The 52,588-nt window shown below is 43.8% G+C and carries 33 protein-coding genes, 1 other RNA gene and 1 riboswitch; of the genes, 16 read left to right on the top strand and 18 right to left on the bottom strand.

The genetic code is table 11. The features are described from left to right. The 4 genes from DEM91_RS04980 to DEM91_RS04965 form a co-directional block, all read right to left on the bottom strand. On the bottom strand, window positions 1–3,358 hold a 3,358-nt coding region (locus DEM91_RS04980), incomplete at its 3' end, for a glycoside hydrolase family 2 TIM barrel-domain containing protein (RefSeq protein WP_249858170.1). Between the two features lie 391 nt (window positions 3,359–3,749). After that, window positions 3,750–4,748 (bottom strand): glycoside hydrolase family 130 protein, encoded by a 999-nt coding sequence (locus DEM91_RS04975; RefSeq protein ID WP_249858169.1) that lies wholly within the window; start codon window positions 4,746–4,748, stop codon window positions 3,750–3,752. Window positions 4,749–4,910: 162 nt separating this feature from the next. Continuing rightward, window positions 4,911–6,209 (bottom strand): MFS transporter, encoded by a 1,299-nt coding sequence (locus DEM91_RS04970; protein ID WP_249858168.1) that lies wholly within the window; start codon window positions 6,207–6,209, stop codon window positions 4,911–4,913. A gap of 322 nt (window positions 6,210–6,531) precedes the next feature. After that, window positions 6,532–7,221, bottom strand: a complete 690-nt coding sequence (locus DEM91_RS04965; protein ID WP_249858167.1) for an HdeD family acid-resistance protein — start codon at window positions 7,219–7,221, stop codon at window positions 6,532–6,534. Window positions 7,222–7,308: 87 nt separating this feature from the next. On the opposite strand from DEM91_RS04965, the gene DEM91_RS04960 reads away from it, so the two are divergent. Continuing rightward, entirely contained in the window at window positions 7,309–7,815 is a 507-nt protein-coding gene (locus tag DEM91_RS04960; RefSeq protein ID WP_249858166.1) for a histidine phosphatase family protein, read from the top strand. A 142-nt stretch (window positions 7,816–7,957) separates the two neighbouring features. Here DEM91_RS04960 and DEM91_RS04955 read toward each other — a convergent pair whose 3' ends face one another. After that, entirely contained in the window at window positions 7,958–8,965 is a 1,008-nt protein-coding gene (locus tag DEM91_RS04955; protein WP_410525624.1) for a hypothetical protein, read from the bottom strand. A 1,486-nt stretch (window positions 8,966–10,451) separates the two neighbouring features. Here DEM91_RS04955 and DEM91_RS04950 point away from each other — a divergent pair. Both DEM91_RS04950 and DEM91_RS04945 read left to right on the top strand, forming a co-directional pair. Beyond that, on the top strand, window positions 10,452–12,020 hold the full coding sequence (locus tag DEM91_RS04950) for a capsule assembly Wzi family protein (protein WP_249858164.1): 1,569 nt from the start codon (window positions 10,452–10,454) through the stop codon (window positions 12,018–12,020). After that, on the top strand, window positions 12,001–12,480 hold the full coding sequence (locus DEM91_RS04945) for a lipocalin-like domain-containing protein (protein WP_051275171.1): 480 nt from the start codon (window positions 12,001–12,003) through the stop codon (window positions 12,478–12,480). Before DEM91_RS04950 ends, DEM91_RS04945 begins: the two co-directional genes overlap by 20 nt. A gap of 435 nt (window positions 12,481–12,915) precedes the next feature. Here the strand turns inward: DEM91_RS04945 and DEM91_RS04940 are convergent, their stop codons facing one another. Continuing rightward, window positions 12,916–13,509 (bottom strand): sugar transferase, encoded by a 594-nt coding sequence (locus DEM91_RS04940; RefSeq protein WP_249858172.1) that lies wholly within the window; start codon window positions 13,507–13,509, stop codon window positions 12,916–12,918. A gap of 482 nt (window positions 13,510–13,991) precedes the next feature. Between DEM91_RS04940 and DEM91_RS04935 the strand changes: the two genes are divergently transcribed. The 6 genes from DEM91_RS04935 (at window position 13,992) to DEM91_RS04910 (ending at window position 27,231) form a co-directional block, all read left to right on the top strand. Beyond that, entirely contained in the window at window positions 13,992–15,452 is a 1,461-nt protein-coding gene (locus DEM91_RS04935; RefSeq protein ID WP_249858163.1) for a hypothetical protein, read from the top strand. A 30-nt stretch (window positions 15,453–15,482) separates the two neighbouring features. Further along, entirely contained in the window at window positions 15,483–18,581 is a 3,099-nt protein-coding gene (locus DEM91_RS04930; RefSeq protein ID WP_249858162.1) for a SusC/RagA family TonB-linked outer membrane protein, read from the top strand. A gap of 22 nt (window positions 18,582–18,603) precedes the next feature. After that, the gene (locus tag DEM91_RS04925; RefSeq protein ID WP_249858161.1) at window positions 18,604–20,658 is read left to right on the top strand and encodes a RagB/SusD family nutrient uptake outer membrane protein; all 2,055 of its coding nucleotides are present in this window, start codon (window positions 18,604–18,606) and stop codon (window positions 20,656–20,658) included. A 28-nt stretch (window positions 20,659–20,686) separates the two neighbouring features. Then, a complete protein-coding gene (locus tag DEM91_RS04920) occupies window positions 20,687–21,721 on the top strand; it encodes a BT_3044 domain-containing protein (RefSeq protein WP_249858160.1) in 1,035 nt (344 codons plus the stop codon). Between the two features lie 22 nt (window positions 21,722–21,743). After that, entirely contained in the window at window positions 21,744–23,582 is a 1,839-nt protein-coding gene (locus DEM91_RS04915) for a BACON domain-containing protein (protein ID WP_249858159.1), read from the top strand. 109 nt (window positions 23,583–23,691) lie between these two features. Next, entirely contained in the window at window positions 23,692–27,231 is a 3,540-nt protein-coding gene (locus DEM91_RS04910; RefSeq protein WP_195252201.1) for a M60 family metallopeptidase, read from the top strand. 311 nt (window positions 27,232–27,542) lie between these two features. Here DEM91_RS04910 and DEM91_RS04905 read toward each other — a convergent pair whose 3' ends face one another. The 10 genes from DEM91_RS04905 to DEM91_RS04860 form a co-directional block, all read right to left on the bottom strand. Then, window positions 27,543–28,337 (bottom strand): glycosyltransferase family 2 protein, encoded by a 795-nt coding sequence (locus tag DEM91_RS04905; RefSeq protein ID WP_229039091.1) that lies wholly within the window; start codon window positions 28,335–28,337, stop codon window positions 27,543–27,545. Between the two features lie 13 nt (window positions 28,338–28,350). Next, window positions 28,351–29,292 (bottom strand): ATP-grasp fold amidoligase family protein, encoded by a 942-nt coding sequence (locus DEM91_RS04900; protein WP_195252202.1) that lies wholly within the window; start codon window positions 29,290–29,292, stop codon window positions 28,351–28,353. Between the two features lie 37 nt (window positions 29,293–29,329). Then, window positions 29,330–30,154: a glycosyltransferase gene (locus DEM91_RS04895; protein WP_195252203.1), complete on the bottom strand. Its 825-nt coding sequence runs from the start codon at window positions 30,152–30,154 to the stop codon at window positions 29,330–29,332. A gap of 156 nt (window positions 30,155–30,310) precedes the next feature. Beyond that, window positions 30,311–31,456 (bottom strand): glycoside hydrolase family 99-like domain-containing protein, encoded by a 1,146-nt coding sequence (locus DEM91_RS04890; protein WP_195252204.1) that lies wholly within the window; start codon window positions 31,454–31,456, stop codon window positions 30,311–30,313. A 22-nt stretch (window positions 31,457–31,478) separates the two neighbouring features. Further along, a complete protein-coding gene (locus DEM91_RS04885; RefSeq protein WP_195252205.1) occupies window positions 31,479–32,288 on the bottom strand; it encodes a hypothetical protein in 810 nt (269 codons plus the stop codon). A gap of 1 nt (window position 32,289) precedes the next feature. Then, entirely contained in the window at window positions 32,290–32,904 is a 615-nt protein-coding gene (locus tag DEM91_RS04880; protein WP_195252206.1) for an acyltransferase, read from the bottom strand. A 16-nt stretch (window positions 32,905–32,920) separates the two neighbouring features. After that, window positions 32,921–33,982: an EpsG family protein gene (locus DEM91_RS04875; protein ID WP_195252207.1), complete on the bottom strand. Its 1,062-nt coding sequence runs from the start codon at window positions 33,980–33,982 to the stop codon at window positions 32,921–32,923. Window positions 33,983–33,984: 2 nt separating this feature from the next. Next, a complete protein-coding gene (locus DEM91_RS04870) occupies window positions 33,985–35,535 on the bottom strand; it encodes a lipopolysaccharide biosynthesis protein (protein WP_195252208.1) in 1,551 nt (516 codons plus the stop codon). A gap of 2 nt (window positions 35,536–35,537) precedes the next feature. Further along, complete coding sequence (locus DEM91_RS04865; protein ID WP_229039093.1) at window positions 35,538–36,587, bottom strand: chain-length determining protein; 1,050 nt, start codon at window positions 36,585–36,587, stop codon at window positions 35,538–35,540. 28 nt (window positions 36,588–36,615) lie between these two features. After that, entirely contained in the window at window positions 36,616–39,228 is a 2,613-nt protein-coding gene (locus DEM91_RS04860) for an SLBB domain-containing protein (protein WP_249858171.1), read from the bottom strand. Window positions 39,229–39,726: 498 nt separating this feature from the next. Here DEM91_RS04860 and DEM91_RS04855 point away from each other — a divergent pair, with 498 nt between their 5' ends. Beyond that, window positions 39,727–40,155 carry an HU family DNA-binding protein gene (locus DEM91_RS04855; protein ID WP_249858158.1) on the top strand — a complete coding sequence of 143 codons (429 nt, stop codon included), beginning with the start codon at window positions 39,727–39,729 and terminating at the stop codon, window positions 40,153–40,155. A gap of 60 nt (window positions 40,156–40,215) precedes the next feature. On the opposite strand, the gene DEM91_RS04850 is transcribed toward DEM91_RS04855, so the two are convergent. Continuing rightward, the gene (locus DEM91_RS04850; RefSeq protein WP_249858157.1) at window positions 40,216–41,064 is read right to left on the bottom strand and encodes an alpha/beta hydrolase; all 849 of its coding nucleotides are present in this window, start codon (window positions 41,062–41,064) and stop codon (window positions 40,216–40,218) included. Between the two features lie 621 nt (window positions 41,065–41,685). Here DEM91_RS04850 and ssrA point away from each other — a divergent pair. From ssrA to DEM91_RS04820, 6 genes are all read left to right on the top strand, one after another. Continuing rightward, window positions 41,686–42,085, top strand: a transfer-messenger RNA (tmRNA) gene (gene ssrA / locus DEM91_RS04845). 149 nt (window positions 42,086–42,234) lie between these two features. Next, window positions 42,235–42,334: riboswitch (TPP riboswitch) on the top strand. A gap of 79 nt (window positions 42,335–42,413) precedes the next feature. Further along, window positions 42,414–44,720 (top strand): TonB-dependent receptor, encoded by a 2,307-nt coding sequence (locus tag DEM91_RS04840; RefSeq protein ID WP_249858156.1) that lies wholly within the window; start codon window positions 42,414–42,416, stop codon window positions 44,718–44,720. 67 nt (window positions 44,721–44,787) lie between these two features. Beyond that, window positions 44,788–45,372, top strand: coding sequence for a nicotinamide riboside transporter PnuC (pnuC, locus tag DEM91_RS04835; protein ID WP_249858155.1), 585 nt, complete (start codon window positions 44,788–44,790; stop codon window positions 45,370–45,372). Next, window positions 45,369–46,019, top strand: coding sequence for a thiamine diphosphokinase (locus DEM91_RS04830; protein WP_249858154.1), 651 nt, complete (start codon window positions 45,369–45,371; stop codon window positions 46,017–46,019). The genes pnuC and DEM91_RS04830 overlap by 4 nt, the downstream gene beginning before the upstream one ends. 68 nt (window positions 46,020–46,087) lie before the next feature. Beyond that, entirely contained in the window at window positions 46,088–48,154 is a 2,067-nt protein-coding gene (locus DEM91_RS04825; protein WP_195252215.1) for a TonB-dependent receptor, read from the top strand. Window positions 48,155–48,397: 243 nt separating this feature from the next. After that, the gene (locus DEM91_RS04820) at window positions 48,398–49,408 is read left to right on the top strand and encodes an alpha/beta hydrolase (protein WP_195252216.1); all 1,011 of its coding nucleotides are present in this window, start codon (window positions 48,398–48,400) and stop codon (window positions 49,406–49,408) included. A 105-nt stretch (window positions 49,409–49,513) separates the two neighbouring features. Here DEM91_RS04820 and DEM91_RS04815 read toward each other — a convergent pair whose 3' ends face one another. Beyond that, window positions 49,514–52,105, bottom strand: a complete 2,592-nt coding sequence (locus DEM91_RS04815; RefSeq protein ID WP_249858153.1) for an endonuclease MutS2 — start codon at window positions 52,103–52,105, stop codon at window positions 49,514–49,516. Between the last annotated feature and the right edge of the window lie 483 nt (window positions 52,106–52,588).

Below are 52,588 nucleotides of genomic sequence, written 5' to 3'. Positions count from 1 at the left end.
TTGTCCATATGGAAAAAATTAAAGGATTTCTCTTTGCCGTACGACACAGAGAAATCCTAATGACCGATTTGGGATAATGAATCACAACATTGGGTTGTGGTGAGGAGATGGATACCCATCCGTCTTTGTTGCGTTCTATATGTACAGGTTGGCAAAGGGGATTGTCTATTTGTGCCAGTTGAGCTAACTCTTCTTCGGTATGTTGATGTGCTAAAGGTAGGATGATGAAGTCGAAGGAAGTCTTGTGAGCTGTAAGCTCGTATTTGGGCATGACATCTGTACCGCAGCTGGCATTTCCTAATCCCCTTTGTGCCGCATCAAGGCATACAATGGTCTCGGATGTTGTCATTAGTTGGTATGGGTGTGCCGATCGGTCGTTTCTGTTTGTATAGTTGTCCTCGGCTTTCCAGTTGGCTACCGTGGTTGCCATCTGTGCAGGTGCTACGAACATCAGTCCACTTCCTTGGTTGTCTGTCAATGCCAACCATCTAACGTTCTCCTTGTTGCCACATTCCTGGGGCTTCACATAAGGGGTAAACTGTTGCTCGACGGTGCTGCTATACACTCCTTCGAAAGCCGATTCCCTGCGGTCTTTGTAGCTATCCCAAGGACCACGACCGAACCATTGCATCTTGTTGAAGCTTTGTGGCATGCCAAGGCGGAAGCCTAACTTGGGTAATACAACGCCTTTTTGTGCAGGGTCGATGATATTGTTGACAATAATGGTGCCGTCGTTCAATATGGTATATTGCTGGTTTACGTTGAAGGCAGTGCCATTAGTGCCAATATAGGTGCATTCTGTCTTGACGCTGGCACGCTTGCAGTCAATGTCAAGAGCCGCATCTGTGTTGCCCAACGAATAATTGAGCATACGCAGTCCCATGTTGTCCCAGTTGCCTGTCTGTGTCTTATCGTTGTCTGTTGGCAGTCTGAAGGCGTTCAATAAGATGTCGCTGCTGATGAGCTGCTTCCCTTGGTGATAGTAGGAAGAGAGGATGCCATTGGTAAAAACAGCAGAGAAGTCGGAACCTTTGATGATCACGGTGCCTTCGTTTTGGGTGAGTTGCAGTTGGTTGCTGTTGGATGAGATGTGCGGTTTCTTGTGAATGGCGTTTCTTATCCTGAATTGTTCGCTCGCAACTTCATATCCTGCATCCGCCCACAGGGTGGCTTGGCGCAGCTTGGCGGTGAAGCGAATAAAGTATTCTGCTGCCTTGTCGTCAAGTGTTGGAAGCCCATTGAGCTTGATTTCCATGCTGTCGTTGGGTGCGATGTCAATGTTGTTAACGGTGCCTTGCGCAATGGCAATGCCGTCTTTAAGTAGCTGGTAGGTGAGGTCTACATCGTTTAGTCGGCGTTGGTTGAGCTTGCTTTTGACGACAAATGTATATTGCAGGCTGTCTTTCATCCTGAAGTCCACGGGCTGGTAGATTTTCTTGACGTTGAAGGTCTTGGCTGTTGCGGTGTTGTCTGGCAAGACGATACCATTACAACAGAAGTTGTTGTCGTTTGGCATGTCGCCAAAGTCTCCGCCGTACGCCCAGTAATACTGGTTGGGCTTGCCCGGAACCGGCATCTTAATGCCTTGATCTTTCCAGTCCCAAATAAATTCACCTATTAAGGCTGGATAGCGTTCGTACAGATTGAACATTTCTCGTTGGTTGCCCATGGAGTTTCCCATGGCATGGGTGTTCTCGCATTGAACGTGGGGCTTGGGTCGCCATCCAGCCTTGTATTCTGCCAATCGCTGCTCACCAATGTTCTTGATACGGTCGTAGCTTGCATACATCGTGCTGGTCATGTCGCTCCATTGGCTGTTGCCTTCATAGTGGGTGAGCCGTGTGTCGTCAAGTTGTTTAATGGCTTCCATGACCGACCTGAAGTTATCACCTCCACCACTCTCGTTGCCACCCGACCAAATGACAATGGATGGGTGATTTCGAAGCGACAGTACATGGCGGGTGTTGCGCTCTACCATGGCGGCTCTGAAAAGTTCGTTGCCTGACAGGCTGGTGTTGCCATGGCACTCAACGTTGGCTTCTGCCAATACATAAAGACCGTATTTGTCACACAGTTCGTAGAAGTAGGGACTGTTGGGATAGTGTGAAGTTCGTACTGCATTGATGTTGAGCTGTTTCATTTGCTTGACATCCTGTTCCATCTCTTGTTTGGATACAGTTCTTCCATTCTCTTCACTGAACTCGTGACGGTTCACACCATGGAATATCACTGGCTTTCCATTTACCAAGAATGCGCCATCCTGACCTATGCTTATGGTTCTAAATCCTATTTTGCAAGCTCTGGTATCTATGGTTTTACCATTCTCTTTCAATGTGAGTACAAGGTTGTATAATGTGGGACGCTCTGCACTCCATGCCTCAATGCCGCTCACTGTAGGAAGGTTCAGCGTTGTCTTGCCCGTCGTGACCTGCTTGTTGGCTGTCGCAAGGACTTTCTTTCCGTCCAATAACTTCGCTTCTACTAATGTGTTTTGTGTCGTTTTCCCCGCAATGGTGAGGCTTACTTGGCTTTTAGCAGATGTTCCATCAGGTGACAAATTCGTTGTCTTAAAGAAGAAATCTTTGACGTATGTCTTTGGTGTTGACCACAAAAAAATGTCACGTGTAATACCCGTCAGGCGCCAGTAGTCTTGATCTTCGAGGAAAGAGCCGCTTGTAAACCGGTACACTTGTATGGCAATTTCATTCGTGCCAGCTTTGAGCAGTGAGGTGATGTTAAAGTCAGAGGGCAAGTAAGAGTCTTCGGCATAGCCAGCAAACTTACCATTGATCCAAACATAATAGCCGTGACCAGCACCGTTGAGTCGCAAATGCACATCACGACCATTCCATGTAGAGGGTAGGGAGAACGTGCGTCGATAGCTTCCCACTGGGTTTTTCATGTTGTTGTTATACGTCCAGTCAGAGGGACGGTCACCCATCACGCTGAATGTCCACCAATTACAAGTAAACGGATAGGTGACATTGGTGTACAGTGGCTTGTCCCATTGTTTCCCGTGTCGCACTCCGTAGACTTGCCATGTTGAGGGAACATCGATATCGTCCCACCCACTATCGTCATAGTCAGCAGCGAAGAAACGGGCAGGTCGCTTTGAAGGATCTGGCACCCACATGAACTTCCATGTACCATTCAGACTTTGGTAGTAGGGAGATTGTTCCATAGGAACACAATCGTCTTGTATAGAATTCTCCTGTGGAATGGTTAGTGTGCCAGCCTCTTCACGCTGCAAATGGGTGATGGATGGATTGTCCCATTCATTCATCGACTGTGCTTGTATATTTTGTTCAGAGAAGGTGGCTGTCACGAATGCCATGAACAGGCAAAGAATGTGTTTCATGTGGAATGTCTGTTTTAACTGCTTGATGATAAGTGATGTGTAAGGACGGTTCTAAAAATTGTTTTGCCAGACTTTGAACCTCTTGTATCAAAAGAAGCCAAGGGCGAAAAATAGTATGCCTTTAGGTTCTAAGTAACACATACACGGCGGTAATTCTTAGAACCGTCCATCATTAACGTTGTCAACGCTACAACTTAAGGCTGGTTCTATAAATTAGCTTTGTTAGATTTTGAGCTTATTTTTGAGGTCAAAATGCAAGAGAGTGAAGGAGTGTAGCGAGCTACACGACTGAACGAACTTACATTTTGAACCAAAAAGAAGCCAAAAGATAACAAAACGTATTTCATAAACATTTAATGACTATGTGCGGTGGAAATTTATAGAACCAGCCTTAAATGATACTTGTTCGTTTCGTAAATTCAATAATCTCGGGTATATAACCGAATGCCAAACCTGTGACGGTGTCGGCACAACCGTAATAAACGGCTACGCGACCTGTATTGGGATCATGCACCTCGGCACAGGGGAAACAAACATTAGGTACGTCGCCAGTCAGTTCATACTGTGTTTGTGGCGAGATGAGATAAGGACCTGAGCGATAGATAGGCTTCCATGGCTGTTCCAAGTCGAGTAGGGCAGAGCCAAAGCTGTACACGTAGCCATTGCACGAGCGTAGTACACCATGGTAAAACATCAGCCAACCCTCGGATGTCTCAATGGGGATAGGACCAGCACCTATCTTCATGCACTGCCATGCACTTACTTCAAAGGCGGCAGGTGACATGACATGGCGATGCTTGCCCCAGTACACCAAGTCGGGCGATTCGCTGTAGAAGATGTCTCCAAAAGGAGTATGTCCCGTATCACTTGGACGACTGAGCATGGCGAAGTTGCCATTAATCTTCTTTGGGAACATCACACCGTTGCGGTTGTAGGGCAGAAAAGCATTTTCCAATTGGTGGAAGGTCTTGAAATCAAACGTGTATGCCACACCAATGGTAGGTCCATGATAGCCGTTACACCATGTAACGTAGTAGCGGTCATCGATAAAACACACACGTGGGTCGTAACTGTACACCCATTCACCAATCTCTTTATTGTCACACTCAAAACGGAGCGGTTCTTCGTTGATGTTCCATTTCACGCCGTCATCACTGAAACCAACGTGTAATACCATTCTACGGTTGGTGTCATCACAGCGGAACACACCGGCGTAACCATCTTTGAAAGGTACTACGGCACTATTGAAAATACTGTTGGAGGTGGGTAGCAAATTCCTTGGAATAATGGGATTCGCCGAACAACGCCACATGACTTCTTTACAATCTGCCGCACGGTCTTCCCACGGCATGTTGGGCAAAGGTTGCCCTTGAATGATTAATTTGGACATAGGAATATTTTTTAGTTTACGAGTTGACAAGTTTGCAAGTTGACGAGTTGATAGTTTTTGAGTTTTGAGTTTTTAGTTGACGAGTTCAAAGTTGACGAGTTCACCAGTTGATAGTATTGATAACCAAAAGTTCAAACCTCAAGGTTCAATGCTTTCAGCTAATTATTCCCCTCCTTGGGAGGGGTTAGGGGAGGCCTTAAATGGTACAAACCAAGTGATGAGTAAGGCGGGAATGGTACATAGTAACACGAACATGAAGAAGTGTCGATAGCCCAAAGCGTCGCTCACCGCACCACTAAGCATGCCCGGCAACATCACACCAAGGTTCATGATGCCACTGGCAAAGGCATAGTGTGACATCTTGTGCTTGCCTGGTGCAATTTGTTGCATCATGAAGAGTGTCAGTCCCACGAATCCAAAGCCATAGCCGAAGTACTCCAGTCCAATGGCACTCCCTATAAAGACAAGGTCTTGTGGTTGATAAATCGCCAATAGGTTATACGCCACAAATGGCACATTGAATACCAATGCCAAAGAGAAAAGTGTCTTTTTCAGTCCACGATGTGCGATATAGTAGCCACCCAAGATAGAACCGATGACGAAGGCAGCAGCTCCAACAGTGCCATAGCATAGTCCTATCTCTTGCTCTGTCATGCCCAATCCTTGCTCCGAAACAGGTGCTTTAAGGAAGAGTGGCACTATCTTCATCACAAACCCTTCGGCAAAGCGATAGAGAATGATGAAGCATATATAATAAGTAATGTGTTTCTTCTTGAAGAACTCTGCAAACACCATCCATAGTTCTGTCCATATCTCACGGGCACTCTTTCTTTGCTTATCAGATTTTTCGTCTGTTGGAAGTATGAAAAAGTGATAGCATCCCAAGATGAGCATGGTTGTACCAGTAATCAACATGATGAACATCCATGCCTTGGTCACACCGTAACTCTTGATGAATATTCCTGCCAAGTACACTAATCCTCCTGTTGCAAATATCTTCGCCACGTTGTAAAACGCACCTTGCCAACCTATCCAGCGTGCTTGTTCTTCGGTTGATAGTACCGACATATATGTTCCGTCGGCTGCAATGTCGTGTGTGGCACCGCTGATGGCAATCACTGCTAAAATGCCAATGGTGATGGCAAAGAAGTTGGAAAGGTTCAAAGCGAAAGCCAATAAGGCAAACATCACGCCACAAAGCAATTGGGTAAGCACCACAAAAAACTTCTTGGTCTTGTAGATTTCAAGAAAAGGACTCCATATGGGCTTCAGTGTCCAAGGCAACATAATCAGTCCTGTCCAAAAGGTGATTTGCGTATCTGAGATTCCTAACCCTTTGTACATGAGTGAAGTCACCATGTTGAGCACCACAAAAGGCATCCCCATGGCAAAGTATAGCGTGGGTACCCACGCAATGGGATTCAGCTTCTTATTGGGAGAAGTTGTAGAATTTAGGTTCATTTTTGGTATGTTCTTTTACAGATGATGTTTATACATTCAATGAACGGGTAAGTTTACAATATATTTTAAGGCTGGTTCTATAAATTACCACCGCATATAGTCATTAAACTTTTATGAAATACGTTTTGTTATCTTTTGGCTTCTTTTTGGTTCAAAATGCAAGATTGTTCAGTCGTGTAGCTCGCTACACTCCTTCACGCTCTTGCATTTTGACCTCAAAAATAAGCTCAAAATCTAACAAAGCTAATTTATAGAACCAGCCTTAAGAACATAAGACGTTGTCTTTGTAACTCTTACCGTTCATTCAATTGACGTTTAGGGCTTATTCTTTAGGCGTGGGATTTGTCTCTTCATTGGTCATATCCACCACTTCTGTAGGTTCTGTTATCGAAGGTTCTATCTCCGTAGTTTCAATAGCAGTTTCTTCTATGGTAGGGTTTTGCTTGTATTTTCTATTCACCGACATCACTTTGAAGGCGTCGATACACTCGATGACACCGTACAGTACGAGGGTCCAACCTAACACGAAGAGCGGTGCAGAAGCAATCCACCTTGGTGCCACGATAGCGATAACTCCGATAGCTAATACAAAACAGGGCAAAAGCCAAAAGATAATGCCTACTCGTAGAATACGATTGATTGTTGCCAAAATAACAAATTGGTTGATAGCTCCTAATATTAAGATAGCAGCAAGGATATATACCAAGCCCGTCATAAACACGGTTGGCATCAGTGCCAATATGGCTCCCAACACCATGCTACCCAACCCAACGATAGGAAACGTGGGACGGAAGCCAGAAATCTGTCGCCCATTGGCATCAAGTACTACGGTTTCGTCTTGATGTTTCTTATCAATAAAATAGGTGATACATGAAATCAAACCCGATAGAAAGAATAAGACACCAATCAGAATGGTGAGCCATGTCACGGTTTCCTCACGATATCGAATTAAGAGAACACCAATGATGATAGCACACAATGAGCGGATGAATGAATTTTGTACTGTTTTCATAAAAATCTTTATATACGTGACAAATGTACAAACTATCTCCCATAATTCCAATTCTTTTTTATTATTTTTGTGCAAAATCATAAAGATATGACAACTTTATATTTGGTGAGACACGGTGAAACGGTAGAGAATGTGCAAAAAGTGATGCAGGGACAAACGCCCGGAAAGCTCAGTGAGTTGGGTGAGCAACAGGCAGCACACCTTTGTGAACAATTTCGTTCTGAAGCAATAGATATGTTTTTCTGCAGTGACTTGCAGCGTGCTGTGCAGACTTGTGCATGTATTGCCGCTCCGCATCAGGCTGTGATACACCAAACGCCGCTCCTTCGTGAGCGTGATTGGGGCGACTTTACGGGTTGTTATATTCCTGATTTGAAAGACAAGCCTTTTCCTGACAATGTCGAAAGCATCGAAGCACTCAAGCAACGAGCAGCAGCTTTCCTCGAAGAGGTGAGGCGGCGTTGCCCTTCAGGTACTGTTCTTGCGGTGGGGCATGGCATCATTAACAAAGCTATTCAAAGTGTGTTTTATCGTTTGCCCATGTCAGAAATCGCAAGGATGAATAATGCAGAGGTGCGAAAGCTACAACTGTAACATTCGCACCTTCTGAAGTTTCAGTTGTGTGCTAATGACTGGCGTCAGTCATTGCCACTGTCTGTTTCCTGAAACATCTTTAATGCCTATAAAAGAATCTATCATTTTGGATTTCACTTATTTTATTTTTTACCGATAGTATCTACCTTCTTCCCCCAAAGTGAACCGTAGAACCATTGTTATTGTTGCCATTTCCTCTCGGTACAGACCTGCCTATCGAACTCCGCCCCCCTCTTGATGCAGCACCAAAGTTGCGTGATGGAGACGTTGAGGGGTTGCGCATCACATTGGAACGTTGTGGAGCGTATTGTCTACTTGGACGGGATGATTCGTTCGGGGTAAATGTTCGATTTGGGACAGAGGGTCTGTTATTAGGAATTTGATACGATCTGCTACCACCGAAACTCCCACTCCTGCTTCCGTTGTCGTTGGGTGCAGGCTGTGTAACAGTGGTACGTGTACTACTGCGCCTGCGTCCAAACACCGTATTGGAATTTTGGTCAGGTACGTTTTGATAATCACGAATGCTACCCGAGCGATTGTACATGTCGCCATTACCGCTACCTCTTCCATAGGTAGAGATTCTTCTTTGCGGTCCATTGCCAAAGGAGCGACTGCCATTGTTGTAATATCCGCTGTGGAATCTGTCGCGCATACCAATGCCATTGTTACGATAGTCGTTTCCGTAGCTTCGTCCATAGTACCATGAGCGGTTGCCGTTGCGGTGCCAACTATGACCGCCACGGTAGACGGTGTAAAATCGTGGCGTTCCAAAGTAGAAGTAGTCTCGCCGTGGATAGCGTGCATAAACGGAAAAATGCCAATAGCCTGCATTCCAATATAAGGGACGATAGAAGTAAGTAGCATCGCAGTACAACCGATATTGCCAATCGAAGAGGATGTAACTCAAGTCCATGTTGCGCCTGTTCCAATAAACGCCATATAGGTCATCGTAATCGTCTATCCTCATCAGATAGTCGAGGTTAATCTCGTAAGCCGCCTCATATTGGTCGTCGGTAAGGTTGAGTTCATAAGCCATCTTGTCCGTTAGGAAGAGTGCCTGTTGACGAGCTTGTCTGTAACTCATGGCACTTGCCGAGACGGAAATAAAGAAGAGTGCTGCGAGGGTAAATATAAGCTTTTTCATCATCATAGGGTTTTGTTGATTCGTAAATATGGTTGTGACGTCACTATGCGATCTTTAACGACCATTGGTGAAGGAGTCTGCTGGTTTGACAGCACCTATTTCATTTCATCACATTGCAAATATAATGATTCATTTTTAGTGCCCAAAGGGCTTTTCCCTACATCATTGAGGAAATTCCCTATCATTTACGAATGTTAGCAGTTGGTGAATGTACCCACAGCGCTTTTATTGAAGAATCATATTTTTATAACGAGCAATACCAACGAAGCTGCATTTGTAAAATTCGGGGTATGCTACACGGAAGGCTTATTAATGCTGAATTTTCTTTACAAAGCACCTCTCAAAACTCGCGTGAAAACAACCAACAGCAAAGTTGGTCGCAAATACGCGAGTTATGAGCAAGTTTCATAATTCGTTGTTATTGAATATGTTATGCTTGTAATGCTTCTTTTTCTGCCTATTTTTACCATTCCTTTTCGATTAAAGCATTGAGTTAAGCCTCCTATTTGCATGCTTTAAGGCTGCTGAAGCATGTGAATAACAGCACTAATGTATGTTTCCAAGACCGTAAAGTCATTGTTTCAGCTGTAAAAAGCGTTTTTTTTGTTAAAATCAGCCCATTTTTGCAGTTCGTTTGCCTATTAATTTTTTCTATTTTGAAGATTTTAGATGGTCGATTTTTGGTAAAATAACAGGACAAAAACCATTTCTTTCTTTACCAAGTAGCAGCACCCGATCTATCTAAAAAAGACGAAAAGCGGCGTTACAGTCTTTTACTTTTGATGAAAGGCAGGAGAGAGGTTACCCCTCATTTTCTTTCGCTTTTTTCATCAGAACGCCTGCGTTCTTTTGACTTCTTTTTATCACACGTACATTTTGTGTGTTCTGTTGATTTCGTTGTTCCTTTCATTTATGCTGTTTTCAACAACAAGATATATCATTTCTAAGTAGTCGAGCGGTGGCATCACGATGAAGAATTTGCCCTCACAATTAAGTATGAAGGTTGGCACGCCGCAGAGACGGGCTGAAAGCCCAATTGGAATATAACCCAGGGTAGCACCCTGGGTAAGTATATTCCAACATACTGGCGCGCTGTAAGCGCAAAAGGAAATTGGGAGAAAGATACTTCACTGGCTCCTTTTGCGCTTACAGCGCGCCAATGAGCTAACGAACGCCCTCCCAGGGTGTTACCCTGGGCTATATTCCAATTGGGGCTTCGCCCCGCCTTTGCTCTTAACGTCAATTGCTGTATAATATCTCGGATTATCATCCTATATGGGCTTCACAACTCCTTAGCTTGTAACATCAACTTGTTGTGTGTTTTTCCAAATTCGTTTTCGACGAACACCTGCGTTCTTTGTCTTGTTTTGTGCTTTCGTTGTTCAACTATATTGCCTGCAAAGAAAAAACCGTGGCATGCGCGAAAATGAAATTGTATTCTATATAATAATGTGGAAAAAACTTCGTTATCTTTGCATAAAGAAAACCAATGAAACGCCAAATAATATTTTATTGTCTGCTTTTCTTGGCGCAAAGTGTGTGCGCGCAATTGAATCAACAAGAGGAACAAACAGAAAAATTGAATCTCGGAAGCAACATGAACTATCATGTTGAGTTCCAAAGTTCTTTTGCCCATGGGCATACACCTTTATGGATGCATTCCAATCGACACGGCTTAGGTTCGTTGGAATCGGTTAATGGCTACCTTCGTTCCAGCATCATCAGACCATTACGCACAGACTCTCTTCGTCGTTGGGGGGTTGGATATGGCGTTGATGTGGCGATACCTTATCATTTTACGAGTAAAGCCATTGTGCAGCAAGCCTTTGCTGAAGTGCGTTGGTTGCATGGCTCGCTCTCCATTGGAAGCAAGGAATATCCTATGGAACTCAAGAACAATGCCTTGAGTAGTGGTTCCCAAACCTTTGGAATCAATGCCCGACCCGTGCCACAAGTACGATTGGCATTGCCTGATTATTGGATGTTGCCATTCGGAAATAGGTGGCTACATATCAAAGGGCATATTGCTTATGGGCGGATGACCGATGACAACTGGCAACATGACTTTACGCAACGACAGTCGAAATACGTCGATCAGGTGTTGTGTCACAGCAAAGCAGGATTTCTGAAGATTGGCAATGAAGACCGATTTTGCCCTTGGTCTTTGGAATTAGGCTTGGAGATGGCAACACTCTTTGGAGGAACAAGCTATCAACCCCGCAGCAATGGCGAAACCAAGGTTGTCAAAGGCAACACCAATATGAGGGCTTTTTGGAATGCGTTTATGCCCGGAGGACACGATGCGCCCGAAGAGGGAATTGTATATCAGAATGTAGAAGGCAACCAATTGGGAAGTTGGCTCTTCCGTATGAATTACGAAGGCGACAGTTGGTGTCTAAGATTATACGGAGAAAAATATTTTGAGGACCATTCTTCCATGCTCCAACTCGACTACGATGGCTATGGAACGGGAGAGGAGTGGAACGTCAAGACGAAAAGAAAGTTTTTTCTCTACGACTTCAAGGATATGATGTTGGGATTGGAACTGAACCTAAAATACAACCATTGGTTACAGAGCCTCGTATTTGAATATTTGTACACGAAATACCAAAGTGGACCAGTGTACCATGACCATACGCAGAACATGAGTCATCATATTTCAGGGCGAGACAATTTCTACAACCACTATATTTATCCGGGGTGGCAGCATTGGGGCGAGGTACTCGGCAATCCGCTGTACCGCTCACCGCTTTACAACGAAGATGGAACTATTGAAATTCAAAACAATCGATTCAAGGCATTTCACTTGGGACTGTCGGGCGAACCCGCAGAGCGGCTCAATTACCGATTCTTGGCAACTTATCAAGAAGGTTTCGGAACCTATAACACCCCCTTTTTCAAGAAACATCACAACGTAAGTTTGTTTTTAGAGACCGCTTACCGCTGGCGATATGGCTGGCGTTTCATGGCTTCCTTCGGAGCTGATTTTGGTGGAATCTTAGGAAATAATCAAGGTTTTCAGTTAACAGTTAGTAAGCATGGGATTTTCAATTTATAGTTTTCAAAAGAGCGTACGCATGCGGCATTTTGCCTATGTAGTGGTGCTGTGCTTGTCTTTATGCGGGATAACCTCCTGCGAAGTGGAGACATCAGGCAACGGGGAGTTAGATGGCTTTTGGCACTTAGAGCGAATAGATACCTTACAGAATAGTGGTTCGAAAGATTTAACTTTGCATCGAATATTTTGGTCATTTCAAGGAAAAATACTGATGCTCAATGATATGGATTATCAACATCCTGAATGTGTCATGACATTCAAACACCACGACCAGCAACTGCTCATAGTCAATCCCTTGTTGTCCGACCGAACAAAAGGCGACCCTCGTATAAAGGATGTAAAGGTGTTAGCACCGTATGGCATTCATCAGTTAGATGAACGTTTTGAAGTAGAGACTTTGAGCAATCGAAAAATGATACTTCGAAGTCAGCGGTATCGACTTGTCTTTATCAAATTCTGAGTTCAATCGAAATGAGCCTTTCAGCAGATGTTGCATACTGATGCCATGAGATGAGGCTGTATAGCAGCTATCCTTTGGTTACGTGTCTCTCAAATTCATCAATGACATGAATATAACACATCGCATACCATCCGAAAAGCATCATGACGCCTCATTCTTTAACAACGAAAAACGCAAAAGCAACTAAAATATCTTTGCCGCAAAAACATTTCACGAAAGAACGTCCCGTTCTATCTAAAAAGACGAAAAACTTCGTTGCAACTTTTCGCTCTTTCCGTCAGAACGTTTACGTTCTTTGGGTTCTTTATATGATACTTACATTTTCGTGTTTTCTGTTGATTTCGTTGTTGATTTCTTCTACGCTGTTTACAACAACAAAATAATTCATTTTTAATGGAAAGAGCCGTGTTATAAATACGACGAAGTTGCAAACATCTAAAAAATTTTGCCAAAGAGGATGTTGATAAACGTCTTGGTGAGAATCTTGAAGTCAAACCACCACGACCGATGTTCCAAATAATACAAATCCAAATCCAATCGTTTGAGCATCTTTTCCATGGTGTCCGTGTAGCCATTGTACAATGTGGCATACGAGGTAACACCGGGACGGATTTGGTAGAGGAAAACATATCGTGGGTCACGTTTGATAATCTGGTCAATATAGAATTTTCGTTCTGGGCGTGGACCGATGAAAGCCATGTCACCTTTAACCACGTTCCACAGTTGTGGCAGTTCGTCTAAGTGATGTGTGCGCAGGTATCTTCCTATTTTGGTCATCCTGTGTTCATGTTCATGTCCATACAATTGTGGTCCGTCTTTCTCGGCATCTATGCACATACTTCGAAACTTATAAATAGTGAAAGGTCTGCCGAAACGCCCGATGCGTTCCTGCTTAAAGATAGCAGGACCGCCATCTTCGCGTTTAACAAGGATGTAGCACAGCAAGAAAGCTGGTGAGAAAATAATGATGGCAACGAGTGCTATCAGGAAATCGACGCAACGTTTGATATTGCGTTCAAACTCATTCATTCCGTCTGGAATGAATCGTTTGTTCTGAATGTCATTATTATACTTGATATAGGCGGGTATTTGCTTCACCTTGTTAAAATGTTTTATAATATAACGCTGCTTTGTTAAACATATTATATGTAATGCTGTGTTTTTATAGTTTTCACGATGCGTCCGTATTCCTCCGTGCCTTTCCGTTGCAAAAACAAGGTATTTTTATTTATTGTTACAAAAATTGCCCTTAAATGAATGCAATGCGATCTATTAAAACAATTTTTTTTGCTAAAAGACATTTATTTCAAAAAAAAAAGTTATTTTTGCAAAATAATAAGAAAAAGAGGATTATAATCTACACAGATTTGTGTAAATCTATCTAAACAATTGCTACCAGATTACGGTATCATACAAACGCTCCTTACACCTTATTATAATAGGCGTGAAAGAACAAGGGACGTAGACCTTCAAGAATAACCAAACAACTAAATAACTATTTTTATAACAACATGAAGAAAAGTAAAATTTTAATGGTAGGCGTACTTGCATGTGCCTTATTTGCAGCATGCAGTGACAAAGACACCAGTACGGCTGGTGCAGCCTTCGATCCATCAAAGCCCATCGTCGTGGACGATTTCTACCCCGACTCGGGTGGTGTTGCCACATCGATGATTATCTCGGGTAGTAACTTCGGCACCGACACCGTTGGACTACGCGTGATGTATGTAGACGAGGACGGCATCGAGCACCGTGGTGGATTGGTATCCTCGAACGGTGAGAAAATATATTGCACCGTGCCAAAAGGACTTACCTACAAGCGCAACATCGCCATCAAGGTGATGCGAGGAGAAGGAGAGAAAGCCATTTCTGGCGAAGCACCCAACAAGTTCATCTACCGTACACAGACGGCAGTGACTACCGTCATTGGACAACCTAACTCGGAAAACCAAGCTACCGTGCCAGGTACGCTGACTTCTACCACATTGTCGGCACCAGCATACATTTGCTTGGACGATGAGGACAATATTTTCATCTGTGAGCGATCTCATTACACGGGTCGAGCTGACGGGTGTCAAGCAAGGAATAGTAAAAATGAGAATAAGGACGGAAACGTGCTGATAGCCTCACTAAAGCGAAACAATGTGAGGTTTCTTGGCGAAGATTGCGGTTTTGTAAACGCTCCAGCCTTCTCTGACGAGTCGGGAGTGGAGGCTATGTATGCACCTTTAGATGGTGGTATGGACTTTTACCGTTACCAAAAAGCCACCAATTTCGCACAACAGAAATTGCGTGTCATCAAGACAGAGGAAACAAAGACACTTGATGAGAAAAACTGGAAGTTCTGTTTTGTAGTCAACAAAAAAGACCACCAGCTTTATACTGTCATGCACCAAGGACAGTTGGTAAGAATCAATCCTAAGACACGTAAGACGACTATCTTGCTCAAGAAGATTGGTATCCATGGAGCAAGCAACAATGGTAGCGACTCATTCTTTGCTTTTAGTCCCACCATGCCTAACCGCCTGTTCATTTGCCAGACCGACAACAACGAGATATGGTATGTGGACATTGACCAGTTGGAGGGAAAAGACCCGAACGAATACCACGGCGAGAAATATGCTGGACGCGCATGCTGGGAAGGAACCAGTGCTGGTAGCGGCTGGGAGGATGGTTTGCTAAAGAATGCCAAGTTTAACTATCCACGACAGATATGTTTCACTGCCGATGGCAAGATGTACATTGCCGACAGTATGAACAGCTGTATCCGTTGTATTGATACCAACCAACCTGACAATAAAGCCACTGTGACCACCGTCATAGGTCTGCCAGGATCGGCTGGATTTAAGGAAGGAGGTCCCGACGTGGCACAGTTCCGCTATCCACGTGGTGTGGCAGTGAATGCTGATGGTAGTATCGTGTACGTTGCCGACACTGGCAACCGCTGCATCCGCAAGCTGACGATTGAATAAATCCATGAAATAATAGTATATCAAACCAATATGAAACAATTTATCTATATGTTGGCTCTGTTACTCGCTGTAGTCACAAACGGCTTTGCACAGAATGCCAACGACAAAACCAAGAGCAAGACATTCACCGTGTCGGGAGTTGTGGTTGACGAACAGGACGAACCGTACCCAGGTGCCACCATCATCATCAAAAACGTTCCGGGACGAGGAGTGGTTTCCGACTTGGACGGAAAGTTCACCATTAAGGTAGACCCAAACTCCACCCTCGTGATACAGGCTGTGGGTATGAAAACCATAGAAAAATTAGTAACCAAAGATCTTGCTGACCAAAAGTTTGTGCTCAAAGAAGATGCCAGCACTGTTGACGAGGTGGTGGTAACGGGCTTGAGCTCGCAAAAGAAGGTGTCAGTGGTAGGAGCTATCTCTACTATCGACCCCAAGGAATTGAAGGCTCCAGGTATGTCGCTGAGCAACATGCTCGGTGGACGTGTGGCAGGTGTCATCACCATGCAAACCTCAGGAGAGCCAGGTCGTAACCTTTCGCAATTCTGGATTCGTGGTATCAGTACCTTCGGTGCCAACGGGTCAGCCTTGGTGTTGATTGACGGTATTGAAGGAAAACTCGATGACATCGACGTAGACGACGTGGAGTCGTTCTCTATTCTGAAAGACGCATCAGCGACCGCCGTTTACGGTGTGCGTGGTGCAAACGGTGTAGTCATCGTGACGACTAAGCGTGGTGCTATGGGTAAGCTCAGCATTACGGGGCGCGCCTCGGTAAAGCTGTCGCAAATCAAGCGCATACCACAGTATCTCGGTGCTTACGACTATGCCCTGTTGGCTAACGAGGCACGTGCCATGTCAGGTGAATCGGATTTGTACACACCACTTCAGCTCGACTTGATCAAGCACGGACTGGACAGAGACTTGTATCCTGATGTGAACTGGACCGATGAGATTATGAAGAAAACGTCGTTGCAGCAAAACTACTATATGAGCGCACGAGGCGGTGGCGACATCGCACGCTACTTCTTGTCATTGGGTTACCAAGACGAGGGCGCAGCTTACAATCAAAAAGGCAATGTGTTCAAGAAGCCGTTGACATACCGTAAGATGACGTATCGTGCCAACATCGACATGAACCTCACCAAGCTCACCACCTTATACTTTGGTGTTGACGGAAACATCGTGAACTACACCACGCCAGGCGGTATGGGTACCGATGCAGTATGGGAAAACATACGCGTGATGAACCCGCTGATGATGCCCGTGGAATATTCCGATGGCACCATACCTACTTTCGGGCGCAACAACTTGATTTCTCCCTACGCTGCACTCAACTACTACGGGTACAAAGACCAAAACACAACCCGCAACATGACAACACTGAAGCTCACGCAACAGTTCAATGGTGTGTTGCAAGGTTTGGAGGCATCGGTACAAGCCATGATGGACCACACCACCGACTTCAACGAGCGACGTATCATCGCTCCCGACTTGTATCACGCCACGGGTCGTAGCGCACAGGGTGCACTCATCAAGAGTCTGAACAGTCGTGCGCTAGACATGGTTTACGGCAGTAGCAACAGCGGATGGCGCAAATACTATCTTGAGGCAAAAGCCAACTGGAACCGCACCTTCGGCGACCATAACATGGGTGCTTTGATTTTCTACTACATGGAAGACACCAAAGGTACCGATTGGGGTAACGATGCCATGGGCATCAATGCCATTCCCGCTCGTAGACAGAACCTTTCGGGACGTTTGCACTACGGCTATAAAGACACCTACTTCATCGATGCCAACTTCGGTTACACGGGTTCGGCACAGTTCAAGAAGGGCGAGCGTTTCGGATTCTTCCCATCTATCGCTGCAGGTTGGATTCCATCCAACTACCAGTGGTTCAAAGATGCGATGCCTTGGTTTTCTTTCTTGAAGATACGTGGTAGCTACGGATTGTCGGGTAACGACCAAATTACAGGTACACGCTTCCCTTACCTCACACTCATCGACCATACGGCACCTACCTACTGGGGCTATCAAGGATTAGGTATTCGAGAGACACAGATTGGAGCCGACAACCTGAAATGGGAGGTATCAAGAAAGAGTGACGTGGGTATTGAAGGAAAATTCTTCAAGGATAGACTCGCCTTCACCGTAGACTTCTTCTACGATGTTCGTGACAACATCTACCGCCAGCGCGTCACCTTACCAGAATATGCAGGTATGATTACCATTCCATTCTCTAACGTGGGTAAGATGCACAGCTACGGATCTGATGGAAACATCTCATATCATCACCCTATTAACAAGGACATGAGTTTCACTGTACGTGCCAACTACACGTTCTCTGAGAACATCGTTGACAATTTTGAGGAACCTCTCTACGCATACGGTTACCAGAGTTCGAACGGAAAGCCATTGTATATCTTGCGTGGTCTTATTGCTGAAGGACTCTTTAAGAGCAAGGAGGAAATAGAAACCAGCCCCGAACAGATGTTCGGTAAGGTACGTCCTGGTGATATCAAGTATCGTGACGTAAACGGTGACGGCGTGGTGAACAACGACGACCGCGTGCCATTGAGTTACGGCAATCAGCTGCCACGGTTAATGTACGGATTCGGTGCCGATTATACATGGAAAGACCTGACCATTGGATTCCTGTTCAAGGGTTCTGCCAAGGTGGAATACTATCGTTCAGGCCTCTATAATGACTCTGGATGGATTCCATTCTATAACGGTGAGATAGGAAATGTGCTCAAGCACGCCAACAACCCAAAGAACCGCTGGACGCCAGCTTGGTACTCTGGAACTACAGCTACTGAAAACCCCAACGCAGAGTTCCCAAGACTCTCATATGGAGGTAACAGCAACAATGCTCAACTGTCAACATTCTGGAAGCGTGACGGATCGTTCCTCCGATTCCAAGAGTTGAGCGTGCGCTACAAGCTGCACCACAAGAAATGGATTACCGCATGTGGATTATCTTCTTTAGACTGCGAATTCGTCATGAATAATATCTTCACTATCGACAACGTGAAATACTTCGACCCCGAGCAGGCTGGGGCTAATGGCGCCGTATATCCGTTGCCAATGACATACGCTTTGCAGCTTTACCTAAACTTCTAAGAAATACAAACGATATTACAATATGAAAAAAATCATCATGACCATAGCTGGTGCAGGCCTCATGGCTGCCAGCGGCATGCTTACATCCTGCGACTTTCTGGACGTGGACAATTATTTCCAAGCTACGTTCAAGGAGGACTCTGTCTTCCACAGCAAGCAGAACGCAGAAGGATATTTGTGGAATACCCCACAAGAATTCCCACACGAAGGAAATATTTGGGGAGGCTCGTGGAATCCTGGCGAGACCGCTTCGGACGAGATAGCCGTGAAATGGCAGACGTCAGAGTTTTGGGGCGCACAGTTCACCGTTGGAAATATCAACGAAACCAACATCCCCAACTGGTACTTGTGGAAAAACATGTACGTCATTGTGCAGCGTTGCAACAAGATGCTCGCCAACGTTGACAAAGTGGCAGATATGAGCGACGGCGATCGACGCGAATACAAAGCCTACGTACACTTCATGCGTGGCTGGGCTTACTACCACTTGTTGATGAACTGGGGACCGCTGCTCATCGTGGGCGACGAGATTATCCCTACCGATAAAGACAGCGAGTACTACAACCGTGAGCGTGCTACGTTTGATGAGTCGATAGACTACATCTGTAACGAGTTTGCCCTCTCATTAAAGGGTATCTCTGAACCGCAAGATCAGTCACTCGCTTATTTCTCACGTCCTACCAAGGGTGCTGCATTGGCATTGATTGCTCGCCTTCGACTCATACAGGCATCGCCTACCTTTAACGGAGGAGATAGCGCACGTCGTTGTTTCAATGGTTGGAAGCGTAAGAGCGATGGTGCTAATTACATCAATCAGGACTATGATCCCAACCGGTGGGCAGTGGCAGCCGCAGCAGCCAAACAAGTGGTAGACATGAACTACTACGAGCTACACACGGTAAAGGCTGATAAGGAATTCCCCTATCCACTTGACAACGTAGACGAATCGTTGCGTAACAAGGAATTTCCAGAGGGTGTGGGAGGTATCGACCCCTACCACTCGTTTGCTGACATGTTCAACGGTGAGGGATTGCCAATGGTGAACCGCGAGTTCATATGGGCTCACGCAGTTTCGGGTAGCGTAATTCAGTACACACAACATTGCTTCCCAGTGGGTGGTGGACTTGGTGGCTGGGGTGGTCTGAGCGTGCCACAACGCGTAATAGACTGCTTCTTAACGGCAGACGGAAAGTTGCCAGCTAACTCCAGCTTGTATGACGCTGATTTTGAGAACACCACAGAGAAGGCACAAAATCTCTCTACTTTCGTACTTAAGTCGGGCATCCCAAATATGTATGCCAACCGCTCGGCACGTTTCTACGCAAGCATTGGTTTCCCTGGACGTGTATGGGAGATGAACTCTGCCAGTGCCGACGGTTCCAAAACCAATAAGCAATTCTGGTACGACAACAGTGACGGAATAGCAGGAAAGGCAGGAGCGCAGAACAATCCTAATGACGTAAACATCACAGGATATACCTCGGTGAAGTATGTACACCCAGACGACTCATGGGCACCCAATACGAATGGAGTGATGAAAACGATGAAGCCATATCCTATCATCCGTTATGCAGAAGTTCTGCTCGAACTGTGTGAGGCGATGAACAACATTGAGGGCAATCCAACGGTGAAGACATGGAACCGCAGTGGAGAGCTGGTAGACGTAAGCATCAGTCGTGATGCAGAATTCATGGCGAAGTATTTCAACATGATACGCTACCGAGTAGGACTCCCCGGTGTAGAAGCCTCTACCCTGAATGACAAGAATGCTTTCGAGAAGGTCATCAGGAACGAGCGACAAGTTGAGTTGTTCAATGAAGGCTACCGCTACTTCGATACTCGTCGTTGGGGAACCTATCTCGACGAAGATGCTAATAGTAGCAACTGGCGAGGATTAGATGTAAGTAAAGATCGCGATGATACCAACTCCAACGGAGGTTTTTGGAACATCGTGCAGATAGACGAGCAGAACTATAGAGACCGTATTGCCAAACCTAAGATGATATTCTTGCCGCTCAACCATTACGAGTTGCTTAAGCTGCCAAAGATGGATCAAAACTGGGGATGGGAAAGATAATCACAAACCATAGACAAACAAAATGATGATGAACAATAAGATTTATAAATTGTTGCTGCTGGCTGTCGGCATCACGCTCTTCTCATGCGAGACATACGACTTCGACCAAGAGCAATACAAGAAAGAAAGCTACTTGCTGCAAAACTCAGACGGTGTGTACGACAGGCAGTGCGTAGACATGGAGGCAGAGACATCCACAAATGGTGCCGTCATCAACTTGGTGGTAGGCATCAGTGGCTCACAGCTACCTTCGGAAAGCGTACCTGTGAGTATCGTACACTCCGACTCGCTGTTCAAAGTGTTCAACAAGTCGAACTATGACATCGACTCCACACGCTTTGCCAAGCTGTTGCCCGAAGAGTGCTATGAAGAACCTGCACTCAATGGTGTGATAAAGGCTGGTGAGTCACAGGTAAAGTTTCCTATCAAGCTCAAGAACCTTGACAAGCTGTCGCCAGATAGCATCTATTTCTTGAACTATAAGCTGGATCCAAAATCCACTACACCGTTCAATAATAAGAAGAAAGAGGTGTTGCTGCGCATTCATTGGAAGAACGAGTTTGCTTCTACCAAAACGCAAATTACATACAACTACAACAGCACCACTGTGGTAAACCTGAGCAACAGTGAGACTGCCCGTCCAACCAATACGCTTAGAGCTTTTCCACTTACGGTGAACTCTGTTCGTATGTTGGCTGGTAATGAGGATTATGGAGACTACAAGAAGGCAGCTCCACAAATCAAGCAGAAGAGTGTGGTCTTTACCGTGGGTAAACAACTGCAAACCGACCCTAAGAAGCGCGAGGCAGTAGTAACTCCCTACGATGCAAATGAAATGGAAGTAGTCATGCTCACCCCCATCGGGGAATACGACAACACTTTCTACCTCAACGAACTCGTTGCACTGGGAGGCGGCAACTCCACCTATTATAAAGAGTTTCGTGTACATTACAAGTATCGCCTACTCAACCCACAGAAAGATGGCACCAACAAGCCAGGTCCTTTCAAGGAAGTGAAGGCAAAGCTTCGCCACCAATATAACCCAAGGGCAGAGCAATTGTAAGAAACCTTAAACATTTAGAAAAATGAAGAAAAATAAGATAATCATTGCTTCGGCAATGCTGGTCGCAACACTTACTGCGACGTTCACAGCCTGCTCGCCCGACTACGAGACGAACTTTGACAAGTCTCTGCTTGAAGTTCCTCACAAGAGCCAGGCACTCATCACCTTCCAGCGTGAAGGTGGTGAGCGGACTATCGATGTGGTAACCAACGTGGCGAAAGAAAACTGGAACGCTGAAGCGAATGCTGACTGGTGTACGGTGGAAAAAGCCAATGACAAGGTACTTGTAAAGGCTGGTACATACGATGGATACCAGCCACGCAAGGCTGTGGTAACCGTAAAGTACGGACACCAAGAGTATAACGTTCAGGTGATACAGGTAGGACACGAAGCCACACTGAATCTCGTTGAAGATGGTGGTTTCATTATGCGAAAGAATGGATTCGTGGCATACGTAGAAGGAAATGAGACTGAGTTTGTTGCTCCCGTTTCCACCAACCTCAACATCGACCATATCCTTGTACCAGACACCACATCATGGGTACACTTCGACGCTAATGAAAAGTTGGAAGAAGATGCACAAGGACGAAAACTCATCAAGCTGCGCCTCGACCCCAATAAGACCAAGGCTGACCGTTACTGCACCATGATCTTGCAATCGTCTCAAAACTGGGATGCTACGCAAGAATTTGTCTTGATACAGAGCCGCGTAGGATACAAGGTAATCCCTTGCTACGGCAATACGAGTTACGAAATCGGCGACTTGGGTGGCAAGATACGCATCCCTTATGTGCAAAACGAGAAAGACGGCAAGTGGACTGTCACTGTGTCCGACAATGCTGCCTCGTGGTTGCATGCAGATAAAAAGCAGCTGAGTAATACCGATGGTGAACTGCTTGGTAAGGTTGATATGAACTTAACTGACCAGCCACGTACGGGTACTATTACCTTGAAGAGCGAAAATAACAACAGGTTATACGTTGTCACTATCAAGCAGAACAAGTTTACACCTGTGCCACCGTTCAATGTTGTCAATGCCAAGACTAAGGCTGAGAAGGGACAGATTACCCTTACTTGGGATCAACCTGAAGTAGTGAACTATACCAAGTTGGTCATCACCATGTACAACGCCAAGGTAGGTAAGACGGTGAAGAAGACCCTCACTGACATGAACAACAACTCCATTACCTTTAAGAATACCTTCAAGTTTGCTGGAGAATATGAGTTCACGATCCTTTCTTATGGTCCTACAGGTTTGGAAACCAAACAGCCTGTGAAGGTGACAGGTACTTCAGACGTATGGTCCGAGCAAGTAAGTGTAACGCTCACCGCTGACATGATAACAGCCAATGCCACACAGGAAGACGATGGACAAGGAATACCTGGATTGATAGATAACAACACCAGTACCTTCTATCATTCGTTCTGGGGCAAGGATGCACCCGATGGAAAGCCACACCGCATACAGATACACCTAAACAAGCCATCTGCTGGCGAGTTCTACTTCGACTACATGGGTCGTGGCAATGGTGACGGTGGTGGTGACGTGAAACGAGCCGAAGTATTTGGAAGTCACTCTGGTGCCGATGCCGATGGTGCATGGACAAGTTTGGGTATCATTACCTACAAACTGCCAGAAGGACGTGGAAAGCAGGGCGTAGCTCAAAATCACATCAAAACTGCCGAGAGCTATGAGTACCTGAGGTTCGTACCTTTGGCACGCCGCAACAAAGATCCTTTAGGACTCACTGGTACCAGCTCAGACTGGTTCAACATGTCTGAACTGCGTCTCTTCGAGGTGCATGATGAGGCATGGGCACAGAAAAACCTTGAAACCATACTTGGAGCAAAAAGATTCTAATATGGAATAGTGCCACAAGCTGGTACTATACCCTTAGCGAAAGACATGCGCTTTCTACATAGTTAGGGCATGTCTTTTTTTTTACAAACATTCTCAACTACATAAGTCAATGAAAACAAGAAAAATAACAAGCTGGCTGTTCATGCTATGTTGCACAATATTTGGCTTCCTGCCAGTTAGTGCCACCAATTATAGCACACCAGCAGACGGAAAGGCATATCGACTGTGGAATACTAACTACGCAGGACACCTGATGTACGAAGACCAGGCGACAAGTCAACTTAAGACTACCGCCACTGAAAACGACAAAGACTTTTACCAAGTGTTTGTGCTGACCAAGAGCGGTGAGGGGTACACCCTGCGCAACGTGGGCTCGGGAGCTTACGTTGGAACCGTGTACGAAAATGAGACCATGTACACCACAGGTAACAACCCCTTTATCTTTAATATAAAAAGAAATACTGCACGTACCGATGTAGAATGCTACAATTTGATGCACTCTACTGGCAGATTCTGTATGCACGAGGCACAGGGACAGCGTGTGGTGCGCTGGTTCCCCACCACCACTTCAGAATCCAACCGCCCTTCAGAGTGGCAGTTCGAGGAGGTGACCCTCACCTCCGAGATGCAGCAACGTTTGAAAGAAAAGCAACAGCTCATACAAGCTGCTTACTACATCATCAACACCCAGCGCAAGCCTGGCACCGAGCTATATATGTACGAGGGGTCCGACCACAAGTTGAATATCCGCAGCACCAAACCCACCCCCACTAAGTTTGACGACGTGTGGGTGATGAGGGTGATAAACGGTCAGTCGGTTTTGCAAAACCTTGGTACGGGACGTTACGTACAGAAACAGTCCACCAAGTACACCAACTATTACACTGGTGCCAATCCTTACGCTTTTTGGTTTAAGCGTTTCGGATTTGTCAACGGCAATACCTATTGGGACATTGCCAATACCAATGACAACAATGAAGGCCTGCATGGCGACGGTGACCTGAGAGTGGTGCCATGGCGCCCCGCAGCTCCTGGTGGGCAAATCACGCCTTCCGAGTGGGTTATTAGAGAAGCAGGTATCAGCAACGAACAGGTAAAGCAACGCCTCACACAACTATCAGGAGCGAAACGCCCCGAAGACGGCAAATACTATCGCATCGTGTGTGTTGATTACAAACGACCGCTCAAGATAGACTATGCAAACGGCACCGTTACCACAGAGAACACTACCATTGCCAATGACTATGCGCAAGTGTGGAAATTGGTTGCTAAAGGCGATCGGTTCGACTTGGTGAATGCCTACACCAATCAAATGATACAGCGACAAAGCGGAGCCTTGAGCCAGCCATATCGTACGGCAGCCCGTTCCAACGGAGGGTTCAAGTTCAATGAGGTGAATGATCCTTTCAATCTGATGTTTACCATGGACGATGTCTTTGGCGTGGGCATTCATTGCGGACAGTCGCAAGGTTATCAGGCTGTGGGCTGGCATACGTCGGCATCCGCCAACAATTGGGTGCTATATGAGATGAAGGTTGACGAGGAAAAATTACGAAAAGCGCAAGAAGAATATCAAGCATTCCACAACCTGAAAGACAATGCTAATGTCCATTGGCAGAAGTTGTCCAAATATTTTGCTGACGCAGCTGCCACGAAAATAGCTCCTGCATATGCTGGTAAATCTAACGAAAACCTAAAGACAGAGATGCAAAACGATGGCATTCCTGTTATTTTGCAGAATGTCGTGCTGAAGATTAAAGACCAGGCATGGACAACCTATGCCAGTGGTAATAACTGGGAAGAGCGTTTCCGCATTGCTTCCTACAAGCCCTACTCCGACAACGACCACTGGGCATGGAAGGTGGGCATGAGTTATAAGTTTGGTAACCTTACCAATCCTACTGGCATTACGGCTTACCCCAAGAATACCCTTTTGTTGTTCGTGGATAGCGACGTGCCAGCCAATGCCACCCTCGAGGCAGAGACGGTGGAGCTGTGCAGTGTAGAGGGCAACCGCATCAAGTTGAAGAAGGGACTTAACGTCATTGCCGTGGAGAAACAGGCCAACCTGTTCATTCGCTACATAGTAAACACCCACAACTCGGGAATGAAACTCGCTCAGTTCCCAGACATCAAAATACACATCGAGGGCGGAAGCGTCAACGGATACTTCGACCTGACCAAGGGTGACGACAACCAAGTATGGAAAGATCTGATAAGCGACGGACTGCTGCAGGCAAAGGCCGTGAACCTGAAGACCAAGAACGTGGTGTTCCATATGAATGCTGCCAAGGTAAAGGCCGCCTGTCCTGGTCCCATGGCCAACCTGCTCAAGATTTGGGACGGAATTGTGCAGATGGAGGTAGACCTCAAAGGACTACAAGCTAAAGTGGCTGACCGATGCAACAACGTGCTCAATGCCACCAGCGTACAAAGCTCGTACATGTACGCCACCACTTTCGGTTCCTACTACGAGGAGGGAACACTGTTGAGTGTTATGAACTACGAGAGCATGCGCTTGGGAGGAAGCATCTGGGGACCCGCACACGAAATGGGACACTGTCATCAAAACCTCATCAACATGCACGGATGCACTGAGGTTTCTAACAACCTGTTCTCCAACGTAGCCGTGTTCAATCAAGGTGTTATGACCTCGCGCGGTAATGGTAGTAGCCAGTTTATTTCCGAACAATACGTAGCGGGTAACCATTTTGCCGACTATAATATTTGGTGCAAGACACAACTATATTTCAAGCTGTGGCTGTATTTCCACGCAGCTGGTAACCAGCCTGATTTCTACCAAAAGCTCTTCCAGCTACTCAACGACGACCCGATGAAGAAGCCCTACGATATCAACGGTCCCGACGAATGGCTCAAGTTTGCGCTCAAGTGCTGTGAGGCAGCCAACGCCGACTTATCTGAGTTGTTCCAAATGTACGGATTCTTCGTCCCAGTACATCAAAAGGTGGTGGGTGACTACAGCGAGAAACGTCTCACTGCCACTCAAGCGCAAATTGACGCAGTATTGGCAAAAATGCACGCCTATCCCAAGAAGTTAGGTAATATTGTGTTCATCGACGATCACATACGACGCTCGCCAGCCACCTATGAAGGTGCACCAGCCGGCACCATGCGTCGCGACTACGACGACTGGGTAGCCATTGGCAAGATGGGTGATCATGGACAGTGGGAAGACTTCAAGCCCAGCGCCCAACAACCTGGTGGCGCACGTCTACTACAGTGCGTGAAGAACAACGATGGCACCATGAGCATAGCCTTTGACCACGTGCTGCCTGGCACCATGGGGTACAAGTTCTACGATACTAAGGGTAACCTATTGTTCATTGCCAACACCGACCGTGTACAACTACCCTCCTCCGTAGTAAACAAGCTGGGAGGAGAACAGCCTGTAATTAAGGCTGCACAAGCCAGCGGACTCGATGCGCTGGTAACAACAGCCATTCCTTCTGGTATTGATGCCATTCGCAACTTGCCAGCCAACGCAATGGTAGACGTGCACACCCTTGACGGCGTATGTGTGGCACGCCACATAACCATAGCTCAGGCCAAGAGTCAGCTACCGAAAGGCGTATATATCATTACGCAGCTCGACACAAAGGTCAGCCACACTGTGCACATGGGCCGATAGTGCTTCATCTGAGGTCATCCGCCACAGACGAACCCTGTAAACAAGTTGGAAAGGAGAGAATGAACTCATAAACGGTTTGTTATTCCCCTTTCCAACTTTTGAAGCTCTTCTCAAAGGAATACATACGGTGGTAATTTTAGAACCAACCACTAACAAATAAAAATGGTGTGTCCAAATGGGCACACCATTTTTAAATGCACAGAACGGTTAATCTACTTTGCTTACGTTCAAACTTGCTTGCATTGCTACTGTTCAATCACAGTGATGCAACTGAAATGAAAGTAGAGTGAGAGTCGTGAACAGTTAGCTTATTATTTCTTCCGTAGCAGATAGCTATCCCATTTTATCTTAACAACTTTCAATAAATACGTTGGTAAGAAACTGAAAAAGAAATATAGATAAGCCTTGAGCGTAGGGTAGCCTAATATCTGTTTGTAGATATTGACATTATATTTTATGAGTGAGGTTTTGTCACTTGAAATAGAGTTTTGGCGTCTTCGATAGTAAGCCAATGGTTGCGTGACAGGGTAACAAAACTTGATATCCCTCAGAATTTTCATAAATAGCCCCCAGTCTTGACGTTTACGGAGGAGCGGCATGAAGTATTTTTTGCCTAATAGTTTTGTATCATAAATAGCTGTGAGGCATCCTATCTTATTGTCGCGTTTGTACATTTGGTAGGTTATTTTGCTTGGAGAACGTACAATGCCAATAATAGAATTGCTCTCATCAACAATATAATAAGAGGTGCTGCAAAGTGCGCATTGTTTTTCTTCCATGTAAGCAATTTGTCGCTCTAATTTGGTGGGATGCCACATGTCGTCACTATCGCAAAATGCAATGTAACGTCCTTGAGCACGAATTATCCCTTCATTTCGAGCTACGGCAGGTCCAGAGTTTTTGTCCAAATAGAATATCTTAATTCTGTTATCTGTTTGCTCTAACTCGTCAAGTACTTTGTGAGTTTCTTCCTGTGTGGAACAGTCGTCAATAATCAGGACCTCTATGTGTCGATAAGTTTGCCGCAGCACACTCTCTACACACGCTCGCAAGTAGCTACCAGCGTTGTAGCAAGGGATGATGACGGAAACTAAATCTTGAGACATGATAATATTTGTATTAATATGTAAAACTATAATCTACATTTTGGGAAAACTTTAAATCAACCAATTGACCCATTTCAATAAGATATTGATTTGTGTAATAATTCATAAAACCACCAAGACTTGTAAACGTTAACTCTCCAAACCAGACTTTGTTTTCTGCTTCATACAAATCAACTCTCACTTGTGGAAAAGGATTTGATAATTTTGCAGCTATTTTAATCATTTCATCAAGGTGTTTAGGTTTTGGAAGTGGCGTAGTTGCAATATGAAAATGTTTCGTACCTCTCATGTTATTTGGTTGGAAAGTCCAAGTTAAATCATAACAACCCAAGCAAGTTGTAGTTTTCTGACGATTGTAGCATACTAAAATAGAATACGGCTTTCCATTAAAACACCATATTTTATAATCGATAAGCGATGAATCTTTCATATGTTTATGGAGTACTTTTTCTGCAATAATTCGTGGTGGAATATTTTTATACTGCGGTTCTGCTGATAATGATCCTATTTTCTTTCGGGAAATCCACTCCTCTAACATAATATAAAGTTTTTGGTATTCTGTCTTTGACAATTCATTTTTAATTATCATCTTATTAGTTCCTTTTCCATCACCATTATTAGCTTTAAGCATGAACTGCTGAGGCAATAAATTAAAATCTATTTCAGAAGGATGTTTCCAAACTCCATATAAAGGGATAAGAATATCTTGCAATCCACAATATTTGACATATTCTCTTACTTTGTATTTGTCAGCCAGATAAGTCCAACAAGATGTATTACTATTAAGCTTTAAATAAAGAATTTTCTCATTTAAACTTTTAGGATTTCTTAAATTCGGAAATTTGCCAAATCGGAATAAATAACGGATATTAGTTACGATTTTAGGATGAGAAGAGGCGATATTTTCAATTAATTTTATCAATGGCGATGATAGACTTTTTATCCGTTCGTTCATATTCAGTTTTTTGATGATGAAATGTGCTATTGCTGTTTTAGATGTATTTTTTTGTTACGATCTTTCGTAAAGAGGCTACAATCCTTGTTAAAAAGAAAAGACTATTATAATTCGTAATATCATTTATATATATTAAGGTGTAAGCAGAAATTTGTTTTAAGGCAAGCTTCAGTCTAAATGTAAAAGGACGGTCAAGGCTTCGTGATGAAGACGTTGCTCGCTTATTAATATAATAAATTGTGTCAGATGATGTTAGTTCTATTTTGTTTATTCGCTTAGAAATTGCAAACATAAAAATAGAATCTTCTCCTAATTCAAACTCTACAGGAAATCTATCCTTTTGAATTGCATTTTGAGGAATCAGTTTCTCACAAGCATTAGACATAAAACCTCTTGCTGAAAAGATAGAAGGATTTGTATTATTTTTGTTTTTACTAAATGTCTTGTTTAAGAAACATGTTTCTTGTTGCTTACTATTCTCATTTATTAATAGGATGTTAGATACGATAATTTTATTTTTGTCTGACTTTTCAGATAAATTACGAAGGAAATTATTCGACACCCAATCATCATCGTCAATAAAAGTGATGTATTCTCCCCGTGCGTTGTCTAAGCCTATGTTGCGGGCATTAGATACGCCTGGAACGTCAGTTTGCAAAAGCAAGGTTTTGATTCCCTGAAACTTTTGTTGCAAAAACAACTTAATGTCAGTATAATAAGGTTCGTTGCATCCATTCAGTACTATAATAACTTCGTAGCGTTGCTTGTCTATGTCTTGTCTGGCGACACTCTCCAAGCATCTGTAAATATAGTTGTCTGGTTTGTAGGAGGGTATGATGACAGAAATTAAATCTGTGTTCATAAGTAGTTTATTTTATAATTCCAATGAGTTGTCTTTATTTGTACACCTCTAAATTTTGTAACTTTATTTTTCTTATTGCAAAGATAAATATATTTTTTGACTAAGGATAGTATTTATTTGATAGTGTTGTACAGATACACGCAGGCTGCTTTCAAATTACACAATGGTTTCTTTGATAGCATCTAAAAAGCCATGACCATATTTCAAGTCGGGTTCAACATAGTTGCCTTCTCCCCATTCGTTCCATGAGCGAAGAAAGAGAATTTGATGTTCCACGTCTTTATTCTTAATAATATTCAATGCATCTTGAATGTGCTTCTTAAAGCCCGTAGGAGTAGCATTGATATATACCCCCTCACTGTTACCAGCTCGTGGAGTTCTGTCCCATTGGGGAAAAATTGAGGGATAGACATTTTGCCAATTATCCTCTGGGGCGAAGAAGTGTTGGGTTATCTTTTCGTAATTAATACAATGTGTAGGCAAGAATGGCAAGTACTGATGTAATAGTTTTTTCACAGCACGCATATATTTTCCCATGTAGAGCATTTCCGCACGTGACTTGCCAAACGAATTAATGCCATTAAACCCTAAGTTGAGTAAATCATTATAGACCCTTTCACTTGATTGCAAATTAGGGGCAACACGCTTTAGGGTGCCGTCTGCATTGCGCTGTAACGTTGATGTAGAGTTGCTCATGGCGATGAAGTAAATACCTTTCAGCCCATTCCCTTTTGCCAAACGTTGCCAAGTCTTTATAAAGTTAGACACATCCTGAAAGTTATAGGGGTCGAAAATGGCAAACAGCGGTTTACCTTCAATGGTTATATAGCGTTTATCCCTAAAAGCAGGTAATACTTCTTGAAAGTGCATGGTGTAATCTTCTTCACCAAGATAACGTTGCTTCACAATCATGCGGTCTTTTCCTCCATTCTCCCACGTTGTCGTTTTCCATGAATGGTTTGCCCATGCCAAGCAAAAGGGGAAGTCGGGCTTTCCGCTTTGCAATACTTCATTGAAAGGACGCTGCAGCAATCTCTTGCCGTTGCCAAACCAGTAGTGCCAATAGCAAAATCCCTCTATACCAACTTTGCGAGCCATTTGCGCTTGTTGTTCTCGCACTTCAGGCAGGCGTAGGTCATAAAAACCTAAATCTGCTGGTATGCGTGGTTGATAATGCCCCTTAAACAGTGGCTTCGCCTTTGCCACGTTCGTCCACTCGGTGAACCCTTTCCCCCAAAACTTGTCATTTTCGGGAATAGGATGAAACTGTGGAAGATAGTATGCTATTACTCTCGCTTTCATTGTTTGTTTATTTTTATCGTTCTTAATTTTGTTGCAATACATACTGAATAGGAATGCCACCTAATTCCGCCGCTATTTGTGAGTATGAGGAATAATAACTCCCTAAGATCTTAGAAGTTTTGCTCAGTGCGAAAAGTTCTGAAACAGCCATTTTCATGCCTGACAAGGAAGAACGAGACAATTCTATGTTTGAAAATAACACCTTATGAGAAAACTTGTTTCGCATGAACTCTTTTACTTCGTTGTCGTCCGAAGCGATGTAAAAAGTTGCTTTCGCATCTTTCTCAATTTCTCTTTCCATAAATTCGACAAAACTACTTATTGGTGATTCTTGTATAGACATTGTGTTATCTGTTCGTCTAATATGAATACCAATGGTGTGGTTTGTAAATTGTCTTGTCATTTCGTCAATCATACTTTGTATTTCGGGTGTTGGTATGAAAATCTGTCGTAATGGATACATTTCAGACATGTCAAAACAAGAGATAAGCAGCAAATCTCCTCGTTTGTTTTTTATCTTGCTGAAAATGTTTTCCTCATTTCGTACGCTGATGTTGTACAAGACCTGCGTATAGTTCATGAGAAATATTCTCCGCAGCAGATAATCTTTCCTGTAATTAATGCAGTACTTCCATTTTTGGGTATCTTCAACGAAAGTTTTTTCAACAGGTATGGGCTGAAACAAATCGGAGAATTTTGCATTTAGCCCTTCATATTGATTCCAAAATATGCGTAAGGGTAGATTTAGCTTCTTTGCTATGTGTACGGCAGACGCGATAGAGCGCATCCGATTGCATAGCCCTGCTGTTGGAATAAGATGTACTTGGTTCATTTTATTTTGTTTTGCTTATTTTTATTATTCTTGCAGGTATTCCTGCTGCTATTGCATAACTTGGAATATTATGAGTAACCACACTATTGGCACCAATTACCACACAATCGCCAATTGTAACGTTGGACATTATGCATACATTGTTACCCAGCCATACATTATTACCAATTTTAACGTGTCCTTTACTAAAAATGGGGCGTTCTACTGGAGGAATATTTAATGTTTTACTATCCGTGTCTCCATGGGAATTGTCTGTAATTAAAATATTCGTCCCAGTTAGGAGATTATCTCCGATTATGATACTATTCGCAGCGGTAATGTGGGCTCCCCTGCGTATCAGGCATCTATTGCCTATATATATTTTCCCTCCCCATGATGTTAGTTGAAGGTCTTTTTCGAGAGTTGTATTATCTCCTATCTCTATATTTTTGCAACCATATAAAACTAAGGGTTTATAAGAAATGACGGAGTTTCCTATTTTTTTGAATTTATGTCTAATATAACCTGTGTATATTCTGTTGAGAATGGATGACGCATTTTTAAAACTTATTGCAAAAGATATGTGTGATAGAAGTTGTCCTATCGTATCTAAAACTTTAATAATTGTTCTTTTCATTTGTTTCATTTAATAATTATACTTTCCAAAATAAAGTAAGTCCGATTTCTGGAAGTGAATAGTTTAAATACAACAAACCGATTAAGGCAGTAATACTGACAGCAACCCATTTTGGGCGTATGGTGTAATAAATGTTGGCGAATAAAATAATACTAACGGTTTTATACAACATACTGACCCTTTGTCCAAAGACAGGAAGGAATGAAAATGCCGCAAAAAAGAAGAAACCTAAAGAAAAAACTTTTACCAATAGTGGTAGATATTTGTTGTGCTTACTTATCGTATCGTAAAAGTATAAAATGTATAAATAAAGAAATAAGCCAAACAAATAAATTGGTCCCAACGGGTTTATTGAGGCTGAAATCTTTCCCGTTTCCGTCCCCTTTTGGTATAATGCTAATTTGTTACCTATATATGGCAAATCTGTACCAAAATTAACAAGAAAAGACTGCCCGATGATGAACAAAAGGTACGAGGCAAAAACAACGGCAAGCCATTTCGTTCTTTGTTTCTTGTTCATCTCTCTATTGGATAAGAATAAAATGGGTAGAAGAATAAGGGCTGAATAATGAAAGAAAAGACCAACCAACAAGATGATAGCGGCAGCTTTTCTATTTCCTTCTCCTATTTTCGTCAGTGCCACAAGTAAAAGCCCTGACAACACGCCAGTTCTTATTTGCATACACTCATGCATGATATAATAATCACTTATATAGAGAGCCAAAAAAAGAAACCAAGTGGAAGAGTATTTCCTGAACGCATATATTTTTATTCCTACTCCTAAAAGCGCATAGAATAAAAATAGCACATGGACATCGTTGGTAAAAAAGTTGATGATTTGTGAAAAAAGGATGTATGAGTATTCTACGTTATCAGAAGCATTAGGAGAGGTGTAATTCAGAAATGTATTTTCATAATTAAGAGAATCGGCATCTATACCCACCGGTCTTAATCCTGCGACGAGTACTAATAAAAAGCCTAAACTTATATAAATTACGGTTCTATATTGCTTTATTCGTTCTTCGAATAAAGCAAAGAAACAACAAATCACATATATGACAATGACAATATAAGCCATTTCTACTTTGATTTATATTTAAGAATCAGCCGAGCAAGATGTTGCTTCTCCTCATTGTTTAATCCGAAAGAATACAACAGTAAACCGACAACCATAATAGAGCCTAAGCTGACAAGGCATAATCTAAGAAAAGGCTGTTCGACTGTTTGATGAACGCATAAAGCTGTTACATAACTTCCTGTTGTAATGAGACAAGCGGGAATGAGAAACGAACACAAATAAGATGATAGCTCAAATGCGTGGTATACTGTTTTAAGAATCCATAAACGCAAAGCATGACCAACGATGCTGAGGATTGCTAATGCTACGAAAAGCATGTATGGAGCGGCACCCATTTTATAAGATAACCATGATAGGGGTAAGCATAACAACATCGTGCTTTCTACGATGATACAGTATTGCTTAATATTCCCCGTTGCATGCACAATAGCCGTAATGGGATTATGAAGAGACAGGCATACCGTATAAACAAGGTAAAGCCGTGCGAAGAGTACGGTGTTCGGGGTTACGGCTTGTTGTCCTAACCAAAAGGTAAGTAATGTTTGCATTTCAAAAAATACAGGTATGGCTACAAGCAATAACAGGTAGTAAATAACCTTGTTGCTTAATGAAAATATCTTATCTAAGTATTGTGTGTTACCCTCCGCATACGATTTTATCATCACGGGGCGGAATGCTACGAACACCGTGGCAATCAACATGTTCAACGCATTGTATATTTGGTTGGCTATGGCATAATCGGAGTTGACACGAGGAGAGAAAAACGTGTTGAGTAAGATTGCGCTACCTTGTATAACCGCCACGCCAGCTATGGTGCTAAAGAGTGTCCACCCAGAGAAAACAGCGAACTCACGGTAGATGTTTTTTTCTTTAACAAGCACATACCAGCAGTTTTTATATCTTTTGAGGGAGAAGAAAAGGTATTGAAGTAGCGAGAGAAAGGTAATGACAGACAAGCCGATGCCATACATCTGTAAATGGTCGGCCATCATTTTTCCTACAAATATGGCAAGAAGCAGTTTTAACACGCATTCTATCATGGATATAAACGCATAAATCCACATATCTTCTTGGGCATACACTAAACCCATGAAAGGAATCTGCGCAAAACTGAGTACAAAGGAGAGAATGGAAAAATGAAAAACCCACAAGGCAGCATTTAGTCGATGTGTAGGTATGGTCATTTGCGTGGAGATGAAATGAGGTCCCACAAGTTCTAAAACAACAATGATGAGGACGGAAAGAATCAGCACAAGGTTTAACGAAACAGAAAATATTTTAGCAACCTTATCCTCTCTTCTCTCACCCAGTGCGTATGAGTAAAACCGCTGTGTGGTCATGGCTAACACTCCGCTGACGCTTGCTCCTAAAAGCACAATGCCTGCCACAGCATTGAAAATACCATAGTCTACAACCCCCAAACTTTTCAAGACCCACCTTATGGCGTAAAGATTAATGAGGGAGATGATGAGCATACGAATAAAAAGAATAACGCTGTTGTACGCAATTCTTTTAGTCTTTGTCTGGTTGCTCATCAAACAATCCATTTTCATGTTTATTCTTCTATGAATATCATACTGCGCAAAGCGTACAATGTGATAACAACAAAAGCTAAAAACGTCATTCCTAAAACAAAGAGCATGCGTTTAGGTCCTGTTGGCTTTAGCGGTACAGAAGCATTTTGGAGCGTCGTGAAAGCTGGTGTTTGTTCCATGACTTTAGCTCTTGCAACTTCTAATTTGTTTTGCAGTGCAGTGTAATTGTTGTAATATAATTGCATTTCGTTTTCAAGATCGTTTTGTTTGAGACGAAAACTCTCTAATACAACATCTTGATTGGCATCTGAATAAGCTCCGTACTGACGTCTCTTTTGTTCATACTTACTTTTAACGTCTTCTACTAATTGTTTGATATGGTTATAATCGTTGATAGCTTTTTTTGTTCGATAGGCTGTGATGAAATTTTGTAAATGCACTCTTACAGTATCTGCAATCGTAGCGGCAATTAGTGGGTCTTGGTCTTCCACTGTTATGGAAATCACATAATTTTTTTTGTCAACACTGCATTTTATTTTTCCAGAGATAGCTTTTGCTACCATATCTTCTTTTTTAGTTAGCATGAAAGGATTTACTTTCTGTGATTTATTGACAGATGCTTCGTTCTTTGAAAACATGCTTTTTAATCCATATAAAGCTTTGTTCCACCATGCACTTTTTTGATATTTAGACAAATAATTAAAATATGTGGTTTTAAGATTCCCTTCTTTGGTAACTACTTTAATGTTAAAGAGATTGACAATAAAATCATTAGAGCTTATTACGTCTGGATAAAGTTCAGGAAATATAGCATCTCCGTTTTTCGCTGATCCCCCTATATCAAAACCGAATGAAGATGCGAGATCAGATAATGAGTTAGAATTTAGGCTTGATAATTCAGGAGCAAGTTTGACAGTTGAGTTGTAATAGCGTGGAACACAAATAATTAGCAAGAAAGACAGAACAAAGACGATAGGTAGTGTAACGATGTACTCTTTTTTGTACGGTCTTATCTGTTTTATAATCTTGTTAAAGTCAATTTGTTTTATATTTTCATTGTTGCCTGTCATATCTCTATTTTATTTTGTTTATCTAATCTCACTTCACCATATTTGCAATTGTTGCTATCATGGCAGCAATGCTGGTGATGCCACTACCAAGGCTCATTGTTTCAGCAATGCTCATCTTTCGAGATAGCTTGCTGGGAACTACAATTTCGCAACCTGGTTCTATTTTTGCTCCTTGTGAAACCTTGTTTACCATACCGTTCATGTAGATGATATAAGCGTTGCTTTTACGAGCATTTTGGGCAAATCCTCCTGCTGCATTGATATAGTACTTGGCTTTCTTTCCTTTTTGGTAGGCTACTGTGTTAGGATACATCACAGCACCATTTATCTTCACCGTCGCACTGTATTGGGGAAGAATCAATCGGTCACCCTCTCGCAGTACAATATTAGCATCGCTGTTGGGATTAGCAATAGCCTTATCTAATTCAATGCCCACAGGGAACGAGCGTGGAATCTCAAACTTCCTAAGCTGAGTGTTGGAGGAGTTTTGCCCTAATTGTTGGATTCCTGCTGGATTATTGTTGTTTGCTGCCATTTGTAACAGCTGGCGTTGTAGCTCTTCTTCCTGCATCTTCAAGGCTGTCTCCATTCTGGAGCGTTCCATATCGTTGGGTATTCTTTCCAGTCGTGCGCCTCTGACGTATGCCAAATCGGTTACACCGCCTGCTGCTTCCAGCAAATCGGTGAGTCGCATGTTACGTTTGTTCAGGGTGTAGACGCCATTAAACATCACTTCCCCTTCTACACTTACGTTCTTCTGGTCACTATAACCCGGACTCTTACGAACATAAACCTCATCATAGGGTTGTAAAACAAAACCAGGTTCACCGTCAATCACAAATCCATCCTTCAGAGCAAAGGTATATGTCTTGGCAATGAGCGAGTCGGTGGTAAGTGCTTTGGGGTTGATGATGCGACGTGCTACGTCCACTTTCACGGTAGATGCCGTTTCTTTTAGACCTCCTGCTTGCAACACGAAATCCTCTAACGTCTCGTTATCGGCATAGTTGTAGATGCCAGGATATTGCACTTCGCCATGAATGGTGATGGTGCGCTGGTTCATTTGTTCTTCTTTCGTGGGAATAAACAGCACGTCATTCTCCTGAAGGGGCACATCGGCTGTGGTGCCGTTCATGATACCTGCCACGTCTACCGACAGCACTTTTAGTGTGCGATCTGTTTTCAAACGGTGGATAATGGCACGGTTGGTGAAGGCTTCTTCCTTCAGTCCTTCGGCATGTTGTATCAGTGTACGTACGCTGTTGATGTCGTTACTCAATTGATACATGCCAGGGCGGAATACTGCTCCTTTGATTTCTACCGTGTTACTGTAACGCTGAATGATAGAATCTACCGATACCGAGTCACCGTCTGCCACATGAAATGAGTTCATGTCAAACTCTGCCACATTGAAAACAGCGTATTCACGTCCCGTCTTTCGCAACACACGTACCGCCTTTTTGTAGGCGTCTCCAGTAAATCCTCCTGCATATTTCAATAGCGTACCCATGCTTTCGTTGCTCTTCATTTCATAGAACATGGGGCGTTTCACCTTACCTGTGATGTTCACCAAACAGTCGTAGGGTCCCACATAGATTACATCACCATCTGCCAAACGTACGTTGCCTCTCATTTTGCCGTTCAAGATATAGTCGTAAACATCGGCAGTAGACACCAACTTGTTATTGCGATAGATTTTGATGTTACGTAGGGTTCCTAAATTATTGGTTCCTCCAGCCATGTACAGCGCATGAAAAACCGAAGCAAAGGCTGAAACGGTATAAGTTCCTGGTGTCATTACCTCGCCCATGACATTGATAGTAATGGTACGACTCTGTCCTAATGTCAGACGCACCTTGCTACTACTGTATCGTGCACCGAGTTGTGTACGCAGGCGTTGGTTGGCTTGTGCAATGGTCAGTCCGCTGACCTGAACAGGTCCATAGCCCTCAATGTTCACATCGCCATCTGGCGATACCGTGCTTTGTATAGATTTTTGGGATGCCCCATAGATGTCAATATAAACAGCATCGCCTGGACCTAACCGGTAGTTTTGCGGTGTAGCGATGTTCATGCTGGGTTCAAAGGTCAACTCTTCGTTGTTGAAGATGTCACGACCAAAAACTTTGCGCCTCTCTTCTTCACGCTTTTTCAAAATCTGTTTGAGCCATTCAATGGAGTCGGTTGGTGTGATATACTGCAATTCATTCTGCATCCGCAGAAAATCTTCGCTATTTTCGTCATACTCTGCTTTCCATGATGGTTGTCCTTGAATGCGTTGAACAGACTGTTGCTCTCTATTGTCTGTTTTATTCTTGATCGTATTAAATCGTTTTGCTGCTTGATGTGAGTTGCCATTGGCTTCTCGCATCCTGCTCTCTGCCCGAGCAACAGTTTGGTCAGCCACATTGCCCAGTCCGCTTTGCTTGCGCTGTCGTTCATATTTGTCCCTCACCCTTCGTATCTGCTGTATGTTCACACCTTTCTGCATCAGCTTGGTAACGATTTGTGCTTGTGATGTGCCAGCGGCATTTTCCTTTAAGACAAACTCAAGAATTTGCTCATCTGTCATACTCGACTGGGCGTGAGTAGCAATTGGACAGAGTGCTAAAAAGAGGATATAGATAACGATTCTTTTCATATCAAGAATGGTGTTACTTTTTCTTATCATCATGTTCAAAGTTATAAAAATATCATTTGGACAAACTTGTCAATTATTCTGCAAAGCGGGAAGGAGGGTTCAGGTCTATTCTATCTTAAAAAACTTTCTCTTTCATCCGCCGTTTATATTATTAACTCTTTTTTTACTTAAATGTTGCAAAGGTAACAATATTTATTGAAGAGACTGCGTAAGATGTGCACTAACTCTCAACTTTTCCCTCTTTTTTGCGTCTAAAAAACGCTGAATATAGTTTTAACGACCCCAAATAATAGGCATATCCGCTGAAAAAAGGAAGAATGCGTCATGCATTGAAAGATGATGCTTGCAAATCAATGGTTTTGCTTTTAACTTTGTATCTCATAGGATGAAAAGTGAAAAATAGTTTGTTTTGCGAGATAAAATAGTCTGTTTTATACTCCAAAATAGTCTGTTTTCTACTGTTATCATCATGTATCAACCACTTAAAACCATGAAACCATGTCAATATTGATTAGACTAATGCAGTCAAAATTCAAAAACAAAGTGCAGCAAAGTAAATGGTATGCCAAGGTCGTGTCAACAGGTGAAATTCACACGGACGAATTGGCAACCATCATTGAATCGAACACTACCTTCAAAAAAGGCGAAGTACAGGGCTTGATTACCGAGTTGGTGGACGAGCTAAAACAGCAACTGTCTGATGGAAAGACGGTGGTGTTAGATGGCTTCGGTCGTTTTCATCTGACGGTAGAAAGCGATTTGGTAGCCCAACAAACCGACTTCAATATCCATCAGCATATTCGTCGCATTAAATGTAAATTTTTACCAGCCGGCAATAGACTGGCACATACGGGTATTATTCAGCAAAATTTCAGTAAAGATGTGGAGGTGGAATGGATTCCGGGAAAAGCCAAAAGGCACTCATAGAGCGTGCCTTTTGGTCTTCTTTTGTGGTTAAAACAGCGGTTGTTATCGTCTTCCGCACTGTTACTTTCTAAAACCTATCGAAGCAAATGGAAGGGCAAGTCGCAATGAGCTGTGCCAATATTCCCAATTGTGCACGCCATTGCGAATGCGAAGCTCGCTCTTGATGCCTGCTTTGGCATAGAGTTGGTGAATCTTAAAGGATAGGTCAACTAAATAATCGTCATCTCCGCAATCGAAAAACCAGCGAACAGAGCGCAGCTGTTGTTTCGTTGTTTCGTCAGCGTTCGTGATGAAATCAATTGCCGAATGGTCACGTACCGATTTAGAAACATAGTACAATTTGTCTTTCCCATGTGGGGCAACCTCTGGTTCTTTGTTGTCTAACCAAGCACTCATGGCATAGCATGACGAGAAAAGCTCGGGATGGCGTTGGCAATACACCGTACTACCACCTCCGCCCATTGAGAGTCCCATAATGGCACGATGATTCTTGTCCGTGTAGGTGTGATATTTTTTCTCTACGGCAGGCATCAGTTCGGTAAAGAAGAACGTTTCATAGTTCCAACCAGGCATATTGAAATAGCCATTCCACTGATTCCTTACATCAGGATTTCCTGCATTGGGCATAATAATCACCATAGGCACAGCCTCCTGAGTTTCTATCAATTCGTCGGTTACTTCTTTCATGTTTGCCTTCGAAGCCCAATCTTTATAAGTGCCATACAGCCCATGCAGCAAGTAAACAATGGGGTACTTTTGTGACGACAGTTCATATCCTGTGGGTAAATAGACATTGTAGGTCATCGTACTATCCAGCACATTGCTGTGAATACTGTCGGTAATCACCTTGCCAGCCCATAATGGTGAGCTTATCCAAAAGAGAAAGACGAATAAAAAAAGCTTTTTCATTGTACTATTGTTTTAATTTATAACTATTTTTAGGTTGTATCAATGACTAAAGAATGCAAAGGTTGTCAGTAGCCCAACGCCTGTTGCATCCATACAAAGGTCATGGTTTTTTCATTTATATTGGTCGTTTGTTGTCAAAAACAATCATGTTCTTTTGTTTTAACAACAAATTGAACAAAAGAAACAAATCCGATTGCTGGAATCAATGAACGCTGGCGTTCACCGAATGAAACGAATTTGGCAAAGGTGTACAACATGTTGATGTCGACAGATTTGTTTCATTTGCAGAACGCTTGCGTTCATTGTCTTGTTTCGTTTATTTGTTGTATTGGTTTCATTTGTTGTTCAACAACATTGCCCTAAAATGCAAGAGCTGTTTACAAAGGTATATATTTTTTTATAACCAGATGGGGTGGGGAGATAAAAAAGCCTTATCAATTGAGGGTGAAAAGCAAGATTTTTCACATTCTATTTGCAAAACCATGAAAAAGTTGTATCTTTGCAAATCAGGGGCAAAGACTGGAACGCTCTTCACAAGAAATAGTTGTAGAGATTCGTGGACTTTGTTCTTGATACTACCACTTTTTCACGTTCATCACGTTGGTGTAGTGAAATCATCTTGGGGTTGACTGGATTTGACAGCGGGATGAAATGGTATGTAAGCACGCGGAGCATGGTTTGTTGGCTCCTAAATCTTAGCAGGCAACAATTTAATTGGCGAAAACAATTACGCTCTCGCTGCCTAATCGAAGTACAGTAGATTACTGGCTTTATCCCGTCAATAGTTGATGGGACGAGACATCGCTCCAAGGATGTGGTTCCGAATCTGAGGGTTGAGCGGTGCAGGTAAATCGGAAATAGTTTGTTGATGCCTCGCTCGGCAAATGAATTTTTAGAGGATAAGGTTATGGTTGGTGGTCTGGGTCTTGCCATAACACGAAAACTAAAGGCCAGAATAAGCGTGTAGAAAGCATATGGTTTCCCTGTTTGGACGAGGGTTCGACTCCCTCCAGCTCCACATTCTGCAAGAGCCTGTCAGTAAGTTACTGATGGGCTTTTTTGTTGGGTAGCATATCTTGCTCATGAAGAATGAATGATTGCGACCTTTGTTTTTTCAACTATTTTTTGCAAATCTTACAGAAAAGTCATACCTTTGCCGTCGGTTTACAAACAGTAAGCTAAGGGTGCTCACTTTTATTCGTGGGCTGAGAACAAACCTTCTGACCTGATCTGGGTAATACCAGCGTAGGAATTGACCAAGAAGCCAAGTGGGCGAAGTTCTTTAACTGTAAAACTTTGCACTTGCTCTCTCCCTTATTTATGTATTTATTGATGACTTATTTTTATCAATGAAAAAGTTTTTATGGGCAGTGTTTGCAATGACTGCCGCCAACGTGTATGCGGTGCAACCTATTGACACCTTGCATACTTACGAGTTACAGGATGTACAAGTAATTTCTACTCGTGCCAACAAGAAGACGCCTATGGCGCATTCGGACTTGACACAAAAGCAAATCAAGCAGATGAACCATGGCAAGGACATTCCGTTCTTGCTGTCTACCTTGCCATCAATTACCCTTACTTCGGATGCGGGTAACGGCATTGGGTACACCTCTCTGCGTGTGCGTGGCGTAGACCCTTCACGCGTCAACATCACGGTGAACGGCATTCCGCAGAACGATGCCGAGAGTGCAACCCTCTTTTGGGTGAACATGAGCGACTTTGCCTCGAGTGTGCAGAGCATGCAGCTGCAACGTGGAGCTGGTACGTCTACCAATGGTGCGGGTGCTTTTGGCGCTACCTTGAACATGCAGACCGAGAATATCGGTACCAAACCATTCTTCGGCATCGACCTTTCGGGCGGTAGTTACGGTTCGCACAAGGAGACTTTGCGCTTCGGAACAGGGCTTATCGGTGGCCATTGGGGCATACAAGGGCGCCTTTCTGATATCGGTAGCGACGGCTATCTGGATCGTGCTTCCACCAAACTCAATTCGTATTTCATTCAAGCGGGCTACTTCTCGGACAACACTATGGTGAAGTTTGTTACCTTCAATGGCGTGGAACGTACTTATCACGCATGGTACTACGCTTCCAAATACGAGCAAAGTTTGTACGGACGCACCTACAATTCGGCCGGTGAGTATATCGATGCCGAGGGTAACGTGAAATATTACGACGGACAAACGGATAACTACCACCAGCAAAACTACCAGCTGCATTGGAGTCAACTGCTTGGAGACCAATGGAAACTCAACGTTGCCTTGCACTATACCAAGGGCAACGGATACTACGAGCAGTACAAAGGAAAAGGCAATTGGTATCAATATCATCTGTCTAAAGACACCAAGTTGTTGGGCGACTTAGTGCGCCAAAAGAAGATGGACAACGATTTTTATGGTGCTGTAGGTTCCATTAACTATGACAACAACCGTGGATTGACTGCCAACATCGGTGGCGGTTGGAACAAATATGTGGGCGGTCACTTTGGAAAAGTCATTTGGACGGGTGCACCTTTCTATCAGATAAAAGATGCCAAGGGCAAAAAGAAGAAGGTGTATCAAATGGGACCCTCCACATTGGAGCCTGATAACGAGTATTACAACAACGATACCAAGAAGGTGGACGGCAATGTTTACGGAAAGGTAAACTGGGAGTTCGTAAAGGGTTTGAGTGCCTTTGCCGACTTGCAATATCGTCATGTGGGCATTAAGATGACAGGTCTTTCCGACGCATGGGACGACAATAACAAGCAGGTTGTCTTCAATCTTGACCAAAAGTTCAATTTCTTCAATCCTAAGTTTGGACTCAATTATCAGGCTGATGCCAACAACCGCGTGTATGCATCGTATGCCATTGCGCACAAAGAGCCTACTCGCAACAGTTTTGAGCAAAACCTTGACACCAAGTTGGAGGCAGAGAAATTAGGCGATTTGGAAATAGGTTACCAGTTTGCCAGTGCCAAATACAGCGCAGGTGTCAACCTGTATTATATGAATTATAGCAACGAATTTGTGCTCACTGGCGAACTGGATGCCATCGGTGAGATGAAGACAAAGAATGCAGGTCGTAGCTATCGCATGGGTATTGAATTGGAATCGGCTTGGCAGCCTGTCGACTGGTTCACTTGGAACGTTAATGCCACCTTCAGCAAGAACCGTGTTAAGGACTGGATGGTGAAGTTGGAAGACAAGAAGAACGTTTCTTTGGGCGACACACCTACCAGCTTTTCTCCAGATCTTATCTTCAACAACATCTTCTCATTCAACTACAAAGGGTTGTCTGCCAATGTTCATACGCAGTATATCGGTGAGCAGTATCTCACCAATACAGGACTGAAAAGCTATCAAACCAAAGACGACAACCGTCAAGACATTGACGTGAGCATGATGTTGGGCAGCATCTTTACCACCAACCTCAATGTGGCTTACACCTTTGCCTGTCACAAGTTGGGCTTGAAAGAGGCTACCGTTGGCTGTACCGTCTACAACCTTTTCAGTGCCAAATACGACAATAACGGCTGGGCAGCACCTGATTTTAAGAAGGATGCACAAGGCAACGTTGTAGCTACCTATGGCAAAAACGGACAGTATATGGCTGGCTTTGCGCCACAGGCTCCCATCAACTTCATGGCAAACTTGTCATTGACGTTCTGATAAATATCAAATCTTACCCACCTCTTTGGCGAAGAAAAGCACAAGGGGGTGGGCTTATTTTTATAACATGACATTCGATTGGTTGGATATAGTCACTACCATTTTGGGGCTTGTCTATATCTATTTGGAATATAAAGCTAGCATTTGGCTGTGGATAGTGGGCATTGTGATGCCTGCCATGGACGTGTTTTTGTATTGGAACCATGGATTATACGGCGATGCGGGCATGGCAGTGTATTACACATTGGCTGCTATTTACGGTTATATTGCGTGGAAGTGGGGCAGTAAGCTCTTCAATCAAAAAAAGCAAGAACTGCCCATTACGCACATGCCCGGCAAGCATTATCTGCCCACTTTCGCGTTCTTCGCCTTGGCGTGGGGCGTTACTTATTATGTGTTGGTGCGCTTTACCAACAGCAACGTACCTTTATTAGACAGCTTTACCAATGCACTCAGCTTCGTTGGCTTATGGGCTTTGGCGCGCAAGTATGTAGAGCAATGGCTCTTTTGGATAGTGGTCGATGTGGTTTGCACTGCGCTGTATGTGTACAAGGGCATTCCTTTCAAGGCAGGACTGTACGGACTTTATGTCGTTATTGCCGTGTTAGGGTACTTTAAGTGGAAGTCGATGATGAAACAAGTAGCGTCATGAACTATCAGCTCATCAACTCATCAACCAATTTCGACGTGGTGGTTTTGGCAGGCGGTGATTATCCGCAGCACCCTATACCCACCCAAATCTTGCAACAAGCGCCACGCATCGTGTGTTGCGACAGCGCCATCGAGTTGCTGCATCCCTCGTTATATAATAAGGTAGAAGCCGTGGTTGGCGATGGTGACTCGATGTCTGAGGCTGCCAAACGACAATTTCATGACGTGCTGCATGTTGAGCATGAGCAGGAAGACAACGACCTTACCAAGGCTACCCGTTATTGTGTCAGTCGCAACTACAACCGCATCGCCTATTTGGGAGCAACGGGAAAGCGCGAAGATCATACCTTGGGAAACATCTCCTTATTGTTGCGTTATTTTCAAACCTACGGCGTGCAGCCTGTCATGGTGACCGATTACGGCACGTTTGTGCCTTGTCATGGCGATTGCACCTTCGAGTCGTTTGCCAAACAACAAGTAAGTATTTTTAATTTCTCATGCCATCGTATCGAAAATAAGGGTTTGCGTTGGCAATCGCATGCCTATCAAAGTTGGTGGGAAGGCACGCTTAACGAGGCAGAAGGTGCATCGTTCAGCATTCAATCCGATGGAGATTATTTGGTTTATCGCACCCACGAGCCCAAATAAACCAGACATGCAGTCTTAAAAAATCGCGAAAAATCTTTACCTTTGCAGCGATTTTTTAATAAATAACAATGGTAAAAGAACAGTTTAACAAGCGCAGTCCGCTGTGGTTCAAGCATTTTAATCGCAAAGGATATTCGCTCTTCGCTGCTCTTGGTAAAGAAGTTTTGATTAGTGTTCTTAGCGTAAGCACATTGACTTACGCAAAGGCAGACGGTGTAAGTGTACGCCGTAACTTGCCAAATGACCTACTTACAAGCCAAGCAGTGAAACTGAGCGAAGTAGTCGTCACAGGCTCTCGCGCTCCGCTGACCGTCAGTCAGCAATCGAGAATGGTAACTGTACTGAGCCGAAAGGATATTGAATCGGCTCCGGTACAAAGTGTGAATGACCTATTGAAATTAGCAATAGGGGTAGATGTCCGCCAGAAAGGTCCCTTGGGAGCATTGACCGATGTGGGTATCCGTGGCGGAAACTCGGAGCAGGTCACCATTCTGTTGAATGGTATCAATATCTGCGATGCGCAAACCGCGCACAATGTGTTCGACATTCCTGTCGATTTGAGCGAAATCGAACGCATAGAAGTCTTGGAAGGCCCGGCAGGTAGGGTTTATGGCACATCTTCTTTATTAGGTGCCATCAACATTGTCACCAAGGCAGCAGCCCGCACTTCACTCACAGCTCGTATGGAAAGTGGCTCATATGGTTATCTCTCCACAGGTCTAAGGGGCAACATCGCCCGTAATAATTGGAACAACCAGCTTTCTCTCTCGGCTACTCGAAGCGATGGTTATTCACGCAGCAAGGCAGGAAACCTGAATGCTGATTATCGTACGTTCAAGTCATTTTATCAAGGAAGCTATCAAGACAGTTGGGTTGATGTAAAATGGCATGCCGGCATGAGCTTGAAAGATTTTGGATCAAACACGTTCTATGGCGTGAAATGGGACAACCAATTTGAGCATACTTTCAAGACGTTCACAGCCATACAGGCTGAGAACAAGCAAGGTAAATTTCACCTTCGCCCGTCTGTTTATTGGAACCGGGGCATGGATAGGTTCGAGTTGTTTCGTGGAGAGCCTAACAAATATCCGTTCAACTACCACCGAACCGACGTGTATGGCGTCAATCTGAATGCCTACTTTGATTGGGTTGGAGGTAGAACAGCCTTTGGTGCTGAGCTGAGACACGAAGACTTGATGAGTGGAAACCTTGGGGAGAAGCTCGAGAACCCACAGCACATTCATGGCACTGACCGTCAGTACACCAACGGATTGCAACGCACCAATACGCAATTTGTATTTGAACATAATGTGCTACTCAATAGGTTCACGCTCTCGGTGGGCTTGATTGCCGTGAAAAACAGTCAGGCGAACATGAACATGCGCGTGTATCCCGGGGTAGATATGAGCTATCGCATCGGTGATGCCTTCAAGCTTTATGCCTCATACAACACCTCGCTGCGTATGCCATCCATGACGGAATTGTTCTATTCTGTAGGTGGTCACAAGGCCGACAAGCACCTTAAACCAGAGGAACTGTCCGCCCTCGAAGGAGGAATCAAGTTTGGCAACCCTTACATCAATGCCGAGGCAGCCGTGTATTACAATCATCACAAAAACTTGATAGACTGGATACAAGACGGTACACGCAATGAAAAAAATGAATTAGTGTGGAAAAGTGTCAACTTTGGCGTTATCAATTCATTGGGTGTTGAGAGTAGTTTCGACTTTAATTTCCTACACATTCTGCCATCACAGCGTTTCTTGAAGAAAGTGTCTTTAGGTTATTCCTTTATCAATCAAGACCACAAGGAGGAAAAAGGCATTGTCAGCAAATATGTCTTGGAGTATCTCAAGCACAAGTTTGTGGCTGATGCACAGCTGCATCTCATTGGTAAATTGGATTTAGGTTTGTCTTGCCGCTATCTTGACCGTATGGGAAGCTACAAGGACAGAGAGGGAGTGGCTCACTCGTACAAACCTTATAGCGTGGTGGATGCACGTCTGACGTGGAACGAAAGTAACTGGAAGGCGTATCTCAATGCCAACAACATCTTGAACAAGACCTACATGGACGCAGGCAATGTGCCACAACCAGGAATTTGGATCGTGGCTGGTGCTGCCCTTACCTTATAATAGTTCATCTTTTATTTACTATTATGATAGTCGTCAACAGGAGGTTCTAACAGTGCCTCCTGTTTACGTTTGCTGTTGACAGCCATTGCATTCTGCCATTTCCTCCACCTTACAATCATGTTTAGTGAAGGGTAGAAAAGCGGTATGTTATTTGTAGGATGAGAGCCATTGTTTTCAAAAAATGAGTATCTTTGCAGTTACAAGGGAGAGTTTCCTTGGTATATATCATCAATACCGTGTTTCATGAAAGAACGATTGACTTACATTTTCTTCTTATTACAAATGATTTTACCTTTCCAAAGTGTTCAAGGTGCAAGTGTTGATTCTGTATTGCAGCAAAAGATGTTGCAAGAACAACAAACATTTTTAGCTCAGATGAAACCGGGATTGCAACATCTTCAAATGTTGGCTGTACGTGCAGCAATCAATGGAGATGACACACAATTACAGCAAATACGACAGAGTAGGAACCATGCAAGCAAGTTGCCTGATTCGCTACATGCTTTTTATCCTACACCCGACATTTGTATATATATGCCCAAAAACGCTGTGCGTCAAAAGCGTCCCCTTTTGCTTTATTTGCATGGTGGTGGTTGGTGCTTTGGTAGTATTAACAGTTGTGCACAATTTTGTGCTGCGGTTGCTATAGAAGCCAATTGTGTTGTGGCAGCACTCGATTACAAACTCTCCCCCAAACATCCTTTCCCAGCCCCTTTGGAAGATTGCCAAAGAGCCATAAAATACCTTCGCAAGCATGCCGCAGAATGGGGATGCGATACTATACAAATAGCGATAGGGGGTGATAGTGCTGGTGGCAACTTGGCTTTGGCAACGGCTTTGTCGGTACAAGGAATTTCCAAAGTGATACCTATTTATCCTGTTACAAAGCTTTTTACCGAACACACCGATTCATGGAAAACGTATGGGAAAGGTTATGGCAATGATGCCGAACTACTTGAAGCCTTTAATGAAGCCTATGGTGGGCAGCAAGTGCGGCATCCATTGGCGTCCGTAGGATTGGCAAGTGACGAGATGTTGAGCCAATTGCCACCAGCTCTCTTTATTTCGGCAGGTCATGATATCTTGTTCGACCAAACCAAAGAACTGGTATGTCGACTGAAAAAACTTCATCGTCCTGTTATTTATGAGGTATATCCCACTGCCACACACCTGTTTATTACCGTACCCGGACAACCTACTGCCTTTCATGAAGCCGTGAAAAGTGTCGCTCTGTTTCTGAACAGCGCTTATTGATGTTGCATAACGACCTGACGTGTGCTTGCTTGGAGGATTACTCTTCCTGTGTGGTTCGGTAATCTAACGGAAGAAAGGAGTGTCAGTTCTCGTTCGACATCATTTTCAAAGTTCCACAACTGTAATGCCTGCCCCACCAAACTGTACATGTTCGTCCCGATATTGCACCACGTTGGGGACGCTTGCGAGATAGTCACGAATGAGTTGGCGCAAGATACCGTTGCCTTTCCCATGCAGGATGCGCACCTGACTCACTCCCATTAAAATGGCATCATCAATGTAATACTGTACGGCATTCAACGCCTCGTCGCCCCTCATGCCTCGCACATCTAACTCTTGCTTAAATGCTTTTCGATGCGTGTCTATCGTGTCGCGTGTTGTTCTACTTACCTTCACCGCCCCTAATCGTTCTTCACGAGAGGGCGAAGCCAATGTTTGTGTCGCATGTTCCAATCGGGTGATCCGTACCTTGGTACGCATATCGCCAAAGACTACAGTAGCCATTTTCCCCTCTACCTGCACTATTGTTCCCACCGTTGTCAGTCCAATCATGCGCACTTCATCGCCCACAGCAAAGGTGTCAGCACTCTTTTTGGTTGCAGCAACCAGTTTGTTGGCTTGCTCTTCCTTTTGTTTTTGAGCTTCACGGTCATTTTTTCGTTTCTCTCTTCGCTCCTTGCGTTGTTTCATTTGCGCTACCTTTTTGGCAAAATCCTCATCGCTCATCACGCCACTTTTGGCATTTGTAGTCTCTTGTTGCAACCCCCTCTCAAAGGTTTTCAGTTCTTGGCGTATCTTTTTGGTAGCTTCTTTTTCTGCCTGCTGCTCCCTTATTTCCCGAATGGCATTCTCTATTCGCTTGTTACTCTCTTGCAACAATTCGTCCGCTTGCTGCTTGGCACGCTTGACAATCAATTTTCGTTCTTGCTCCAAGTCTTTGATGTCCTGTTCATATTGTGCCGTTTTTCTCTCTAATTCTTTCTCGAGTAGCCGAACTGTTTGGCGTTTATTCTCCCAATATCGCTTATCGCGCACGATATCTTGCAGATATTTATCGCTTTGGATGTAATCTGTTCCAACGATTTCGGATGCCTGACGAATCACCTCTTCAGGTAAGCCAATCTTCCTACTTATCTCAATAGCAAAGCTACTTCCAGGCTGTCCAATCGCCAATTGGAACAAGGCTTGCATCTCGTGGCGGTCGTATAGCATCGCACCATTCACCACCATGGGGTGCGAGTCGGCAAAATGTTTCAGGTTTTGGTAGTGTGTGGTGATGATTGCCCACGCCTTTTTGTCGCAAAACTGTTGTAGCACTGCCTCGGCAATGGCACCTCCTATCTGCGGTTCGGTGCCCGTTCCGAACTCGTCAATCAGTAATAGCGTGCGGTCGTTTGCCGTTTTCATCATGTTTTTCATGTTCAGAAGATGACTCGAATAGGTACTCAAATCGTTCTCAATGCTTTGTTCATCGCCAATATCTATCATGATATGTTCAAACACCCCTGCCTTCGAACGTTCGCCAACGGGTATGCACAGTCCGCATTGTAGCATGTATTGCAGTAGACAGGCGGTCTTGAGACACACCGATTTACCGCCAGCATTCGGTCCAGAGATGATGAGGATGCGTTTCTCGGCAGTCAGTGTAATGTCCAATGGCACCACTTTCTTGCCTTGTTTGGCTAACGACTGGCGCAACAAGGGATGCACCGCACCTATCCAGTCGATGAGTGGTTGCGCTTCAATCGTGGGGGCTATGGCTTTTGTTTGTTTTGCCAATTGTGCTTTAGCGTAAATAAATTCGATGTTTCCTAACATGCGGTATGCCTGCAACAGTTGCGGAATACGAGGTCTGATGCTTTGCGTCACGGCTGTCAAGATACGTATTACCTCCTTGCGCTCCTCGGTTTCGAGCTCTCTGATGCGATTGTTGGCTTCTACCACCTCGGTAGGTTCGATAAATACGGTGCGTCCTGTTGCCGACTCATCGTGCACAATTCCTTTTATTTTGCGCTTCATGCCGGGAGCAATAGGTATAACCAACCTACCGTCACGTAAGGTAGGAGCCACGTCTTGGTCGACAAGTCCGTCACTCTGTGCAGTGCGCAAGATGCTATTGAGTGTGCGCGAAACGCTCCCTTCGGCTCGCTTCAATTCCATACGAATTTGTGCCAAGGCAGGTGTGGCGTTGTCACGAATATGTCCTAATTTATCCAATATCTGGTCAATACGCTGTAGGATTTGTGGAAACAACGTCACCTTCTCCGTTAGCTTCGATAAAACCGGATAACGATAGGGCATGGGTGCCGAGTCGGTGTCCTCACCATTTGACGACTCATCGGACAAGTTTTCTCCATCCTCGCCTTGTCTGAGCAAGTTCACCATGCGAAAGATGGTGTCTAAAGAGCGACGCAAGTCAAACAGTTCTTCTTCCTCCAAGTGTGTGTTCTCCAATCGTATGCGTGCCAAAGCAGCCCGCATATCGAAGAAATATTGTAGCGGAAACCGCTCCTCTTCTTCCATTACTCTTTGCAACTCGCAGATTTGTTGCAGCCATTGGCTAATTTCTTCTATGCGAGTGGAGTAAGTCATCCTATCAACCAGTTCTTGTCCCATGGTCGATAAACATGCGTTTTTGAGCATTGCCCTTATTTGATCGAAGCTAATTTTGCTTTCAAAGTTGTGTGGATAAATCATGTTGCAAAGTTACACATTTTTCCTTGTTTAGCCATGTGAAAGTTGAAACAACAAGTTAAGGTTGTTCACGCAACGTAAAACGTGCATCTATATGTCCTCATTCGCGCATTTGGTGATCTGAAATTGAATCCATCAACAAGAAAAATTATCAAGAAAAAATGACTGATATATGCGGCATGTGATGCAAAAATAAACTGTCAAATTATTTAACAAAAGGTGCTTCATAACTCGCGTATTTTGAACCAACTGTTCCGTTGGTTGCAAATACGCGAGTTTTGAGAAAGTTTTATAACTGCTTTTGACACAATCTGTTATGCGAATTGAGCAAATGTAGCGACGATTTTTTCACTCAATTTGTGGTGAAAATGGGCAAAAAAGTGCTGTTGAAACAATGCTTTAGCGGTTCAAGATAATTCTTAAACTACAACTGATTGAAAATAAATAAGTTACCTTGTTGATAAGACTAAACTGGTAACGATTTAG

Origin of the sequence: Prevotella sp. TCVGH (genome assembly GCF_023522295.1) — a bacterium.
Lineage (GTDB): Bacteria > Bacteroidota > Bacteroidia > Bacteroidales > Bacteroidaceae > Prevotella > Prevotella timonensis.
Note: the sequence above shows the minus strand (reverse complement) of the source record. Positions and strands in the feature narration are given on the sequence as shown.

Coding starts and splice junctions, on each gene's coding strand:
- DEM91_RS04975 (WP_249858169.1), bottom strand. CDS start 4,748: ATGTCCAAATTAATCATTCAAGGGCAACCTTTGCCCAACATGCCGTGG.
- DEM91_RS04970 (WP_249858168.1), bottom strand. CDS start 6,209: ATGAACCTAAATTCTACAACTTCTCCCAATAAGAAGCTGAATCCCATT.
- DEM91_RS04965 (WP_249858167.1), bottom strand. CDS start 7,221: ATGAAAACAGTACAAAATTCATTCATCCGCTCATTGTGTGCTATCATC.
- DEM91_RS04960 (WP_249858166.1), top strand. CDS start 7,309: ATGACAACTTTATATTTGGTGAGACACGGTGAAACGGTAGAGAATGTG.
- DEM91_RS04955 (WP_410525624.1), bottom strand. CDS start 8,965: ATGATGAAAAAGCTTATATTTACCCTCGCAGCACTCTTCTTTATTTCC.
- DEM91_RS04950 (WP_249858164.1), top strand. CDS start 10,452: ATGAAACGCCAAATAATATTTTATTGTCTGCTTTTCTTGGCGCAAAGT.
- DEM91_RS04945 (WP_051275171.1), top strand. CDS start 12,001: ATGGGATTTTCAATTTATAGTTTTCAAAAGAGCGTACGCATGCGGCAT.
- DEM91_RS04940 (WP_249858172.1), bottom strand. CDS start 13,509: ATGAATGAGTTTGAACGCAATATCAAACGTTGCGTCGATTTCCTGATA.
- DEM91_RS04935 (WP_249858163.1), top strand. CDS start 13,992: ATGAAGAAAAGTAAAATTTTAATGGTAGGCGTACTTGCATGTGCCTTA.
- DEM91_RS04930 (WP_249858162.1), top strand. CDS start 15,483: ATGAAACAATTTATCTATATGTTGGCTCTGTTACTCGCTGTAGTCACA.
- DEM91_RS04925 (WP_249858161.1), top strand. CDS start 18,604: ATGAAAAAAATCATCATGACCATAGCTGGTGCAGGCCTCATGGCTGCC.
- DEM91_RS04920 (WP_249858160.1), top strand. CDS start 20,687: ATGAACAATAAGATTTATAAATTGTTGCTGCTGGCTGTCGGCATCACG.
- DEM91_RS04915 (WP_249858159.1), top strand. CDS start 21,744: ATGAAGAAAAATAAGATAATCATTGCTTCGGCAATGCTGGTCGCAACA.
- DEM91_RS04910 (WP_195252201.1), top strand. CDS start 23,692: ATGAAAACAAGAAAAATAACAAGCTGGCTGTTCATGCTATGTTGCACA.
- DEM91_RS04905 (WP_229039091.1), bottom strand. CDS start 28,337: ATGTCTCAAGATTTAGTTTCCGTCATCATCCCTTGCTACAACGCTGGT.
- DEM91_RS04900 (WP_195252202.1), bottom strand. CDS start 29,292: ATGAACGAACGGATAAAAAGTCTATCATCGCCATTGATAAAATTAATT.
- DEM91_RS04895 (WP_195252203.1), bottom strand. CDS start 30,154: ATGAACACAGATTTAATTTCTGTCATCATACCCTCCTACAAACCAGAC.
- DEM91_RS04890 (WP_195252204.1), bottom strand. CDS start 31,456: ATGAAAGCGAGAGTAATAGCATACTATCTTCCACAGTTTCATCCTATT.
- DEM91_RS04885 (WP_195252205.1), bottom strand. CDS start 32,288: ATGAACCAAGTACATCTTATTCCAACAGCAGGGCTATGCAATCGGATG.
- DEM91_RS04880 (WP_195252206.1), bottom strand. CDS start 32,904: ATGAAAAGAACAATTATTAAAGTTTTAGATACGATAGGACAACTTCTA.
- DEM91_RS04875 (WP_195252207.1), bottom strand. CDS start 33,982: ATGGCTTATATTGTCATTGTCATATATGTGATTTGTTGTTTCTTTGCT.
- DEM91_RS04870 (WP_195252208.1), bottom strand. CDS start 35,535: ATGAAAATGGATTGTTTGATGAGCAACCAGACAAAGACTAAAAGAATT.
- DEM91_RS04865 (WP_229039093.1), bottom strand. CDS start 36,587: ATGACAGGCAACAATGAAAATATAAAACAAATTGACTTTAACAAGATT.
- DEM91_RS04860 (WP_249858171.1), bottom strand. CDS start 39,228: ATGAAAAGAATCGTTATCTATATCCTCTTTTTAGCACTCTGTCCAATT.
- DEM91_RS04855 (WP_249858158.1), top strand. CDS start 39,727: ATGTCAATATTGATTAGACTAATGCAGTCAAAATTCAAAAACAAAGTG.
- DEM91_RS04850 (WP_249858157.1), bottom strand. CDS start 41,064: ATGAAAAAGCTTTTTTTATTCGTCTTTCTCTTTTGGATAAGCTCACCA.
- DEM91_RS04840 (WP_249858156.1), top strand. CDS start 42,414: ATGAAAAAGTTTTTATGGGCAGTGTTTGCAATGACTGCCGCCAACGTG.
- pnuC (WP_249858155.1), top strand. CDS start 44,788: ATGACATTCGATTGGTTGGATATAGTCACTACCATTTTGGGGCTTGTC.
- DEM91_RS04830 (WP_249858154.1), top strand. CDS start 45,369: ATGAACTATCAGCTCATCAACTCATCAACCAATTTCGACGTGGTGGTT.
- DEM91_RS04825 (WP_195252215.1), top strand. CDS start 46,088: ATGGTAAAAGAACAGTTTAACAAGCGCAGTCCGCTGTGGTTCAAGCAT.
- DEM91_RS04820 (WP_195252216.1), top strand. CDS start 48,398: ATGAAAGAACGATTGACTTACATTTTCTTCTTATTACAAATGATTTTA.
- DEM91_RS04815 (WP_249858153.1), bottom strand. CDS start 52,105: ATGATTTATCCACACAACTTTGAAAGCAAAATTAGCTTCGATCAAATA.